The organism is Amycolatopsis sulphurea (assembly GCF_002564045.1).
Classification (GTDB): Bacteria; Actinomycetota; Actinomycetes; order Mycobacteriales; family Pseudonocardiaceae; genus Amycolatopsis; species Amycolatopsis sulphurea.
Genome location: NZ_PDJK01000001.1, coordinates 1,087,876 through 1,144,617, shown reverse-complemented (window position 1 = coordinate 1,144,617; position 56,742 = coordinate 1,087,876). Strand labels below are relative to the sequence as shown.

54 protein-coding genes and 2 pseudogenes (1 of these 56 only partly in view) are annotated in these 56,742 nt (G+C 70.5%); 23 read left to right on the top strand and 33 right to left on the bottom strand.

Annotated elements, in window-relative coordinates:
• On the bottom strand, positions 1-40 hold the 5' portion of the coding sequence (locus ATK36_RS05180) for a YciI family protein (RefSeq protein ID WP_098510052.1). It extends 368 nt beyond the left edge of the window; the window shows 40 of its 408 coding nt (coding positions 1-40); it begins with the start codon at positions 38-40; the stop codon falls past the left edge of the window.
• 419 nt (positions 41-459) lie between these two features.
• Here ATK36_RS05180 and ATK36_RS05175 point away from each other — a divergent pair, with 419 nt between their 5' ends.
• The 3 genes from ATK36_RS05175 to ATK36_RS05165 all read left to right on the top strand — a co-directional run bounded on the left by ATK36_RS05175 (position 460) and on the right by ATK36_RS05165 (position 2,707).
• Positions 460-816 carry a beta/gamma crystallin domain-containing protein gene (locus ATK36_RS05175; RefSeq protein ID WP_098510051.1) on the top strand — a complete coding sequence of 119 codons (357 nt, stop codon included), beginning with the start codon at positions 460-462 and terminating at the stop codon, positions 814-816.
• 430 nt (positions 817-1,246) lie between these two features.
• Positions 1,247-2,230 (top strand): tyrosine-type recombinase/integrase, encoded by a 984-nt coding sequence (locus tag ATK36_RS05170; protein WP_098510050.1) that lies wholly within the window; start codon positions 1,247-1,249, stop codon positions 2,228-2,230.
• 21 nt (positions 2,231-2,251) lie between these two features.
• Positions 2,252-2,707, top strand: coding sequence for an SRPBCC family protein (locus ATK36_RS05165; RefSeq protein WP_098510049.1), 456 nt, complete (start codon positions 2,252-2,254; stop codon positions 2,705-2,707).
• A 353-nt stretch (positions 2,708-3,060) separates the two neighbouring features.
• On the opposite strand, the gene ATK36_RS05160 is transcribed toward ATK36_RS05165, so the two are convergent.
• Entirely contained in the window at positions 3,061-3,441 is a 381-nt protein-coding gene (locus tag ATK36_RS05160; protein ID WP_098510048.1) for a hypothetical protein, read from the bottom strand.
• Between the two features lie 67 nt (positions 3,442-3,508).
• On the opposite strand from ATK36_RS05160, the gene ATK36_RS05155 reads away from it, so the two are divergent.
• Complete coding sequence (locus ATK36_RS05155; RefSeq protein WP_098510047.1) at positions 3,509-4,294, top strand: glycerophosphodiester phosphodiesterase family protein; 786 nt, start codon at positions 3,509-3,511, stop codon at positions 4,292-4,294.
• Positions 4,295-4,330: 36 nt separating this feature from the next.
• Here ATK36_RS05155 and ATK36_RS05150 read toward each other — a convergent pair whose 3' ends face one another.
• Both ATK36_RS05150 and ATK36_RS05145 read right to left on the bottom strand, forming a co-directional pair.
• The gene (locus ATK36_RS05150; RefSeq protein WP_098510353.1) at positions 4,331-4,900 is read right to left on the bottom strand and encodes a DinB family protein; all 570 of its coding nucleotides are present in this window, start codon (positions 4,898-4,900) and stop codon (positions 4,331-4,333) included.
• A gap of 75 nt (positions 4,901-4,975) precedes the next feature.
• The gene (locus tag ATK36_RS05145; RefSeq protein WP_098510046.1) at positions 4,976-5,677 is read right to left on the bottom strand and encodes a transglycosylase family protein; all 702 of its coding nucleotides are present in this window, start codon (positions 5,675-5,677) and stop codon (positions 4,976-4,978) included.
• Positions 5,678-5,922: 245 nt separating this feature from the next.
• Between ATK36_RS05145 and ATK36_RS05140 the strand changes: the two genes are divergently transcribed.
• The 3 genes from ATK36_RS05140 (at position 5,923) to ATK36_RS05130 (ending at position 8,721) form a co-directional block, all read left to right on the top strand.
• Positions 5,923-7,323, top strand: coding sequence for an MFS transporter (locus ATK36_RS05140; protein WP_098510045.1), 1,401 nt, complete (start codon positions 5,923-5,925; stop codon positions 7,321-7,323).
• A 22-nt stretch (positions 7,324-7,345) separates the two neighbouring features.
• Entirely contained in the window at positions 7,346-8,149 is an 804-nt protein-coding gene (locus ATK36_RS05135) for a thymidine kinase (protein WP_098510044.1), read from the top strand.
• 224 nt (positions 8,150-8,373) lie between these two features.
• Positions 8,374-8,721 carry an RNA polymerase-binding protein RbpA gene (locus ATK36_RS05130; RefSeq protein WP_091613651.1) on the top strand — a complete coding sequence of 116 codons (348 nt, stop codon included), beginning with the start codon at positions 8,374-8,376 and terminating at the stop codon, positions 8,719-8,721.
• Positions 8,722-8,823: 102 nt separating this feature from the next.
• Here ATK36_RS05130 and ATK36_RS05125 read toward each other — a convergent pair whose 3' ends face one another.
• Genes ATK36_RS05125 through ATK36_RS05115 form a run of 3 tightly spaced genes read right to left on the bottom strand, consistent with a single transcriptional unit; the run spans position 8,824 to position 12,849 of the window.
• Positions 8,824-9,588 carry a polyprenol monophosphomannose synthase gene (locus tag ATK36_RS05125; RefSeq protein ID WP_098510043.1) on the bottom strand — a complete coding sequence of 255 codons (765 nt, stop codon included), beginning with the start codon at positions 9,586-9,588 and terminating at the stop codon, positions 8,824-8,826.
• Between the two features lie 23 nt (positions 9,589-9,611).
• Entirely contained in the window at positions 9,612-11,231 is a 1,620-nt protein-coding gene (gene lnt / locus ATK36_RS05120; RefSeq protein ID WP_098510042.1) for an apolipoprotein N-acyltransferase, read from the bottom strand.
• 10 nt (positions 11,232-11,241) lie between these two features.
• Complete coding sequence (locus tag ATK36_RS05115; protein ID WP_098510041.1) at positions 11,242-12,849, bottom strand: amidohydrolase; 1,608 nt, start codon at positions 12,847-12,849, stop codon at positions 11,242-11,244.
• 120 nt (positions 12,850-12,969) lie between these two features.
• Between ATK36_RS05115 and ATK36_RS05110 the strand changes: the two genes are divergently transcribed.
• Positions 12,970-14,361, top strand: a complete 1,392-nt coding sequence (locus ATK36_RS05110; RefSeq protein WP_211291786.1) for a KamA family radical SAM protein — start codon at positions 12,970-12,972, stop codon at positions 14,359-14,361.
• A gap of 574 nt (positions 14,362-14,935) precedes the next feature.
• Here ATK36_RS05110 and ATK36_RS05105 read toward each other — a convergent pair.
• The gene (locus ATK36_RS05105; RefSeq protein ID WP_098510040.1) at positions 14,936-15,763 is read right to left on the bottom strand and encodes a lysozyme; all 828 of its coding nucleotides are present in this window, start codon (positions 15,761-15,763) and stop codon (positions 14,936-14,938) included.
• A 219-nt stretch (positions 15,764-15,982) separates the two neighbouring features.
• On the opposite strand from ATK36_RS05105, the gene ATK36_RS05100 reads away from it, so the two are divergent.
• Positions 15,983-17,788, top strand: coding sequence for a hypothetical protein (locus ATK36_RS05100; RefSeq protein ID WP_098510039.1), 1,806 nt, complete (start codon positions 15,983-15,985; stop codon positions 17,786-17,788).
• Positions 17,789-18,445: 657 nt separating this feature from the next.
• On the opposite strand, the gene ATK36_RS05095 is transcribed toward ATK36_RS05100, so the two are convergent.
• Positions 18,446-19,357: a glycoside hydrolase family 16 protein gene (locus tag ATK36_RS05095; RefSeq protein WP_098510038.1), complete on the bottom strand. Its 912-nt coding sequence runs from the start codon at positions 19,355-19,357 to the stop codon at positions 18,446-18,448.
• Between the two features lie 246 nt (positions 19,358-19,603).
• On the opposite strand from ATK36_RS05095, the pseudogene ATK36_RS05090 reads away from it, so the two are divergent.
• Both ATK36_RS05090 and ATK36_RS05085 read left to right on the top strand, forming a co-directional pair.
• A pseudogene (locus ATK36_RS05090) lies at positions 19,604-19,953 on the top strand (SDR family oxidoreductase); the annotation flags it as partial.
• Positions 19,954-20,153: 200 nt separating this feature from the next.
• Complete coding sequence (locus tag ATK36_RS05085; RefSeq protein ID WP_098510351.1) at positions 20,154-21,224, top strand: GDSL-type esterase/lipase family protein; 1,071 nt, start codon at positions 20,154-20,156, stop codon at positions 21,222-21,224.
• A 24-nt stretch (positions 21,225-21,248) separates the two neighbouring features.
• On the opposite strand, the gene ATK36_RS05080 is transcribed toward ATK36_RS05085, so the two are convergent.
• Both ATK36_RS05080 and ATK36_RS05075 read right to left on the bottom strand, forming a co-directional pair.
• The gene (locus tag ATK36_RS05080; RefSeq protein WP_098510037.1) at positions 21,249-21,548 is read right to left on the bottom strand and encodes a hypothetical protein; all 300 of its coding nucleotides are present in this window, start codon (positions 21,546-21,548) and stop codon (positions 21,249-21,251) included.
• The gene (locus tag ATK36_RS05075) at positions 21,535-21,762 is read right to left on the bottom strand and encodes a hypothetical protein (RefSeq protein ID WP_098510036.1); all 228 of its coding nucleotides are present in this window, start codon (positions 21,760-21,762) and stop codon (positions 21,535-21,537) included. The genes ATK36_RS05080 and ATK36_RS05075 overlap by 14 nt, the downstream gene beginning before the upstream one ends.
• A gap of 247 nt (positions 21,763-22,009) precedes the next feature.
• On the opposite strand from ATK36_RS05075, the gene ATK36_RS05070 reads away from it, so the two are divergent.
• Positions 22,010-23,242: a ferredoxin reductase domain-containing protein gene (locus ATK36_RS05070; protein WP_141544372.1), complete on the top strand. Its 1,233-nt coding sequence runs from the start codon at positions 22,010-22,012 to the stop codon at positions 23,240-23,242.
• A gap of 49 nt (positions 23,243-23,291) precedes the next feature.
• Here ATK36_RS05070 and ATK36_RS05065 read toward each other — a convergent pair whose 3' ends face one another.
• The gene (locus ATK36_RS05065; RefSeq protein WP_098510034.1) at positions 23,292-23,744 is read right to left on the bottom strand and encodes an Lrp/AsnC family transcriptional regulator; all 453 of its coding nucleotides are present in this window, start codon (positions 23,742-23,744) and stop codon (positions 23,292-23,294) included.
• Complete coding sequence (locus tag ATK36_RS05060) at positions 23,741-24,883, bottom strand: M24 family metallopeptidase (protein ID WP_098510033.1); 1,143 nt, start codon at positions 24,881-24,883, stop codon at positions 23,741-23,743. Before ATK36_RS05060 ends, ATK36_RS05065 begins: the two co-directional genes overlap by 4 nt.
• A 181-nt stretch (positions 24,884-25,064) precedes the next feature.
• Here ATK36_RS05060 and ATK36_RS05055 point away from each other — a divergent pair, with 181 nt between their 5' ends.
• Positions 25,065-26,009, top strand: coding sequence for a 5'-3' exonuclease (locus tag ATK36_RS05055; RefSeq protein WP_098510350.1), 945 nt, complete (start codon positions 25,065-25,067; stop codon positions 26,007-26,009).
• A gap of 6 nt (positions 26,010-26,015) precedes the next feature.
• Here ATK36_RS05055 and ATK36_RS05050 read toward each other — a convergent pair whose 3' ends face one another.
• The 10 genes from ATK36_RS05050 to pafA all read right to left on the bottom strand — a co-directional run bounded on the left by ATK36_RS05050 (position 26,016) and on the right by pafA (position 36,581).
• On the bottom strand, positions 26,016-27,212 hold the full coding sequence (locus tag ATK36_RS05050) for a GNAT family N-acetyltransferase (RefSeq protein WP_098510032.1): 1,197 nt from the start codon (positions 27,210-27,212) through the stop codon (positions 26,016-26,018).
• Positions 27,213-27,274: 62 nt separating this feature from the next.
• A complete protein-coding gene (locus ATK36_RS05045; protein ID WP_098510031.1) occupies positions 27,275-27,979 on the bottom strand; it encodes a DUF4333 domain-containing protein in 705 nt (234 codons plus the stop codon).
• A gap of 115 nt (positions 27,980-28,094) precedes the next feature.
• Positions 28,095-30,860, bottom strand: coding sequence for a DEAD/DEAH box helicase (locus tag ATK36_RS05040; protein ID WP_098510349.1), 2,766 nt, complete (start codon positions 30,858-30,860; stop codon positions 28,095-28,097).
• A gap of 41 nt (positions 30,861-30,901) precedes the next feature.
• Positions 30,902-31,216, bottom strand: a complete 315-nt coding sequence (locus ATK36_RS05035) for a hypothetical protein (protein ID WP_098510030.1) — start codon at positions 31,214-31,216, stop codon at positions 30,902-30,904.
• A 320-nt stretch (positions 31,217-31,536) separates the two neighbouring features.
• The gene (gene tatC, locus ATK36_RS05030) at positions 31,537-32,508 is read right to left on the bottom strand and encodes a twin-arginine translocase subunit TatC (RefSeq protein WP_098510029.1); all 972 of its coding nucleotides are present in this window, start codon (positions 32,506-32,508) and stop codon (positions 31,537-31,539) included.
• 85 nt (positions 32,509-32,593) lie between these two features.
• Positions 32,594-32,902, bottom strand: a complete 309-nt coding sequence (gene tatA / locus ATK36_RS05025) for a Sec-independent protein translocase subunit TatA (protein WP_098510028.1) — start codon at positions 32,900-32,902, stop codon at positions 32,594-32,596.
• 25 nt (positions 32,903-32,927) lie between these two features.
• On the bottom strand, positions 32,928-33,152 hold the full coding sequence (locus tag ATK36_RS05020; protein ID WP_098510027.1) for a bacteriophage holin: 225 nt from the start codon (positions 33,150-33,152) through the stop codon (positions 32,928-32,930).
• Between the two features lie 9 nt (positions 33,153-33,161).
• Positions 33,162-34,142: a helix-turn-helix transcriptional regulator gene (locus ATK36_RS05015; protein WP_098510026.1), complete on the bottom strand. Its 981-nt coding sequence runs from the start codon at positions 34,140-34,142 to the stop codon at positions 33,162-33,164.
• A complete protein-coding gene (locus ATK36_RS05010) occupies positions 34,139-35,128 on the bottom strand; it encodes a helix-turn-helix transcriptional regulator (RefSeq protein ID WP_098510025.1) in 990 nt (329 codons plus the stop codon). The genes ATK36_RS05015 and ATK36_RS05010 overlap by 4 nt, the downstream gene beginning before the upstream one ends.
• Positions 35,129-35,222: 94 nt before the next feature.
• Entirely contained in the window at positions 35,223-36,581 is a 1,359-nt protein-coding gene (gene pafA / locus ATK36_RS05005; RefSeq protein WP_098510024.1) for a Pup--protein ligase, read from the bottom strand.
• Between the two features lie 104 nt (positions 36,582-36,685).
• On the opposite strand from pafA, the gene ATK36_RS05000 reads away from it, so the two are divergent.
• The 4 genes from ATK36_RS05000 (at position 36,686) to ATK36_RS04990 (ending at position 41,331) form a co-directional block, all read left to right on the top strand.
• On the top strand, positions 36,686-38,224 hold the full coding sequence (locus ATK36_RS05000) for a bifunctional phosphatase PAP2/diacylglycerol kinase family protein (RefSeq protein ID WP_098510023.1): 1,539 nt from the start codon (positions 36,686-36,688) through the stop codon (positions 38,222-38,224).
• Positions 38,225-38,402: 178 nt separating this feature from the next.
• Positions 38,403-39,578, top strand: coding sequence for an alpha/beta hydrolase (locus ATK36_RS04995; protein ID WP_098510022.1), 1,176 nt, complete (start codon positions 38,403-38,405; stop codon positions 39,576-39,578).
• Positions 39,579-40,140: 562 nt separating this feature from the next.
• Positions 40,141-40,218, top strand: a complete 78-nt coding sequence (locus tag ATK36_RS34600) for a tryptorubin family RiPP precursor (RefSeq protein ID WP_386999476.1) — start codon at positions 40,141-40,143, stop codon at positions 40,216-40,218.
• 66 nt (positions 40,219-40,284) lie between these two features.
• Entirely contained in the window at positions 40,285-41,331 is a 1,047-nt protein-coding gene (locus ATK36_RS04990) for a cytochrome P450 (protein ID WP_098510021.1), read from the top strand.
• Positions 41,332-41,391: 60 nt separating this feature from the next.
• Here the strand turns inward: ATK36_RS04990 and prcA are convergent, their stop codons facing one another.
• The 4 genes from prcA to dop form a co-directional block, all read right to left on the bottom strand.
• Positions 41,392-42,156 carry a proteasome subunit alpha gene (gene prcA, locus ATK36_RS04985; protein WP_098510020.1) on the bottom strand — a complete coding sequence of 255 codons (765 nt, stop codon included), beginning with the start codon at positions 42,154-42,156 and terminating at the stop codon, positions 41,392-41,394.
• A gap of 67 nt (positions 42,157-42,223) precedes the next feature.
• On the bottom strand, positions 42,224-43,084 hold the full coding sequence (gene prcB / locus ATK36_RS04980; RefSeq protein ID WP_098510019.1) for a proteasome subunit beta: 861 nt from the start codon (positions 43,082-43,084) through the stop codon (positions 42,224-42,226).
• 127 nt (positions 43,085-43,211) lie between these two features.
• A complete protein-coding gene (locus tag ATK36_RS04975; protein ID WP_098510018.1) occupies positions 43,212-43,424 on the bottom strand; it encodes a ubiquitin-like protein Pup in 213 nt (70 codons plus the stop codon).
• An 89-nt stretch (positions 43,425-43,513) separates the two neighbouring features.
• Positions 43,514-45,016, bottom strand: a complete 1,503-nt coding sequence (gene dop, locus ATK36_RS04970; protein WP_098510017.1) for a depupylase/deamidase Dop — start codon at positions 45,014-45,016, stop codon at positions 43,514-43,516.
• 41 nt (positions 45,017-45,057) lie between these two features.
• On the opposite strand from dop, the pseudogene ATK36_RS04965 reads away from it, so the two are divergent.
• A pseudogene (locus ATK36_RS04965) lies at positions 45,058-45,571 on the top strand (NUDIX hydrolase).
• Here ATK36_RS04965 and ATK36_RS04960 read toward each other — a convergent pair.
• The 4 genes from ATK36_RS04960 to arc form a co-directional block, all read right to left on the bottom strand.
• Entirely contained in the window at positions 45,562-46,179 is a 618-nt protein-coding gene (locus ATK36_RS04960; RefSeq protein ID WP_098510016.1) for a hypothetical protein, read from the bottom strand. The pseudogene ATK36_RS04965 and the gene ATK36_RS04960 overlap by 10 nt on opposite strands.
• Positions 46,180-46,251: 72 nt before the next feature.
• The gene (locus ATK36_RS04955) at positions 46,252-47,169 is read right to left on the bottom strand and encodes an aldo/keto reductase (protein WP_098510015.1); all 918 of its coding nucleotides are present in this window, start codon (positions 47,167-47,169) and stop codon (positions 46,252-46,254) included.
• A gap of 77 nt (positions 47,170-47,246) precedes the next feature.
• Complete coding sequence (locus tag ATK36_RS04950) at positions 47,247-47,585, bottom strand: hypothetical protein (protein ID WP_098510014.1); 339 nt, start codon at positions 47,583-47,585, stop codon at positions 47,247-47,249.
• A 140-nt stretch (positions 47,586-47,725) separates the two neighbouring features.
• Positions 47,726-49,528, bottom strand: coding sequence for a proteasome ATPase (arc, locus tag ATK36_RS04945; RefSeq protein ID WP_098510013.1), 1,803 nt, complete (start codon positions 49,526-49,528; stop codon positions 47,726-47,728).
• Positions 49,529-49,856: 328 nt separating this feature from the next.
• On the opposite strand from arc, the gene ATK36_RS04940 reads away from it, so the two are divergent.
• Positions 49,857-50,807 (top strand): hypothetical protein, encoded by a 951-nt coding sequence (locus tag ATK36_RS04940; RefSeq protein WP_098510012.1) that lies wholly within the window; start codon positions 49,857-49,859, stop codon positions 50,805-50,807.
• Complete coding sequence (locus ATK36_RS04935; protein ID WP_098510011.1) at positions 50,804-51,247, top strand: hypothetical protein; 444 nt, start codon at positions 50,804-50,806, stop codon at positions 51,245-51,247. Before ATK36_RS04940 ends, ATK36_RS04935 begins: the two co-directional genes overlap by 4 nt.
• A 21-nt stretch (positions 51,248-51,268) precedes the next feature.
• On the opposite strand, the gene ATK36_RS04930 is transcribed toward ATK36_RS04935, so the two are convergent.
• Together ATK36_RS04930 and ATK36_RS04925 are read right to left on the bottom strand one after the other, a co-directional pair.
• On the bottom strand, positions 51,269-52,099 hold the full coding sequence (locus ATK36_RS04930; RefSeq protein ID WP_098510010.1) for a tRNA (adenine-N1)-methyltransferase: 831 nt from the start codon (positions 52,097-52,099) through the stop codon (positions 51,269-51,271).
• Between the two features lie 104 nt (positions 52,100-52,203).
• A complete protein-coding gene (locus ATK36_RS04925) occupies positions 52,204-53,361 on the bottom strand; it encodes a M50 family metallopeptidase (RefSeq protein ID WP_098510009.1) in 1,158 nt (385 codons plus the stop codon).
• A 540-nt stretch (positions 53,362-53,901) separates the two neighbouring features.
• On the opposite strand from ATK36_RS04925, the gene ATK36_RS04920 reads away from it, so the two are divergent.
• The 3 genes from ATK36_RS04920 (at position 53,902) to ATK36_RS04910 (ending at position 56,595) form a co-directional block, all read left to right on the top strand.
• Positions 53,902-54,816: a RecB family exonuclease gene (locus ATK36_RS04920; protein ID WP_098510008.1), complete on the top strand. Its 915-nt coding sequence runs from the start codon at positions 53,902-53,904 to the stop codon at positions 54,814-54,816.
• Positions 54,816-55,607 carry a thioesterase family protein gene (locus ATK36_RS04915; RefSeq protein WP_098510007.1) on the top strand — a complete coding sequence of 264 codons (792 nt, stop codon included), beginning with the start codon at positions 54,816-54,818 and terminating at the stop codon, positions 55,605-55,607. Before ATK36_RS04920 ends, ATK36_RS04915 begins: the two co-directional genes overlap by 1 nt.
• A 61-nt stretch (positions 55,608-55,668) precedes the next feature.
• Positions 55,669-56,595, top strand: coding sequence for a ParA family protein (locus tag ATK36_RS04910; protein ID WP_098510006.1), 927 nt, complete (start codon positions 55,669-55,671; stop codon positions 56,593-56,595).
• Positions 56,596-56,742: the final 147 nt, after the last annotated feature.

The window sequence follows — 56,742 nt, the reverse complement described above, 5'->3', positions numbered from 1 at the left end:
GCGCGCCGCGGTAGTGCTTGAGCAACAGGTACTTCGCCATCGTGGTCCTCCTTGACGTGGTGGTGTCGAACTGGTGGTTCGCAGCAGGGACGGAGCCGGTCGCGGGTTCTCGACATCCGGCCCGAAGAAAGTTATCCCGACATCGCGGCGCCTGCCGGGGAGACGGCCACCGGCGAGTTACTTGACATAATGTACATTATCGGCGTTCGGTCGGCCTGCTGATCGGCAGGCCAAGAGGGGCCACTGATCAGCTGTACAACCAGTGGTGCGAGCAGGCGAAGTCCTCGATCGGAACGACATCGCGGCTCCTAAGTCAAAGGTCCAGACGGGCAACACCGCCGCAACATTCGCGCAAGTGCAGTTCCCGGCGCTGTCACCCGAACTTTTCCCGAGTTAGCCTCCCTGCACAGCAAAGGAAGGGTTTACTTTCCGTAGTTTTTCTATTGCTTTGAGGTGATCATGCGTTCAAGAACAAAGGTTGTCGGGGCTGCGGCCGCCGCAGCTGCGATGGTCTTCACGTTGACGGTGCCTACCGGAGTTTCATCCGCCATAACAGGGATGGGGGATTGCGGTCCCGGAACCGGCTACCTGGAGGTTTGGTACCGAAACGGAGATCCTTGGGTTAAGCATCTGTGCTGGGCGAACGCCGGGAGAATTCCTTTTACCACACATGAATGGATCGACCGGATCAAGACGGGCAACAACAACGTCATCTATCAAGATCGAAATGGTGCGCCACCCATAAGAATCGGCCGCTGGCAGGATCGCTCATTCCCGAACCACCCGCCGCACGTCGAGTACATCGCCATTGAATGATCTTCAGGTCGGGACACGGAAGTGTCATCGATGACGACGTATTGTGGTCCCCCACCGAACTGCGCCGCTTGGGTCCCTGAGGTCCTGGGCCCCGTCAGTCTCGGTCAATTCGTCACCGTGACGTAACAACCGAGACCGTCGGGATGTCGAAGACGGGTGCTTGCCGGACTTTTCCGCCCGTCGGCGGCCCGTCGCGGATCGGGATATCCCGCGGCAATCACCCGAAGAGACGAACGGCTCCCGGTGAAGTTCTGCCTTCCGGAGTCGTGCATTCAGACACTCCGGCGACAGTGGAGCCGGATCGAGAACTGATCTCAGGAGTTCTTGTCCCCCAAGGGATCCCGCTCTTCCCCGGGCCTTGTTTCATGCATAATTGCTATTATGCATGAAACAAGGCCCGAACCGGGTGGGTGGCGGAACCGTCGGTGCTGTGCGGTACAAGATCCTCATGCTGGTTTCCGAAGCGCAGCAAGCATTCTTCGCGGCCCGACGCCCGCGTAAGGACTCGCCGCACACCACTGCCGCCTATCGACGGGATCTTGCCGGGATCACCACTCTCCTGGTGGCCGAGCTGGGCCGTGCCGAGTTCCGTGTCGACGATCTGACGGCACCGGTGCTGCGCGCGGCGTTCGGCGCGTTCGCGGACACACACGCCAAGAGTTCGGTGCTGCGTGCGTGGTCGACGTGGAACCAGTTTCTCACCTTCTGTGTGTCGGACGGGCTGCTCGCGGGCAATCCGATGGGTGCGGTCGCGCGGCCCCGCACTCCCCCGCTGACGCCGAAACCGTTGCGTGGCGAGGAAACTCCGGAGCGGCTGCTCACCGCGGCCGCCGATGGTGCCCGGCGGGCGCGGGACCCGTGGCCGGAGCGGGACGTGCTGGTGCTGGCCCTCGGGCTGGTCGCGGGGTTGCGCGCGGCGGAGATGCGGGCGCTTACCAGGCGTTCGGTAGTCGGCCGCTCCGGCGAGCTGCGGCTGCATGTCAACGGGAAAGGCAGCCGCGACCGTTCGATCCCGGTGCAGCCCGCGCTCGAACGGCTCATCGAGGAGTACCTCGCGTCGTGCCGGCGCCGGTTCCCCCAGCAGCGATTCCCGGCCGGCGAGCCCCTGCTGCGTGACCGTGGCGGGAATCCGATCGGGCGGGGTGCGCTGGAGTACCTGGTGAAGTCCTGTTACCGATGGGCGGGGCTGCACGACCGGGTGCCGTCCGGGGCGAATCTGCACGCGCTGCGCCATACGTTCGCCACACGGCTGGCCGAAGACGGCGCGACAGCTTCGGAGATCATGGCGCTGCTGGGACATGCCAGCCTCGCGACGAGTCAGAATTACATCGAGGCCACCGGCCGGGAGCAGCGGGCGGCAGTGGCGAGCAACCGTACGTACCGGGCGCTCGATGGACTAGTGCGGGAGGGGTGAGCTCTGTGCTTGCATGAGGGGATGGACGAGGAGATCCGGATAGTGCGGGCTGACCGGGTGATCGAGGCGGACGCGGCGTCGATCTTCGAGCTGATCGCGGATCCCGCGCGGCAGCCGCGCTGGGACGGCAACGCGAATCTGGCCGAGGCGGAGCCTGGGCAGCGGGTGCATGGGACCGGCGAGGTGTTCCGCATGGTGCTGACGACCGGTGCCACGCGGGAGAACCACGTGGTGGAATTCGCGGAGGGGCGCTGTATCGCGTGGCGGCCTTCGGAGCCGGGGCGCCGCCCGCCGGGCCATCTGTGGCGGTGGGAGCTGGAGCCGGTGGCCGGCGGTGGCACGCGGGTCACGCACACCTACGACTGGACCGGCCTGCCCGCGTCCGAAAGCACCCGGATCGAACGGGCCCGCGCCACGACGGCGGACCGTTTGCAGGCTTCGCTGGACAACCTGGCGGTGGTGGCGGAGGGCGGGTGACCGACCGTCCAGTGTGGACGGGTGGCGGACTTGAGGGTGTGGTTCGCGGGTTGGGCAGGTGTGGGCGGTCGGTGACGATCGGGGAGGTCCGGTCCGGCTACGTCGGGTCCGGCCGGAGTCTGGCTGGAGAGGCGGCGGGAGGACCCGGGTAGCTGCTTCAGTCAGCTACCCGTTGGCGCGTGATGGGCTGCTCTGCCTGCCGAAATCCGGGCCTGTTCTGGCCTGGACCTGGCATCTTCCCGGGCACGGCTGTGAAGGGTCCCTTCACGGACTCTGAGTCCGTGAAGGGACCCTTCACAGCTTTGGCAGGGCTTCGGGACAACAGTGGGCGTCGGCCCCGGACCGGGCTCAAGTCACCGGAGTTGTTCGAGGTCCTTGGCCGCGTGGGCGATCTCCCCCGCCAGCTGGCGGAGTTCGGTGGCGTCGGCGCCGTCCGCGGCGGCGGTGACGATGTCCTCGGCGGCGCAGCGGAGCTGGAAGAGGCGGTCCTGGAGGGCGGCGATCTCGGTGTCGGAGAGCACGACCGCGTCTTCGGGCAGGCCGCTGCGTTGCAGGGCAGTGCGGCGTTCGTAGGCGCGTTGCCGGCAGGACTGGCCGCAGTAGCGCCGCCGTCGGCCGACGTTGCCGGCTTCGGGCAGGGGGCGGCCGCACCAGCCGCAGTGTTTCGGGGCGTTGGTGCGGCGCGGGACGACGCGTTCGTCGCCGGTCAGCGCGTGTTCGGCCAGTTCCCTCACCCTCCGGACTTTAGCCGTCCACCGTGATCTCACACCGGGGCCATGCCGAGCGGGCAGACTGGAAAGTATGCGTCCACCGTTTCCGTATCTCGCCGATCCGCTCCCCCGTGCCTTCGCCCACCGCGGGTGGCATCTCGGTGATCTGGCCGGGCTGGAGAATTCGCTGCCGGCGTTCCGGCAGGCGGTGGCGGAGGGGTACCGCTACGTGGAGACGGACGTGCACGCGACGGCGGACGGGGTTGTCGTGGTGCACCATGACGACACGCTCGATCGTACGACCGACGGTCGCGGGTCGATTTCGGCGCAGACCTGGGCGCAGATCAAGCACGTGCGGATCGGTGGCCGGGCGCCGGTTTCGCGGTTGGAGGACGTGCTGGAGGAGTTGCCGGAGGCGTGCTTCAACGTGGATGTGAAGGCCGGTTCGGCGGTGACGCCGTTCGTGCGGGTGCTGGAGCGGATGGGGGCGTTCGATCGGGTGGCCGCGGCGTCGTTTTCGGATGCGCGGCTGGCTCGGTTGCGGCGGCTGGCCGGGCCGAAGCTGTTGACGTCGATGGGGCCGGGTTCGGCGTTTCTGTTGTGGCTCAACGGCTGGGTGCCGCCGGTGCCGGTGGGCCGGCTGGCGCGGGGGTGGCTGGCGCAGGTGCCGGTGCGGCAGGGGCCGTTGACGGTGGTGGACCGGGCGTTCGTGAAGTCCGCGGTGCGTCGCGGGTTCGAGGTGCACACGTGGACGATCGATGATCCGGCGCAGATGCGGGCGTTGCTGGACCTGGGTGTGCACGGGATCGTGACGGATCGTCCGGATCTGCTGCGGACGGTGTTACGGGAGCGGGGCAGCTGGCCGCAGGACGGCTGAGCGGATCCGGCGCGCTGTACGCCGGACCGGCGGTGGTCAGCTGGCTTTCCGGCCGTCGAGGGTTTCGCGGATGATGTCCGCGTGGCCGGCGTGCTGGGCGGTTTCGGCGATGACGTGCAGCAGTACGCGGCGGACGCTGTGGGCGGCGCCGGGTTCGTGCCAGGGTGCGTCCGGCAGTGGGTGGGTCGCGGACAGGTCGGTGTGGGCGTTGATGATCTCTTCGCTGTGGGCGGCGATCTGTGCGTAGTGTTCGAGGACGCCGGAGAGGGTCTCCCCCGGCTGCATGCGGAACCGTTCGCCGTGTTCGATCATCCATCGCGGGAGTTCGCGGGCGGTGCCGGCGGCGATGTCGCCCCAGGTGACGCCCTCGGGTAGTGCGTAGGTCAGGGCGGTGGGTCCTTCGACGGTGAAGCGAAGCCAGTTCTCCTCGACCTGTGCGACGTGTTTGATCAGTCCGCCGAGGCAGAGTTCGCTGACGGTCGGGGTTTCGCCCGCCTGCGCGTCGGTGAGGCCCTGGGCGGCGCCGGTGAGGGCGGTCCGGGCGGCGGCGAGTTCGGCGAGCAGGTCGGCTCGTTCGCCGGGGTGCGTGGCGGGTGCGGTGGTCACGGTGGTCGGTTCCTTCCGTTCCGGTGTCCGGTACGGGACCACTGTGGCAGGGGTTGCGGTCAGGTTCTGTCCGCGTCAGCGGGGTGCCTTGCCCTCCCAGGCGGCTTTCCAGGTTTTCGGGCCGAGCCGGCCGGAGTCGTTGATGCTGTTGGCCTTCTGCAGGTCGAGCACGGCGGTGCGGGTTTTGTCGTAGTAGCAGCCGGTGCCGCTGAATCCGTAGCCGAAGGCGTTCATGCGGAGCTGGAAGGTGCGCAGTGCGGGGGCGCAGTCGCCGTAGGCGTAGACCAGGCCGGGCCAGTCCGGTATGCCGCCGGAGGGTGGCGCGGGGGCCGGGCCGGGTTTCGGCGCGGGTGGGGCGGGCAGGCCGGTACCGCCGATGTAGGCGGACTCGTCGTAGGAGGGGACGCGTTTGCTGCGAGCGTCGTGGTCGCCGGAGAGGCCGAGTTTGCCGCCGCATTCCCAGGGCTGCCAGCCGCGCATCCGGTACAGGTAGAGCGCGCGGTAGTCCTGTTCGCGGGGGCTGGCCTGGTCGGGCCGTCCCCCGCCGCCGACGCTGCGCCAGGTCGGCAGGTCGAACTGGTAGGCGCCGTAGTAGCCGTTGCCGGTGTTGATGGAGTACCGGCCGCTGGACTCGCACATGCGGAGCTTGATCCAGGAGGTGGAGCTCGGGTCCGCGGAAGCGGCGCCGGTGACGACGAGCTCCAGTCCCAGTACGGCGACCACGAGCAGCAGGGCTCGGGTGGCCGCGCGCCGGGCGGTGCGAACGCGGTTGGTCATGGGGGCACAGTAAGCACGCGACTCATTGACCACAACCGTCACAACACGCACTTCAGTCTCACATGAAACGCTTGACCGGCCGGGCAGCGACACGCCCGGGTGCGTATTGCGCGCGGTTCGGGAAAGCACGCCGGAGCAGAAAGAAGCGACGAATCGGACACTGCCGATGGACTGCCGGGCGGGTCGCGGGCCGACCCCGTAATGTGCGCGCCGACCTGGAGTTTCGGCACCGACGAGGAGCCTGGATGACGGTGGCGCGCCCGCGGGACGGTAAACGGGAACGGCGGGGCTGGTACTTCTACGACTGGGCGAATTCGCCGTTTTATTCTTCGACCACAACGGTGTTCGGGGCGCTCTCCATGAGCACGGTCGCGGCGGCCGATGCGAAGCAGAACATCACCCTTAACGGGGACAACCCTTGTGTGGACGCCGCGGGGCTCGACGACAAGCTGAACCGGTGTGACGTCTCTTTGCTTGGTCTGCACTTCCCCGCCGGTTCGCTGTGGGGCTATCTGCTCGCGGTCGCGACCGTGGTGCAGGTGCTGGTGCTGCCGATCGCGGGGGCGGTGGCCGACCGCAGCCGCACCAAGCGCCGGATCCTCGGCTGGTTCGCCGCGCTGGGTGCGCTGGCCTCGGCGCTGATGTTCTTCATGGCCGGTTCGAACTGGCAGCTGGGTGCGGCGTTGTTCGTGGTGGCCAACATCGGGTACGGCGGTTCGCTGGTCGTCTACTACTCGTTCCTGGTGGACATCGCCGGGCCGGACGAGCGGGACGAGGTGTCCGCGAAGGGCTGGGCGTTCGGTTACCTCGGCGGCGGGCTGGCGCTCGGGTTGCAGCTGGCCTTCTACCTCAGCCGCGACGCGCTCGGCGTGGACACGGCCACCGCGGTGCGGATCTGTTTCCTGACCTCCGGTCTGTGGTGGGCACTGTTCACCATCCCGACGGTGCGGGCGCTCCCCCGCCGGCACGAGCCGGTGGCGACGGTCCCGGGCCGGGGTGTGCTGGGGGCCGGGTTCCGCGAGCTGGGGCAGACGCTGGCCGCGGCCCGGCAATTTCCGCTGACGCTGGCCTTCCTCGGCAGCTACCTGCTCTTCGCGGACGGGATCAACACCGTGGTGACGGTGTCCGCGCAGTACGGGAAGGACGAGCTGCGGTTCTCCGACGAGGTGCTGATCGTCACGGTGCTGGTGATCCAGTTCCTCGCGTATGCGGGCGGGGTGCTGCACGGGCTGGTCGCGCGACGGCTCGGGGCGAAGCGGACCATTCTCGGCAGCCTGGTGCTGTGGGTGGTGGTGCTGGCCGGGGCGTATTTCGTGCAGCCTGCGCAGCCGGTGCAGTTCTACGCGGTCGCCGTCGGTATCGGGTTGGTGCTGGGCGGGACGAACGCGTTGTCGCGGTCGCTGTTCAGCCAGATGATCCCGGCGGGCAAGGACGCGCAGTACTACTCGCTCTACGTCGTGGGTGAGAAGGGCACGTCGTGGCTGGGGCCGCTGGTGTTCGCCGGGGTCGGGCAGGCGACCGGGTCGTTCCGGCTGGCGATCGTGGCGCTGGTGGTGTTCTTCGTGCTGGGGTTCGTGTTCGTCGCGCTGGTGCCGGTGCGGCGGGCGATCGTGGCGGCCGGGAACCGTCCGCCGGAGGTGCTGTGAGGTCCCGCTAGGGTCGGGCGTCGTGACCGCACCCGACGAAACCGTGCCCGACGACCCGACCGACGCGCTCTCCGCGGCGCCGCCGGCGGGTGTCCGCCGCAACGGAGCGCCGAGGGGACGGCTGAAGTTCTGCTACGGCCCGATGGACTGCGGGAAGTCGACGCTCGCGTTGCAGATCGATCACAACCATGCGCGGCAGGGGCGGCGCGGGCTGGTGCTGGTGCGGCACGACCGGTCCGGTGCGCCGCAGATCACCAGCCGGATCGGCATCACCCGCCGGGCCACCGAGGTGGGCACCGGCACCGATGTGCGGGAGCTGGTGCGCGCCCGGTGGGCACAGGGCGGGCACGTGGACTACGTGATCGTGGACGAGGCGCAGTTCCTCTCCCCCGCGCAGGTGGACCAGCTCGCCGAGCTGGCCGACGAGGTCGGGGTGGACGTGTACTGCTTCGGTATCGCGACCGATTTCCGCAGCCGGCTCTTCCCCGGTGCCGGGCGGCTGTTCGAGCTGGCCGACGAGCTGCAGCCGGTGCAGGTGGAGGTGCTGTGCTGGTGCGGGCTGCCCGGCCGGTTCAATGCCCGGGTCCGCGATGGCGAGATCCTCCGGGAGGGCGACACGGTGGTGGTCGCCGACATCATGCCGGACACGATCGTGGACGACGCTGCGCCGACAACTGCCGAACAATCCGTAGTTGAATCTTCAGCTTCATCACGGTTCGGAGGGGATCCGGCTACCTTCCGTTATCAGGTACTGTGCCGACGACATTTCCGGATGGGGGACCTGGGGCCGGCTGCCGCACAGCACGGTCAGTTACGGTTGTCCTAGTCGTGACCCGGATAGCCCAACTGGGGGATATCCGCACTAGGAAGGCGGTAACGGCGTCACGACAAACGGCACAACGTCTCCCACTGGAGGAAGCTGAAGACCTCGGGTGACGCACCTCATCGTGAGCAGCGACATGGTGAACCGGGAATCCCCCGGACGCCACGTTCGTTGCATAGGGTGAGCATCACCCTGGCTCCACCCGGAGCTGACTGAAAGGACCCATCATGGCCGACCGTGTTCTCCGTGGAAGCCGGCTGGGGGCGGTCAGCTACGAGACCGACCGCAATCACGATCTCGCCCCGCGCCGGACCGTGCGCTACGCCTGTCCCAAGAACCACGAGTTCGAGGTGCCGTTCTCCGACGACGCCGAGATCCCGACGGTGTGGGAATGCCGGCTGCACGGCAGCGAGTCCGAGATCGTCGATGGCGGGCAGCCCGAGCAGAAGAAGACCAAGCCGCCCCGGACGCACTGGGACATGCTGCTGGAGCGCCGCTCCATCCCCGAGCTCGAGGACCTGCTGAACGAACGTCTCGCCGAGCTCAAGGGACGCCGGACCAGCCGGTCCGCCTGAATCTCGGCCCGTAGCTGGCTTCCTGACCGACTACCGATCCGTCGCTGCCCCCGCGCACTCGTGCACGGGGGCAGCGGCCTGTCCGGACTCCGCAGGCGCCGGTCAGCGGCCCAGGAGCCGCCGCAGCTGGGCCACCCGCCGCCGCGCGCCCCACTCCGCGACGCGGAAGAACGCCTCGCGCATGATCGAGCCGCTCATTTTCGACTGGCCGATCTCGCGGTCGGTGAAGGTGATGGGGACCTCGACGATCTCGAAGCCGGCGTCCGCGGTGCGGCGGGTCAGGTCGATCTGGAAGCAGTAGCCGTGGGAGGCGACCTCGTCCAGTTCCAGCTTTTCCAGGACCGGGCGGCGGTAGACGCGGTAGCCGGCGGTCATGTCCGCGACCTTCAGCCCGAGCGCGAACCGGGAGTACAGGTTCGCGCCGCGGGAGAGCAGCTGACGGCGCAGCGGCCAGTTCACCGTGCTGCCGCCGGGCACGTAGCGCGAGCCGATCGACAGGTCCGCGTCCTCTGCCGCGGCCAGGAGCCGGGGCAGGTCTTCGGGGGCGTGCGAGCCGTCCGCGTCCATCTCCACGAACGCGGCGTAGCCGCGGGAGAGGCCCCAGCGGAACCCGGCGATGTAGGCCTTGCCGAGACCGGCCTTCGCGGTGCGGTGCAGCACGTGCACCCGCTCGTCCGCGGCGGCGCGCTCGTCGGCCAGCTCACCGGTGCCGTCCGGGCTGCCGTCGTCGACGACGAGCACGTGCGCCTCCGGGAGGGCCTGGTGGAGCCGGTCCAGCACCGGGCCGAGGTTGTCCCGCTCGTTGTAGGTCGGGACCACCACCAGCACCGGTTCGATCGTTTCGGCCCCCCGTGGCGCCTGCGCCATCCGTTTCCTCCGAATCCGGCGGTTCAGTCCGCCGTGTCCCCTGCTGTCCTGCCGGCGCGGCCGCGCCGGGTGCGAAAACGGAGCACGACCCCGCCGGCGACACCCGCGATCGCCAGTGCCAGCAGGGCGTACTCCGTCCACGCACCGAGTCGATCCGACAGCGTAGTCGCCGTGCGCAGCGGCACGCGCCCGACCAGGGTGTCCGCCGTGAAAAGTCCGGTTGAGCTGGTGATCGTTCCATCCGGGGCGACCAGCGCGCTGACCCCGGTGGTGGCCGACACCACAGCCGCGCGGCCGTGCTCGACCGCGCGCAGCCGGGTCATCGCCAGTTGCTGGTAGCTCATCTCCCCCGGCCCGTACCAGGCGTTGTTCGTGGGCACCACCAGCAGTTCGCCGCCTTCGCGCACCGCGTCGCGGGCGGGGCCGTCGAACGCGGTCTCGTAGCAGATGAACATGCCGACCTTGGTGCCCGCGACCGAGAGCGCCGCGTTCGTGCCGTCGCCGGCCCGCATTTCCGGGGTGTTGTCCACGAACGGCGTGACCAGCCGGGCGACTGCGCGGGCGGGCACGTACTCGCCGAACGGGACCAGGTCCTGTTTGGTGTAGCGCTGTCCCGGCCCGGTGCGCGGGTCCCACACCACCGCGTCGTTCTCGTCCTGGCCGTCCGGGCGGCGGACGAGGGCACCGATCACCGCGGGCACGCCGAACGCGGAGACCATCTGGTCCAGGGCCGGGTCGTCGCCGTAGATCGCGGTGGAGGTCTCCGGCCAGATCAGCAGGTCCGGCTTGGCGACCCGGCCGCTGCGGATGTCGGTGAGCAGGCGGGCGCTTTCGGCGAGGCTGTTGTCCCGCAGGACGCCGCGCTGGCCCTGGAGCGCGATGCCGAGGTCCGGGGCGTTGCCCTGCACCGTGGCGACGGTGAGCGAGCCGTCTTGCGCGCCGGTGCCGATCGTGGGCCACGCCGCGAGTCCGGCGAGGACCGGGACGAGGGTGAACGCCACCGGCCATATCAGCGCGCGGTCGCGTACGTGCCGCGTCTGCCACAGCCGGGCCAGGAGTGCGGCCAGCCCGAAGCCGGTGAGTACGACGGCGAAGCCGACCAGTGGCGCGCCGCCGATCGAGGCGAGGGACAGGAACGCGCCTTCGGGCTGGCTGAATCCGACCCGGCCCCACGGGAAGCCGCCGAAGGGGAACCAGGTACGCGGGGTTTCGAGCGCGATGAACACCAGAGCGCCCCACAGCGGCGCCAGCGGCAGCCGGGACACCACCGTGATCAGAAACCCGCCGAGTCCGAAGTAGAGCGCCAGCGTGACGCTCAGGCCCAGCCAGGGCCACGGGCCGAACTCCCGGCCGAGGAAGTCCTGCAGCCACAGCAGGTGCGTGAGGAAGAACGCGACGCCGAAGACGAACCCGTAGCCGAACCCGCCGCGGAACTTCCGTCCACGAAGGACCAATGCGAACGCGGTGAACGCGATCGGCGCGAGCCACCACAGTGGACGCGGCGCGAAGCTGAGGTAGTACAGCAATCCGGCGGACGCGGCGACGGCGAGCCGGATCAGCCAGGCCCGCCATGCCCGTTTCGGCCGGCGGGGTTCTGCTTCGCGCGGAGCGCCGGGTTCGGAATCCGCCACTGTCACTGCCACGACAGAAACTTTAGGTGGCGGGGGTGAACTCGTCGTAGAGGACCGTCCCGCCGCGTACGGTGCGCAGGCAGCGCGGCAGCGGGCTGTCCGGATCCAGCCGCGGCAGCGGGGGTACGCCGGAGCGCGGATCGGTGGACCAGCGCTGCACGCGGCTGTCCGCGGTGGCGACGACGAGGTCGGTCGCGTCCCAGATCGCGTAGTGCGCCGGGGCGCCGGGCACGAGGGTGCCGGTGAGCCCGTCGTTGATGCCTGCCGCGCGGTGCCCGGCGCGGGTGTGCGCGGTGAACGCCGCGCGGGCGGACAGCCGGGCTTCGGGGGTCCGGTGGTGGATCGCGGCGCGTACGGTGGCCCACGGATCGAGGGCGGTCACGGGGGTGTCGCTACCGAAGGCGAGCACGACCCCTTCCGCAGCAAGGGTGGCGAACGGGTTCAGCGCTGGCGCGCGATCCGTGCCGAGCCGCTCGGCGTACATGCCCGCGGTGCCGCCCCAGGCTTGGTCGAACAGCGGCTGCACGGACGCGATGACGCCCCATCCGGCCAGTGCGCGGGCCTGGTCGGCGGTGACCATCTCCAGGTGTTCCAGCCGGTGGTGGCGGGCGGCCAAAGCCCGCTGCCCGACCTGTTTCTCGGCCAGCCGGAACCCTTCCAGCACCTCCGCGGCGGCGGCGTCGCCGATCACGTGGAAACCTGCTTGAAGCCCTGCTTCGGTGCACGCGGCGATGTGGTCGCCGATCGTGGCCGCGTCCGCGTGCAGCGTGCCGGAGGTCGTCGGGTCGTCGGTGTAGGGGCTGGTCAGCGCGGCGGTGCGGGACCCGAGTGCGCCGTCGACGAACAGGTCGCCCGCGGCGCCGCGGGCACCGAGCGCGCGGGCCTTCTCGACGTCGGGTTCGCCCCAGTAGCCGACCACTTCGGGCAGGCCCGGCTCGTTCGCGAGGGCGAGCAGGCCGGTGAAGTCCTCGGCGCCGCCGATGTCCGGGCCGCCGCATTCGTGGACCGAGACGATGCCGCGGGCGGCGGCGGTGGCGAGGAAGGTGCGGTGGGCGGCGCGGCGCTGGTCGCGGGTCACCGCGGTCCTGGTGGCCGCGCGGACACGGTGGTGCGCGTTATGGGTGAGCGGCCCGTCGGCGGACCAGCCGGGGACCGCATCGATGCCCGGTACGAGCGCGGTCAGCGGGGTGGACACCAGCGCGGAGTGCACGTCCACCCGGCTCAGGTAGACCGGCGTGCCGCCCGCGACGTCGTCCAGTTCGGCGCGGCTGGGCAGGCGGGGGTCGGTCCAGGTGGATTCGTCCCAGCCGTGCGCGAGCAGGATCCGGCCGGGCACGAGGGCGTCGCGTACGGCGGCGAGGAGCCCGGCGGCGCTGCGCACGGTGGTCAGGTCGAGCCCGTCGAAGTGCAGGCCGGTGGCGCCGGCGTGCACGTGGGTGTCGACGAAGGCGGGGGCGACGAACGCGCCGCCGAGGTCGAGGATCTCCGCGCCGGGGTGCAGGGCACGGGCCGGCTCGTCCTGGCCGACCCACACGACCGTGCCGCCGGAGACCGCCATCGCCGTCGCGTCGGGTGAGGACGGGGTGTAGATGCGACCGCCGAGCAGGAGCGTGGTGCTGTCGTTCGTCACCGTCCGAGTCTCCCCCGCGCGTTCCTGTGATCACACACCCACCCGTTGTGCGAGAAGATTTACGCCATGAGAACGTTGTGACAGGATATTTTTATGTGAAACCGACGACTAGGAGTACAGATGACTGTGATCCAGGAACCTGTGCCGCCTGCCGCCGCACTGGACCAGCCGTATGAATACGCCCGCACCGAGCTTGCGGAGCCCGACTGGCGCCGGTTCCCCGGCTGGCGGGACGTCACCGCCGCCCAGTGGCGGGACCCGCAGTGGCAGCGGGTGCACTGTGTGCGCAACGTCAAGCAGCTGCGCGCGCTCCTGGGCGACCTGCTCGACGAGCGCTTCTACGAGGATCTGGTCGCCGACCAGCACGAGATGGCCACGATGTCGATGCTCGTGCCGCCGCAGATGCTGAACACGATGGCGCCCTCCGCGGGCACCGACCCGGCGAAGGTGACCGAGGCGTTCTACGCCGACCCGATCCGCCGGTACATGATCCCGGTGCGCAGCGACCGCGACCCGGTGTGGCCGAGTCACCCGCACTCCGAGCGGGACTCGCTGCACGAGGCGGAGATGTGGGTGGTCGAGGGGCTCACCCACCGCTACCCCACCAAGGTGCTGGCCGAGCTGATCTCGACCTGCCCCCAGTACTGCGGGCACTGCACCCGGATGGACCTGGTCGGCAACTCCACCGAGCAGGTGCAGAAGCACAAGCTCGAACTCAAGCCGGTCGACCGGCAGGACGCGATGATCGGCTACCTCCAGCGCACCCCCGGCGTACGGGATGTGGTCGTCTCCGGTGGCGACGTGGCGAACGTGCCGTGGCCGCAGCTGGAGTCGTTCCTGATGCGGCTGATGGACATCGAGACCGTGCGCGACATCCGCCTCGCCACCAAGGCGCTCGCCGCGCTGCCGCAGCACTGGCTGCAGCCGAAGGTGACCGAAGGCCTGCAGCGGGTCGCGCTCACCGCGCAGGCCCGTGGCGTCAACCTGGCAATCCACACACACGTGAACCACGCCCAGTCCGTCACGCCGCTGGTCGCCGAAGCCGCGCGTACGGCGCTGCAGGTCGGCGTACGCGACGTACGCAACCAGGGCGTGCTGATGCGCGGCGTGAACGCGACGCCGGCCCAGCTGCTCGATCTGTGCTTCGCGCTGCAAGGCGAGGCGAACATCCTGCCGTACTACTTCTACATGTGCGACATGATCCCGAACGCCGAGCATTGGCGGGTCTCGGTGCGGGAGGCACAGGAGCTGCAGCACGCGATCATGGGCTACCTGCCGGGGTACGCGACGCCGCGGATCGTGTGCGACGTGCCGTATGTCGGGAAGCGGTGGGTGCACCAGCTGGCCGACTACGACCGGGAGCGCGGCATTTCGTACTGGACGAAGAACTACCGGACCGGGATCGAGCACGAGGACCCGGAGGCGTTGCAGCGGAAGTACCCGTACTACGACCCGATCCAGACGCTGCCTGAAGCCGGGCAGCAGTGGTGGCGGGAGCAGCCGCGGGGCTGATCCGGGTGCTGCCGGAGTCCGTACAGCCGGGTGGGGAATCGGTGGGTGTCAGGCCTGCTGGTTCCCGCCCGGCTTCGTTCTGCCCTCTCGCGAGCCCGGCAAATAGGGGTTACCTTAGGTAACAGTGAACCTCGGTAACGCTTAGTCGCCGTCCAGGGAAGACCGTATGGCCAGCGCTGATGTGCACCCGTCCGAACGCGGGGACACCGCGCGGCGAGGGATCGCGCCGGATCGCGGTGCGGTTCCACTCCGCGCCGTCCGCCGTCACCGGTGACGAGCAGGTGCGGGGACTGCGGGCGACCGGCGCGGCTGCTCGGAAGAAGCCATATCCGGGACCGTAGCCAGGGCAACGCCCAATGGTGGAGGTCTGTGAAGGGGCCCTTCACGGACTCTGAGTCCGTGAAGGGCCCCTTCACGGACCCGAAGCCGGTCCGGCGCATGCCACGAGGTGGTCGCACACACCTCCGCAACGCCCGCCGCCGGGTCCCCGACCAACTTTGCCGGAACCCCTGTCTCCCAGTGCGTCAGCGGAGCCGGATCACCCGGCTGCGGGAGCTGCTGACCCGTACGTGAGTCAGGCGCCCCGGGCCAGCGCCTGTACCCGGCTGATCGGGCCGTTGTAGTAGTTCTGGTCGCCGGGCAGCCCGCCGTCGCGGGCGAACTGCCAGATGCTCTGCTTGTCCCAGCCCGCGGGCAACTCCCCGATCGCCGGGGCGTACCGGGCCAGCCACAGTGGATTCGTGTCGCCGAACCGCGCGGTGTTGCCGGTGCAGCGTTTCCACCAGGACGTCGAGGTGTAGATGATCGCGCTGCGGTGCTGCTTCGCGAGGTAGGTGCTCGCGAAGTCGGCGATCCACGCGGTCATGTCCGCGGGGCTCTTGCCGTAGCAGGCGTCGCCGTACGGGTTGTACTCGACGTCCAGCGCACCTGGCAGCGTCGTGCCGCCCTTGCGCCAGGCGCCGCCGTGCGCGATGAAGTACTCGGCCTGCGCGGCGCCGCTGGAAAGATCCGGCCGCGCGAAGTGATAGGCGCCGCGGATCAGGCCCGCCTTCTGCGCGCCGTTGTACTGCTGTGCAAAGTGTGGGCTGACGTACCCGGTGCCCTCGGTGGCTTTGACGTACGCGAACTGGGCACCCGACGCTGCCGCCTTCGCCCAATCCACCGGGCCTTGGTGACCGCTCACGTCGTGTCCGAGAGCCTGCCCGCCGGCGAGATCCGCACGCGCCGGGCCGCCCTGTACGCCTTCGTGCACCGCGATCTGTGATCCCGCGGTGTCGTCCGCCGCTTTCGAGTAATCCGCGGCCGTGGCCGGTCCCGCGTTCACGACCGTCCACGGCAGTGCCATCGCGGCGACGGCGAGCGCCGTCCGCAAGGGTCGGCGTCCTCGTTCGATACGGCTCATCTCGCTCCCGTCGGCATCGGCGCGCTGATCCGCCCGTCATGGTGCCCGCCCGTGCCTGGCCCCGCGAGGCCGCAGGTCACTCGTTCGTGGTCGAACGGGCACACCCTGAGTGGTCCAGACAACCTGTTACGCCCTCGTGACCCGTGGTCCGTGCTCGCGCGGATACTTTCCGCTACTGCCAACCGATCCGGTGAATTCCGACCGCGGAGGTACCACATCGTGGAACCCGCTTTTCGCTCACCACGACGACGGCGCGGCCCGCTCGCCGCGCTCGCACTGACCGCGTTGGCCGGGCTGGGACTCGGACTGCCCACCGCGCACGCGGCGAGCGTCGCGCACGCCGGCTGCGGACAGCCCGATCAACCCGACTTCGGGCCGAACGTGCGGATCTTCGACCCGGGCATGTCCGGCGACCGCATCCAGTCACAGCTCGACAAGGATTTCGAAGCGCAGAAGAGCACGCAGACCGCGCAGTTCGCGTCCGGGCGCGTGGCGCACCTGTTCAAACCCGGCAGCTACTCGGTGCACGACAACGTCGGCTTCTACACCTCCGTCGCCGGGCTGGGCCAGAACCCGGGCGACGTGCAGATCACCGGCGACCTCACGGTGGACGCGTTCAACGAGTCCGATCAGGGTTCGGCGCTGCAGAACTTCTGGCGCTCGGCGGAGAACATGGCAGTCACCCCGGCGAGCGGCGACGACCGCTGGGCGGTTTCGCAGGCCGCGCCGTTCCGGCGCATGGACATCAGGGGCGGGCTCCAGCTGTTCCCCGCCGGCTACGGGTACTCCAGCGGCGGGTACATCGCCGACACCAAGGTGGCCGGCAAGACCGCCTCGGTCTCCCAGCAACAGTGGTACACCCGCGACTCGGCGCTGGGCAGCTGGGACGGCGGCGTGTGGAACATGGTGTTCTCCGGCACCCTCGGCGCCCCGCCGAACACCTTCCCCACCCCGCCGGAGACCACGCTGAGCACCACCCCGGTCTCACGCGACGTGCCGTACCTGTACGTCGACGGCGCCGGGAAATACCGCGTGTTCCGTCCCGCGCTGCGCACGAACGCCTCCGGACCGAGCTGGGCGAACGGCGCCACGCCCGGCGATTCGGTGCCGATCAGCCGGTTCCGCGTGGCCAAACCCGGCGACAAGGCCGCCGATCTCAACCGCTCGCTCGCGGCGGGCTGCAGCCTGTTCTTCACCCCAGGCATCTACCACCTCGACCAGACCCTCAACGTCACCAACCCGGACACCACCGTGCTCGGCATCGGCTACCCCACGCTCGTTCCGGACAACGGTGTCGACGCGATGCACATCGCCGACACCGACGGCGTGCGGGTGAAGGGCGTGCTGTTCGACGCAGGCGCGCGGAGCTCGAACGCGCTGCTGACCGTCGGCAAGAAGGGCCAGCACACCGACCACGCGAAGAACCCGATCTCCTTGCAGGATGTGTTCTTCCGCATCGGCGGCGACCTCGCGGGCAAGGCCACCAACAGCCTCGTGGTCAACAGCGACGACACCCTCGTCGACCACGTCTGGGCCTGGCGCGCCGACCACGGCAAGGCCGGCACCGTCGGCTGGACCACCAACACCGCCGACACCGGCGTCCTGGTCAACGGGGACGACGTGACCGCCACCGGCCTTTTCGTCGAGCACTACCAGAAGTTCCAGGTGCTCTGGAACGGCCAGCGCGGCAAGACGATCTTCTTCCAGAACGAGATGCCCTACGACGTGCCGAACCAGGGCTCGTGGAACTCCGCGCCGGGCACCGCCGGTTACGCCGCCTACAAGGTCGGCGACGAGGTCAGCTCGCACGAGGCGTGGGGCCTGGGCAGTTACTGCTTCTTCGACACCAACCCGGCCGTCGCCGGCGAGCGCGCGTTCGAGGTGCCCAGAAACAGCGGGGTGAGGCTGCACAGCCTGCTCACCGTGTCACTGAACCACCGGGGCACGATCAAGCACGTGATCAACGACGCCGGGGACGTGACCCCGGACGGGACCAAGCCGGTGAACGTGCCGCACTACCCGTGACCGCAGGGTGTCGGCAAACTCGGTGTGGAGGGCCCTGCGCAGCTGCGGAGGACCCTGCGCAGGTGCGGAGGGCTGTGAAGGGGCCCTTCACGGATTCTGAGTCCGTGAAGGGGCCCTTCACGGACCCGAAACCGGTCGGGCAGCCACGGCTCTCTCTGCTGATCACGGGCCCTCGACCAACTTTGCCGGGGCCCTGACCCGTGACCGGGTGAGAGCCGGATGGTGGTGGGCCGCCTTCTCCGCGTGGGGAAGGCGGCCACTCTGTGTTTGGAACCGGGCGATGCTGTCACGCGGGGAGCCGCGTGAAGCCGAATTCCCGCAGCACGCGCGCGTTCTGCGCGGCGGTCCCCATCCCCATAGCCGGACCCGGACCGCCGCGTCAGCAGGATTTTCCCTTGCCGGACAAGGAAAACATGCACAGCGAGGGGTACCGGTCGTCCTTGGCGCGGTCATGCCATCCGCCGGGTGCCCACGCTGATCTGCGTCGCCGTCGCCTGCGGCGTCCGGTTGACTCTCTTCCCCGGCGAAACCAAGCACGACGGCGTAGCGCGTACCTCGGTAGCAAGATCACCGAATCGGAGGTCACAGCGTGCAGCTGCCCGGACAGGTTGGGGGTCGGCGACGAACCGCGACCTCGCCGACCCCCAACCCCCGTCCTCAGCTCTTGCTGACCTTGACCGCGAACGAGTCGATGCTCATCCCGGCGCCCGAGGTGGTGTCCGCGGCCGGTGAGGTGCAGCCGCACACCTTGTTCGGGTAGGAACCGCCGATCGCGACGTCGAAGACCGCGAAGAAGCCGTGGTCCACGGCGGCCTTCCAGGTGTCGGCCGAGACCTGGTTCTGCTTGACCGCGAAGGTCTGCCGCCCGTCGAGGGAGAACTGCAGCTCCTCGGCGGTGGGATTGCGGCGATCGACCACCACCGAGTAGGTGTGGTAGCCGGTCTTGCAGCCCGCGCAGTCCTGCAGGTCGCTGGTGATGCCGTCGGGGGCGTGGCATTCGCCCTGCCACTGGCCGCAGTGGAACGTGCTGGAGTGCTTGTCCAGCGCGTTCACGTTCTCCATGATGTCCAGTTCGCCGATGCTGGGCCAGTTCGTCGCCCCGACCGGGCGGGCGTCGGCGCCCATCGCCCAGAACGCGGGCCAGTAGCCGAGCCCGCGCTCGGGATCGGGCAGCTGCAGCGTCGCGCTCATCTCCATCCGGCCGCCCGCCGGAGCACCGAAGTCGGTCCGGGCGCTTTCGATCCGCCCGGAGGTCCACGCGCCGCCCGCGTCCCGGATCGGCTTGATCACCAGGTGCCCGGATCCGTCGTGGTAGACGTTGGCGGTCGAATCGGTCGAGGTCTCCACCTCGCCGGTGCCCCAGTTCGCCGCCCCGCCGGGATAGCCGGTTCCCTTGTCGTAGAGCCAGTTCTGGGGGTTCAGGCCGGTACCGGCGGCACCGTCGAAATCGTCGGAGAAGACCGTGGTCCAGTCGTCGGCGGCGTGCGCGGGCACCGCGGCGAGCGGGAGGACCGCCGCGGCGGCCAGCACGAGGGCTGCCCGGCGCAACCGGGCTCGGCTCAATCGCATGATTCGCCTTTCGTGGGAGGGGCCGGAGGCTCGCGTACCAGGCTCGGACAGCGCGGCGAGCTGGTCAAAGCACCGTGCCTCACCGGGACGGACCGCAGGTGCGGGCGGGCAGAACCACAGCAGAGAGGTTTAAACCACTGCTGGCCCGGGTACGGCCGCGACAGGTCCGGCCACCACGTCCGGGAGCGCGGCGAAGGGTGGGTGCAGCCCACCCCTTTTGTGCCTGCTGTACGGGATCAACGCCGCTTCACCCGGCAGAAGGGCGGGCACTTCGTCACCGTCGCCTCCATCGCCGCGCACGGGGTCGTCCCGACCGCCGCGGTGTACTGCGGCAGCAAGTACGCGGCCTGGGCGATCACCGAGGGCCTGCGCCAGAGTCCGACCCGTCGATCCGGGTCACCACCATCTCGCCCGGTGTGGTCACCTCCGAGCCGGCGGACATCATCTCCGACCCGGATGCCCAGGAGGCGATGCGGATCTACCGCAAGGACGCGATCGAGCCGATGGCCATCGCGGACGCCATCGCCCGCGCGCTGAGCCAGCCCGAGGGCGTCGACGCGAACGAGATGATCGTGCGCCCGGCGCGGCAGCGCTGAGCAGAATCCGGAACACGCGCCGTCGGTCGCGCAGCTCGGCCGACGGCACGCCGACCGCCGGGTCCCCGGTCCACCATCCCTGGCCGGGACCCGACGGTGCGGCTCCGGTCCCGGTTGGTGCCCTCCACAGTGGACTGCGCAGTCCCGGAGCCGGACGAGGGGGACCGGGCAGCTCGCGGGCTGGCTAGACTCGGGTGGCGATGCGAAGATTCCGGTGGTGGTGGGGGGCGCTGGTCCTCGCCTGTGTGGCCTTGCTGATCGGCTCGTTCGTGCTCTTCGGGGCGGAGAGCATGCGGGGGCGGCCACAGCCCCGGCAGGGGCCGCCCGGCACCGGGCCGCTGACCGTGGTCGCGCTCGGCGACAGCACCGTCTCCGGGGAAGGCGCCGGGGACTACACCCCGGACACCGACGGCCGCAACGGCGACTGGTGCCACCGCTCCCCCAACGCGTTCGTGCAGAAGGTCCGCATCCCGGGAGTCACCGCGCGGGTCAACCTCGCCTGTTCCGGAGCGCCCTCGGCCCAGGTCGCCCTCGGCGGCGCCGACCAGTGGGGTGAGCGTTCGCAGGCCGCGCAGCTGGCGGAGGTGGTCAAGAACCACCGGGTGAGCGTGGTCGTGATCGGGGTCGGCGCGAACGACGATCCGAAGTTCTCCGCGCAGGTCACCACCTGTTTTCAGGCCTGGTTCAGCGCCGGGGAGGCCGGCTGCAACGTGGCCCTGCGGGAAACCTGGAAGTCCAAAGTGGACGCCATGGTGCCGAAGGTGACCGCCGCGGTCGGCGACGTGAAGAAGGTGCTCGCGCGGGCCGGTTACGTGCCCGCGGACTATCAGCTGGTGCTGCAGTCCTACGCCACCCCGGTGGGGCCCGGCATCCCGGCCGATCTGCAGAGCCTCAACGGCTGCCCGTTCCGCACCGACGATCTCGACTGGATCGCCGGGCCCGGGATCAGCACCCTGTCGGCCGGGCTGCGGCAGGCGGCCACGCAGACCGGGGCCCGGTTCCTGGACCTGGCGCAGGCCGGAAAGCAGCACGAGGCGTGCAGCGGCGGCGCCGATCAGGCCACGGAGTGGTTCACCCGGCTCACCCTGCATCTCGACGATCTGACCCACCTCGACCGGGCCACGCACGCACTGCAGGAATCCTTCCACCCCAACGCCGCCGGGCACGCCGCGATCGCCGGCTGTCTCTCGGAGTTCCTCGCCACCCGCGACGCCACCGCGGCCTGCGTCGACGGGCCCGGCAACGCCTTGAACGCGAAGCCCGGCGGCTGAGCGGCACCGGCTCCCGCCGCCGCGTCAGAGGTCGAGCGCGGCACGCAGGGCGACGTCGATCTGCTCCTGCACGTCCGGGCCGATCTCCGCGATCCGCTCGTCGAACCACGGCCGGTACAGCCGGGTCAGGTTGAGCGTGGACACCCAGTAGCGGGCGTCGATGGCGACGCCGAGGATGTCCAGCGGATCGCGGTCGAGCAGTTCGGCACCGAGCAGCCAGGGCCGCTCGGATTCGTTCACCCCGTCCGAGGAGAGCACGACCACGGTGCGTTTGCGGGCCGGATCGGTCGGCGGATGATAGGTCCAGACCTCACCCCTGCGCACGCAGGTCCTTCTCCGCCGCGGCCCGTTCCGCCTCGTCCGCTTCCGCGGCCGCCCGGGCCGGCGCCCGCTGCGGGGTGTACCCGGTGCGCACCGCCTCGCGGCGGGCTGCTTTCGACAGCCAGGACGAGACCGAGATGCCGTGTGCCTTCGCGGCCCGCTCGGCGAACTCGAGCGCCGCACTGTCCAGCGAAAGAGTCACTTTACGTGTTGCCATACCTTTTATCGTACCACTCGCCGCACCTCGCCGGGCCGGGCTGACTCGCCAGGTCGAACTCCCCTTCTGTCGGGTGTACGCGCATGGACGGCGTGTACGGAAAGTGTCAAACTGGGCGTATTCTATGCCCGTTTATGCCTCACTGATCTTCGCTTTAGTGCGTCACTATCTCATCCTGATGCAGACACGACCACTGCGCGTAGCGGGATGGATCCAGTTGACCGAGACCAGTGCAAACGTGGCGTCCGTGCCAGGACGGTCGTCCCCGCAACGAGGCGTACGGGCGCTGCTCAAGCACCCCGTGGTGAGTCCCTACGTGCGGCTCAGCGCGGCCGTGCTGGTGCTGAACGCGGTCATCGCCGTCGCCGTATGGCCGGATCTGACTCAGCCGGGCGCGGCCGATCTCGCGCTCGCCAACCTCGCGGCGGCGATCTTCCTCCGGCAGCGGCACGTGGTGAACATCGCCTTCCGGCTGGCCACACGCATGCCCCGGAGCTGGCCGTACGCCTTGCGGTGGGCGGCCGGGAAGGTGTCGCACTACGGCGGATTGCACGTTGGTACCGCCACGGCAGGTGTCGCCTGGTACCTCGTATCCGTAGGGTTCCTGGTGCGGAGCGGCGAGCCGATGGTCCTGCCGATCGTCATCGCGGCCGGGCTGGTCGTGCTGACGGCGCTGGCCGTCCGGCCGGTGCGGGAGCGGTGGCACGACCTGTTCGAACGCGCGCACCGCTGGGGCGGCTGGGCCCTGCTGGTCCTGGTGGTGGCCGACACGGTGCGTACATCGGACGGCGCGACCTGGCAGCCGTGGGTCGTGGGGCTCGTCGTGCTGAGCGCGGCCTGGCCGTGGCTGCGGCTACGGCGGGTCCCGGTGGAGGTGACCCGGCATTCGCGGCACGCGGCTTCGGTGCGGTTCCCGCATCCGCCGACGTTCCCGCCCGGCTCGGCTGTGACGTTGAGCCTCGCGCCGCTGCGGGAGTGGCATTCGTTCGCCGCGATCGGCACCGGCGAGGGTGGTTACGGGCGGGTGCTGATCTCCCGGGCCGGTGACTGGACCGGCCGGTTCATCGACGATCCGCCGTCGCACGTGTGGCTCAAGAGCGGCCCGATCGCCGGGATGGGCGGGGCGGCGGCGTTGTTCCCGCGGGTGCTGTTCGTGGCCACCGGCAGCGGGATCGGCCCGTTGATGAGCGTGATGACCCGTCGTGACCTGCCGTTCCGGCTGCTGTGGATCACCCGGGACCCGGTCGCCACCTACGGCGAGGAGCTGCTCGCGGAGGTGCGGCAGCTGGCCCCGGACTTCGTCGTCTGGAACACCGGCGAGCAGGGCAAGCCCGACGTCCTGGCGCTCACCGAGCAGCATTGCGCGGAGTCCGGCGCGGAAGCGGTGATCTGTGTGTCGAACAAACGGCTGACCTGGCAGGTCGTCACCGGGATGGAACAACGCGGAGTCGCCTCGTACGGCGCGATCTGGGACTCGTAGGCGGTGTGTGCCCCGCCGCTCCAGGTCGGCGGGGCACACACCACACGGTTCACAGGGTCGGTGAACGGCCTTCGAACGGTGTCGAGAGCACCACCGTGGTGCGGGTGGACACCTTCGCCGCCTCGCGGATCCGCCGCAGCAGGTCCTCCAGCCCGAGCGGGGAGGCGACCCGGACCAGCAGGATGTAGGACTCGTCCCCGGCCACCGAGTAGCAGGACTCGATCTCGGTGATGTGCTGGATCCGTTGCGGGTAGTCGTCGGGTGCGGCGGGGTCGTTCGGGGTCAGCGAGATCAGCGCGGTGAGCGGCAGGCCGATCTGTTCGCCGTCCAGCTTCGCGGTGTAGCCGAGGATGACGCCGCGCTGTTCGAGGCGCCGCACCCGCTGGTGCACCGCCGAGACCGACAGCCCGACGCGTTCGGCGAGGTCGGTGAAGCTGCGCCGGCCGTCGGCCGCGAGCTCCTGCACGATCGCCTGGTCCAGGGGCTCCAACGGGCTGCTCATGCGTCCAGCACGACGAGCTCGTGCGGCCGCGTGTTCACCGCCTCTGCCCCGGTTCCGGTGACCACCACGATGTCCTCGATCCGCGCGCCCCAGCGGCCGGGCTGGTAGATACCGGGCTCGATGCTGAAGGCCATGCCCGCCTCGAGCGGCAGGCTGTTGCCCGCGACGATGTAGGGCTCCTCGTGCACGTCGAGGCCGATGCCGTGGCCGGTGCGGTGGATGAAGTACTCGCCGAATCCGGCGGCCTCGATCACCTCTCGGGCGGCGGCGTCGATCGATTCCGCGGTGGCGCCCGGCCGGACCGCGCCGACCGCGGCCTGCTGCGCGCGCTGCAGCACCGCGTAAGTCCCGGCGACGTCGGCGTCCCGGGGTTCGCCGATCGCGTAGGTGCGGGTGGAGTCGGAGTTGTAGCCCTCGGCGATCGGGCCGCCGATGTCGATCACCACCACGTCGCCGCGTTCGATGACGCGATCGGACACGTCATGGTGCGGGCTCGCGCCGTTCGGGCCGGAGCCGACGATCACGAAGTCCGCGCGGGTGTGCCCCTCGGCCACGATCGCCGCGGCGATGTCGGCGCCCACCTCGGCCTCGGTGCGGCCGGCGCGCAGCCACTCCCCCATCCCCGCGTGCACGCGGTCGATCGCCGCGCCGGCCGCGCGCAGGGCATCGATCTCGGTGGTGTCCTTGCGCATCCGCAGCTCCCGCAGGATCGGGCCGGCCAGCGTCTGCTCGGCGTCGCCGAGGGCGGCGCGCAGCGCGAGGACATGCAGCGCCGCGGTGAAGTCGCTGACCGCGACCCGGCCCGGTTTGCCGAGCCGGTCGGCGACCAGCCGGTACGGGTCCTCCCCGTCCACCCAGGTCAGGATCTCGACGCCGAGTTCGGCGGTAGGCACGTCGTGGTAGCCGGGGGCCTCCAGCTTCGGCACGACCAGCGCGGGCGGGCCGTCGGCGGGCACCACGAGGGTGGTCAGCCGCTCGAACGAGCCACCTGCCTGGCCGAGCAGGTAGCGCAGGTCGGAGCCGGGTGCGACGAGCAGGGCGTCGGTGTCCGCGGCGGACGCCGCTCGCGCGGCGCGGTCCAGCCGGGCACGAAGCGCGGCGGCGTCGGGGGCAGGCGTATGGAGGGATCGGCTCGACATGCCGCCGAGCCTAGTCCGCGGCACCCGGGCCGGAATACTCGCCAGGCGGGTGCGTCGCGGCCGCCGAGTGGAGTCTGTGAAGGGGCCCTTCACAGACTCTGAGTCCGTGAAGGGCCCCTTCACGGCTTCGGGTTTCGGCGTGGCGGGTGAGCGATCGGGCGGGGCGTGGGAGGGTGTGCGGGTGACCGGACCACTCGCCCTGCTCGATTCCGCGAGCCTGTACTTCCGTTCGTTCTACGCGCTGCCGGATTCGATGACCGCTCCAGACGGGACGCCGGTCAACGCGGTGCGCGGGTTCACCGACACGCTCGCCCGGATCCTCACCGATCGCCGCCCGTCGCGGCTGGTGGCCTGTCTGGACGCGGACTGGCGGCCGAAGTTCCGCACCGATCTGCTGCCGAGTTACAAGGCGCACCGGGTCGCCGAAATCGGCGACGGCGGGACCGATGTGGAGGAGGTGCCCGACACGCTCACCCCGCAGGTGCCGATCATCCTCGACGTGCTGGCCGCGTTCGGGTTCGCCACCGCGGAGGCGGCCGGGTACGAGGCGGACGACGTGATCGGCGTGCTGGCCACCCGCGAGCAGGTGGACGCGGTGGAGGTGATCACCGGGGATCGTGATCTGTTCCAGCTGGTGCGGACGGAGCCGACGCCGGCTTCGGTGGTGTACGTCGGCAAGGGCTGGGCGAAGGCGGAGGAACTCGGCCCAGCCGAGATCGCGGAGCGTTACGGCGTGCCCGTCGACCATGCCGGTCCGGCGTACGCGGATATGGCGGCGTTGCGCGGGGATCCGTCGGACGGATTGCCCGGCGTCGCCGGGATCGGCGAGAAGACCGCGGCGAAGCTGATCACGCAGTTCGGTTCGCTGGCCGAACTGGTGGCCGCCGCGTCGTCCGGGGATTCCCGGGTGCCGCTGAAGACCCGGTTGCGGCTCGCCGATGCCGCGGACTACCTGGCGGTCGCACCCACCGTGGTGCGGGTCGCGGTGGACGCGCCGGTGACCCAGTCCGGTCCGGATGCGGTGCCCGCCGCGCCCGCCGATCCGGACCGGATCGCGCAGCTGGCCGAGCGCTGGAATCTGGGCCGGTCGGTGGAGCGGCTGCTGGCCGCGTTGCCGGGGGCGTGAGCGCGGTCAGAAGTCCGTGCCGCACCAGGGATTCCGCTCGGTTCCGAACAGGGTTTCGGTGCGGGCGAGGGTTTTCTCGTCCGCACCGGTGATCCGGCCGGCGAGGGCGAGCGGGGCCGGACGCCACTCGCCGAGGTAGAGCATGGCGAGGGTGTCCACATCGAGTTCGAGGTCCGCGGTGACGCCGGTCCGTTCCACACCGCCGGGTCCGATGCGGTAGCGGCCGTCGTTGGCGGGCAGCATCCGGTCGTGGACTTCGAGCACGACCGGTTCGGCTACACCGTAGGTGCGGGCGGCTAGTGCGGCGGGCACGTCGACCAGCCGGAGCCAGGTTTCGTCGTGCGTGGTTTCGATCTTCGCGGTGTGCGGGTTGGTGAACAGCAACGACGTCGGCTCGCCGAGCGGCCGGTACATCAACGCGATCTCGTCGACGAGGTCCACCGAGAGCAGGAAGCGCCACAACCCGGCGAACGCTTCGGGGCTGGTGTAGTGGAACCCGGGGACGTGCAGTTTCACGGGCGTGGATTCACGGTCGACGTAGTAGACGAGGTAGCCGTCAACGCCTGCGGGACTGTGGTGTACGGCGGTGCGGGGGAACGGCGAGAGCCGGCGGACCTGGCTTTCGTGACCGCCCCAGAACACCGGTGGCCGGGTCATCGCGCCGGGGCGGGTGAAGCCGGTCGCGGCGTACAGCTCGGGCCACTGCGGCACGGCGTCGCCGAGATCCAGTACGTGTACCTGGCCGCCGGGCGGGACTTCCGGGCGCAGCCTGGCTCGGTGCCGGTCGACCAGCACGTTCTGGGCGTGGGTGGCAATGCCGTAGCCGTAGCGGCCGTAGATGGCGCCTTCGGTGGCCCGCAGGGTCGCGGCGACGATCCCGCGTTCGGTGAAGTCGGCCAGCTGCGCCTCGATCATGGAGGTGAGCACGCCTCGGCGGGTCCAGCCGGCGCGGACGCCGATGCCGGTGACCGCGGCGAGCGGGACTTTCGCTCCGCCGGGCACCAGCAGCTCGGCGTCGAAGGAACGCGCCGTGCCGATGAGACCGGGACCGAACGCGCCGACGCTGCGCCGCTGCTGGTGCGACAGCGCGGCTCGGTCCCATTCCTCGTCGCTGCCGGGCGAGACGTGCAGCGAGGCCCGGAACAGGTCCCAGGCCTCGCGGTGCTCGCCAGTCTCCAGCGGCCGGATGCGGTACTCGCTCATGCCCCGATGATCGCCGGAGACCCGCGTCCGCGGCCACCGGTTTTACCGGCCGCGGACAAGGTTCACTGCCCGGATTTGGGCGGCGACACCTCGTAGTTGCCGTCGGTGCCCTTGACCACGATCGGCACCTGCTGCGGGGTGCCGTTGATCGTCGCGGTGCACTCGAACTTCTCGCCGTCGGAGACCTTCTGGTCGGCCGGGCAGGTGACCCCGCTGACACCCTGGATCTTGTAGGTGTCGGTGAGCAGCTTCGCGACGTCGGTCTGCATCTGGCTGTTGTTGAAGACCTCGGACTTGAAGAAGCCGGGTGCGACGAACCCGAGGATCGCCACCACCACAACCACCACGACGAGTACGCCGATCCCGACGAACAGGCCTTTCTTCGACCCGCCCCCGGATTCCGGTTCCCCACCGGGCTGCCCGTAGTCGTAAGGACCGGGCTGCGGTGGCTGCTGGGCGCCGCCGGGCTGGTTGTAGCCCTGCTGCTGGTTGGGGTCGTAACCCGCCTGCTGGCCCTGGTCATAGGGCTGGCCGTACGGGGCCTGCGGCGGTGGCTGCTGGCCCCACTGCGGGGTCTGCGGCGCCTGGGGTTGCTGCTGCGGGTAGCCGCCGTACTGCGGCTGTTGCTGCCCGTACTGCTGGGGATCGTACGGTTGCTGCTGCGGGCCGCTCGGCGGGTAGGCGCCACCCGGCTGCTGGCCGTACTGTGGCTGCTGCCCGTAAGGGGGCTGCTGCCGCGGGTCGTTGCCGCCATACGGCGTGCTCATCGTTCGCCTCCGCCTTTGTTCGCCTTCGTCCGTGCGCGATCCAACCACAGGTAGGGGCCGAGCACACGCGCCCACGCGCGGGATGTCCGGCCGGTCCCGGTACGGTGCCCTGCTCTCATGCGCCACCGGCCGCGACGACGCCGCGGCGCAGGGCGCGGACCGCTTCGGCGGCGGTGCCACCGACCGGGTCGGCCTTGCCGAGCACGTCGCGGATCTGGTCGAGCAGGTCGATCACCTGGCGGCACCAGCGGACGAAGTCGCCCGCGGACAGTTCCTGGCCGTTGGTCTCCGCGGCGGTGAGGACCTTCTCCAGTGATTCGCCGCGGGCCCACCGGTAGACCGGCCAGGCGAAACCGGCGTCGGGTTCGCGGGTGCGGTCGAGTCGGTGGCGTCGTTCGTCCTCGGTCAGGTCGACCCACAGCTTGCCGGTCTCCTGCCAGGCGGCGGGGACCGCGCCGCCGGGCAGCCGGGGTTCGCCCGCGGTGTCGCGGCGGGCTTCGAACACGAGAGTGGACACGACCGCGGCGAGTTCGGCGGGGCCGAGCCCGGCCCAGACGCCGTGGCGGATGCATTCGGCGGCCAGCAGGTCGGATTCGCTGTAGAGCCGGGCGAGGCGGCGGCCGGGTTCGGTGACCCGGTCCTCGCCGGTGCCGGGGCCGAGGTAGCCGCGTTCGCCGAGCAGCCGCAGGATCCGGTCGAAGGCGCGGGCCAGGGAGTGGGTGGTCGCGGCGACCTTGCGTTCGAGTTGTTCGGTTTCGCCGGTCAGCCGCTGGTAACGCTCGACCCAGCGGAGGTTGGCCTCGCGTTCGGCGAGGCCGTGGCACGGGTGGGCACGCAGGGCGCGCTGCAGTGCGGCCAGCTCCGAGTCGTCGCCGGTGCCGGTGCGGCGGCGGGCGCGGCCGGGCACTGCGATTCCGGCGTTGCGCAGCGAGGACGCGATGTCGCGGCGGGTCTTCGGGGAGCGCAGTTCGAGGTGCTTGGGCAGCCGGATCCGGCCGAGTGGTTCGACCGGGGCGGGGAAGTCGGCCACCGACAGCGGCCCGGACCAGCGGTCCTCGGTGACCACCACGGGGCGGGGTTCGCGGATCGGGTCGAGGCCGGGATCGACGACCACGGCCAGCCCGGCGCGACGGCCGGCGGGGACCGCGATGACGTCGCCCTTGCGGAGCTTTTCCAGCGATTCGGCGGTGTCCGCGCGCCGGGCGGCGGTGTTCTGCCGGGCCAGGGTCTTCTCGCGGGCGGAGATCTTCGCCCGCAGCTCGACGTAGTCGAGCATCTGGTCGAAGTCGCCGGTGACCGCGTCGGCGTAGCCCTTGAGGGCTTCCTTGTTGCGGTCGATACGGCGGGCGGTGCCGACCACCGAACGGTCGGCCTGGAACTGGGCGAAGGACTGTTCCAGCAGGTCACGGGCGGCGTCCGCGCCGACCTGGGCGACCAGGTTCACGGCCATGTTGTAGCCGGGCCGGAACGAGGAACGCAGCGGGTAGGTGCGGGTGGAGGCGAGCCCGGCGACGGCTTTCGGGTCGACGCCGGGTTGCCAGGCGACCACGGCGTGGCCTTCGACGTCGATCCCGCGGCGCCCGGCACGGCCGGTGAGCTGGGTGTATTCGCCGGGGGTGAGGTCGACGTGGGCTTCGCCGTTGTACTTGACCAGCCGTTCCAGTACGACGGTGCGGGCGGGCATGTTGATGCCGAGCGCGAGGGTTTCGGTGGCGAAGACGACCTTCACCAGCCCCTGCACGAACAGCTCTTCGACGGTCTCCTTGAACGCGGGCAGCAGCCCGGCGTGGTGCCCGGCGATGCCGCGTTCGAGGGCTTCGCGCCATTCCCAGTAGCCGAGCACGCCGAGGTCGCCTTCGGGCAGGTCGGCGGTGCGCTCGTCGACGATGCGGCGGACCTGCTCGATCTGTTCGGGGCCGTTGAGCCGCAGGCCGGAGCGCACGCACTGAGCCACCGCGGCGTCGCAGCCGGCGCGGGAGAAGATGAACACGATCGCGGGCAGCAGCCCGGCGTTGTCGAGCCGTTCGACCACGTCGACACGGGACGGCGGGCGGAACCGGGGGCCGCGCTGCGGGGTGCCGCGTTTGCCGCCGCGTGGTCCGCGGAAGGCCGGGGCATAGCGGCCGAGGTCCTCGGTGCGGCGCAGCAGGGTCGGGTTGATCCGCAGCTGCTCGCCCGGGTCGGCTTCGTTCTGGCCGGCGAACAGGTCGAGCAGGTGGTTCCCGACGAGCATGTGCTGCCACAGCGGGACCGGGCGGTGCTCGTCGACCACGACGGTGGTGTCACCGCGGACCTCGACCAGCCATTCGCCGAACTCCTCGGCGTTGCTGACCGTGGCCGAAAGGCCGACCACGCGCACGTGTTCGGGCAGGTGCAGGATGACCTCCTCCCAGACGGCGCCGCGGAACCGGTCGGCGAGGTAGTGCACCTCGTCCATCACCACGTAGCCGAGTTCGGGGATGGCGGAGCTGCCCGCGTAGAGCATGTTCCGCAGTACCTCGGTGGTCATGACGACGATCTGGGCGTCGCCGTTGATGGAGGTGTCGCCGGTGAGCAGGCCGACCGCGTCCGCGCCGTGGCGGGCGGCGAGGTCGGCGTACTTCTGGTTGGACAGTGCCTTGATCGGGGTGGTGTAGAAGCATTTGCGGCCCTCGGCGAGCGCGAGGTGCACGGCAAATTCGCCGACCACCGTCTTGCCTGCGCCGGTGGGTGCGCATACGAGCACGCCGTGGCCGTCTTCGAGGGCTTCGCAGCCGCGGACCTGGAAGTCGTCGAAGGTGAAGGAGACCTCGCCGGCGAACCGGGTCAGCTGGGGGTATTTGCCGCGGCGCCGCGAGACCGCGTAGGCCTCGGCCGGTGATGGTGAAGGGCTAGTGGCCACCTCGTCAGGGTTCCACACCACCCGCCGGGTGCGCACCCGGCTTATCCGGGCGCTGCCGCGAGCGGGGTGCCGACGGTGAGCGCAGCCGGGATACAGGTCGCCTCGATCGGGGTGTGGCCCTGGTCCTCGCCGTCGGCGAAGACCGGCCAGCCGGGTGCGTCCAGGCGGAGGGTACGGGTGCGCAGGGTGTGCACGGCGGGGTGGCCGAGGTGGGCGCCGGTGCGGAGGCCGGGCAGCAGGCGCAGCAGTTCGGCGCGGCCGGCGGAGCCGACGACGGTGAGATCGAGGAGCCGGTCGACGGCGGGCCGCAGCCCCGCGGCGACCGCCTCGGCGCCGCGGCCGGAGGCGGGGTGCACGACAGGGTCCCGGCAAAGTTGGTCGAGGACCCGTGATCAGCAGAATGAGCCGTGGCTGCCGTGTCATCATCGATGGCGCCTGCCATCGTCGTCGACTGCGCCCGGCAGCGGGCGATGCGGTTGTGTTCGAGATGCGCGACCACCTGGTGGTGTGTGCCGGACCTGTCTCGGGGTCTGTGAAGGGGCCCTTCACAGACCCCGAGTCCGTGAAGGGCCCCTTCACAGACCTCTGCGGACCTTCACGGACCTCCGCGGGCTGTGCAGGGCCCCTCACACCGACGTTGCCGACACCCTGGCGAGCACGGCGTGCAGCCCATGGATCAGGTGATGTCGTCGGTCGAGCGGTCGGGGCGGGCGGGCGGTGCGGGCCGGTCCGGTTCGACGGTGCTCGGGGTGTAGGCGAACGGGGCGGCCTCGTTGTCGGCGAGCTGGTCCCAGCCCTCGTCGGTGCGGGCCGCGTCGAGCTTGCGGTCGTGGAAGCGGGCGATCTGGATGGACAGCTCGAACAGCAGGGTGAGCGCGCCGGCCAGGCCGAGCATGGAGAACGGGTCGGAGCCGGGCGTGGCGAAGGCGGCGAACACGAACAGCCCGAACAGGATGCCGCGGCGCCATCGCTTCAGCTGGCGGTATTTGACCACGCCGACCCGGTTGAGCATCACCACCAGCAGCGGCAGTTCGAAGCTGACCCCGAAGATCACCAGCAGGCTGAGGATGAACGAGATGTACTTGTCCGCGGTGAGCGCGGTGACGAACTGGTCCTGGCCGAACCCGGCGAGCAGGGCCAGCGCGTGCGGGACGAGCAGGTAGGCCAGCACCGCGCCGGCGGCGAAGAGCACCGAGGCGAAGCTGACGAAGATCATCGCGTAGCGGCGTTCCTTGGCGTATAGGCCGGGTGCGATGAACGCCCACAGCTGGTACAGCCAGGCCGGGGACAGCAGCACGGTGCCGGCCGCGATACCGACCTTCAGGCGCACCATGAACGCTTCGAAGGGGACGGTCTGCAGCAGCTTGCAGCCCGCGTTGCCGTCGAAGCGCTGCTGGGCGGGGATCGCGCAGTACGGGCCGGTCATGATGTTGCCCAGGGACGGGATCGGGCCGAGGTGCTGTTCGAACCAGATGAACCCGAAGATGCCGCCGATGACGACGAACAGCAGCGCCCAGCCGAGCCTGCGGCGGAACTCGTAGATGTGCTCGATGAGCGTCATCGTCCCGTCGGGGTTGCTCCGGCGGCTGCGCCGGCGCCGACGGGCGGACCGGCCGCCGTTGCTCGTGCCGTGGGCGGATTCCGCCACAGGTCGTTCCGTTCTCGTCGTAGCCCGGCGGAGCGCGCCGGGAGGTGGCACGCTCCGCGGACCGGGAACCGGGGGTGGGGTTCGCTCAGCTCGCGTTCTTCTGCGGCTGGTCGTTCGCCTGCTGCTTCTTCAGCTCGTCGAGCTGGCGCTGCAGGTCGGCGACCTGCTGGTCGTGCGCCGAGGGCGCGGGAGCCGGCGGGATCTGGCGGGTCTCGGCCGGTTCGGCGGGGGTCTCGCCCGCCTTGCCCTCGCCGCTGAGGTCCTTGGTCTCGGCCTTGAAGATCTTCATGGACTTGCCGATGGACCGGGCGGCGTCCGGCAGCCGCTTCGCTCCGAACAGCAGAACCACCACGAGCACCAGGATGATGATGTGCCACGGCTGCAGCGCGTTCATGGTCGTCTGCCCTCCTTCTCTGGGGTCACTGCCGATGGTACTGGGTGTGCGGGCGCCCGCGGCGCTCTGCCACGGCCACGCGCAGGGCCGCGGAACGGGCGCGGAGCAGCCCGGTCTGGTCCTGGGTGTCCGTGGTGACCATGCTCACCGTGTGACGGAGCCGGCGCAAGAGTCTGAACGTCCGTACCAGCAGCAGGACCAGCAGGAGCAGGCCCGCGGCGAGCAGCACGAAAGTCGGCAGGTACGGCACGGCGTCACCTTAACGGTCCGAGGTGGACGCCGGGTGACGGGCTCGTGCCACCGCGTCGGCAGCGCGGCGGCGGACCGCTTCGGCCAGTTCCGGCGGGTGCTCGACCAGTGCTCCCCCGCCGAGGCTGAGCACCAGCCGCACCATCCAGGGCTCATCGCTGTAGCGCATGCCGATGCGCAGCCGGCCGCCGTCGAGCTCGGCCAGTTCCTCGCACGGGTAGTACTCGGCGACCCAGCGTGCGTCGGGGTCGAGCACCAGGTGCGCGGTCCGCTGGCCGGGGCGGGCGGAGAACACGCCGTCGGACAGGTCGGTGGGGTGCGCGTGCGCGGGTGGTGCGGCCGGTTCGTCCAGCAGGGTGAGGTCGTCGATCCGGTCGAGCCGGAACAGCCGGACGTCCTCCACCCTGCGGCACCAGGCTTCGAGGTAGCCGACGGCCTGCACGATGACCAGCCGCATCGGGTCGACGGTGCGTTCGGTGATCTGGTCCTTGGACGCGGTGTAGTAGCGGATCCGCAGGGCGCGGCGTTGGTGCAGGGCACCGGCGACGGCTTCACGGGTGCGAGCGGCGCGGGCGCCTTCGCGGACGCCGCCGCCGACGACCACCCCGGCCGGGCGGGACTGGCCGGCCGCGTCCTCGATCTTGGCGATGGCCCGGCGTACCGCGTCGCCGTCGGCCACGCCCGGGGTCTCGGCGAGCGCGCGCAGGGCGACCAGCATCGCGGTGGCCTCTGCGCCGGTCAGCCGCAGGGGGCGGCTCATCCCGGCGTCGTGGGTGACCACGATGGTGTCGCCTTCGAAGGACAGGTCGATCAGGTCGCCCGGGCCGTAGCCGGGCAGCCCGCACATCCACAGCAGTTCGAGGTCCTTGCGCAACTGGCGCGGGGTGACGTCGAAGTCGTGTGCCGCCTCGTCGATCCGGATGCCGGGGCGGGCCAGCAGATAGGGCACCAGCGCGAGCAGACGGGGCATCCGCTCCCCCGAGCCGCTCACCGGGCACTCCCCTGCTCGGCGCGGGCGAGCACCGCCTCCTGCCGGTCCAGCACCGCTTTGGCCAGCACGTCCGGCTCCAGCACGAGCACGTCGGGCCCTTGCGCGGCGATCCAGTCCGCGGCCGATTCCGGGAAGTACAGGCCGATCTCGACCACGTCGCCCGGTTCGCCGCCGACGGTCTCGCGGCCGACGATCTCGCCGCGGCGGCGTACGCCGGCGGCGCGGCCGTCGGCGACCCACAGCCGGGCGGTGGTGACCGGGGACGGTTCGTCGCCGCCGGTGACCGACACCAGTTTCAGCAGGTTGACCCCGTCGGGGCGGGTGACCGCGCCGGCCGGGCCGAACGGGGTGACGCGCCCGGTGACGCGGGAGAGCCGGAAGCAGCGGGGCGCGTCGCGGTCGCGGTCGTGCCCGACCGCATACCAGCGGGCGCGCCAGGACACCACGCCCCACGGTTCGAGGGTGCGGATGCGGCGTTCCGGGGAGCCGCTGCGGCGGTATTCGAAGCGCACCGCCCGCCCGGCCTGGACCGCGGCGAGCATCGGCGCGAACGACGGCTCGGCGCGGACCCGCGGTTCGATCACCGTCGGTGCCTGGTCGTCGACCTCGACCCCGGCGGCGCGCAGCTTGACCAGCGCGCCCTGGGCCTGCCCGGTCAGCTCGGGCGAGTCCCACAGCCGCACGGCGAGCCCGACCGCGGCCGCCTCGTCCGGGGCCAGGTCGATCTCGCCGAGCTCGTAGTCGCGGCGGGCGATGCGGTAGCCCTCGACCGGGTCGAAGGCGGAGTTGCGGCCGGTCTCCAGCGGGATGCCCAGCTCCCGCAGCTCGGTCTTGTCGCGTTCGAACGTGCGGAAGAAGGCGTCGTCACTGGCCGCGTCGGCGTATCCGGGCACGATCCCGCGGATCCGCTCGGCGGTGAGGTATTGCCGGGTGGACAGCAGAGCCAGCACGAGGTTGACCAGCCGTTCGGCGCGTGCGGTGGACACCTGACGACTCTAGCTCGCATGTTCGGGCACGATCGTGAGGTCCGGGGGTTGCGCGTCGTTCCGGCGCCCGGGTGACTGTGAGCGAGCCGCGGGGTCACAGCGAGCTGATCAGCCGCTCCACCCGTTCGTCGACGGACCGGAACGGATCCTTGCACAGCACGGTGCGCTGGGCCTGGTCGTTCAGCTTGAGGTGCACCCAGTCCACGGTGAAGTCGCGCCCGGCGGCCTGTGCGGCGGCGATGAAGTCGCCGCGCAGCTTCGCGCGGGTGGTCTGCGGCGGCGTGTCCTTGGCGACCTCGATCTCGCCGTCGTCGGTGACCCGCTGGACCAGCCCCTTGCGCTGCAGCAGGTCGAACACGCCCCGGCCGCGGCGGATGTCGTGGTAGGCCAGGTCGATCTGCGCCACCCGCGGGCTGGACAGGTCGAGGTCGTGCTTGGCGCGGTAGCGCTCGACCAGCCGGTGCTTGATCGCCCAGTCGATCTCGGTGTCGATCTTGCTGAAGTCCTGTAGCTCGACCGCCTCCAGCGCGCGGCCCCACAGCTCCACGACCCGTTCGTTGGCCGGGGTGGAGCCGTGCTCCTTGAGGTGGGCCACGGCGCGGGCGTGGTACTCGCGCTGGATGTCCAGCGCCGAGGCCTCCCGCCCGCCGGCGAGGCGGACCTGGCGGCGGCCGGTGAGGTCGTGGCTGATCTCGCGGATCGCGCGGATCGGGTTGTCCAGCGTGAAGTCCCGGAACTGCACGCCGGCCTCGATCATCTCCAGCACCAGGTTCGCCGAGCCGATCTTGAGCATGGTGGTCGGCTCGGCCATGTTGGAGTCGCCGACGATCACGTGCAGCCGCCGGTAGCGCTCGGCGTCCGCGTGCGGTTCGTCGCGGGTGTTGATGATCGGCCGGGAGCGGGTGGTGGCGCTGGAGACGCCCTCCCAGATGTGCTCGGCGCGCTGGGACAGGCAGTACACCGCCCCGCGCGGGGTCTGCAGCACCTTGCCGGCGCCGCAGATCAGCTGGCGGGTGACCAGGAACGGCAGCAGCACATCGGCGATCCGGGAGAATTCCCCGGCCCGGGTGACCAGGTAGTTCTCGTGGCAGCCGTAGGAGTTGCCGGCCGAGTCGGTGTTGTTCTTGAACAGGAAGATGTCCCCGCCGATGCCCTCGTCCGCCAGCCGCCGCTCGGCGTCGGTGAGCAGGTCCTCCAGGATCCGCTCGCCGGCCTTGTCGTGGGTGACCAGCTGGGTCAGGTCGTCGCATTCCGCGGTCGCGTACTCCGGGTGCGATCCCACGTCGAGGTAGAGCCGGGAGCCGTTGGAGAGGAACACGTTCGACGAGCGTCCCCAGGAGACGACCCGCCGGAACAGGTAGCGCGCGACCTCGTCCGGGGAGAGCCTGCGCTGGCCGTGGAAGGTGCACGTGACCCCGAACTCGGTCTCGATGCCAAAGATCCGCCGCTGCATTCCCCCAGAGTAGGCGCTGAACCCCGGTGGAAGGTGCGCCGTTCGGGCGTCGACACGCGGTCGGTACGTTGCGTGGGGTGAGAAAGTGCCCGAAACCGGTCCCCATGGACGATCCGGACCCGCTGCCGCGCCCCCGCCCCGCCTCCCCGCTGCACCGCTTCGGTGAGGCGTTTCGCCAGGTGGGAGCCCATGATCGGGAGCTGGTGCGGCGAAGTGCGGCCCTGCCGCGGACCGGTGCCGACGACCTGCTGACGCTGCTGTCGCGGAGTGCGGACAAATCGCGGCTCTGGTGGGGCGTGGCGGCCGTGCTCGCGGTCCGCAAGGGCCCTGCCCGGCGGGGTGCGCTGCGCGGGATCGCGGCGGTCGCCGGGGCGAGTGCGGCGGCGAACCTGGTGGGCAAACCGCTGTTCCCCCGTCGCCGTCCGGCCGCGCACGAGGTGCCCGCGCATCGCCGGCTGCGCCGCCCGCCCACTTCGTCGTCGTTCCCGTCCGGGCATGCCGCTTCGGCGGCCGCGTTCGCCACTGCCGTGGCGATGGAATCCCCGCGCGCCGGGCTCGCGCTGTTCCCTTTGGCCGGGCTGGTGGCGTACTCCCGCGTGCACACCGGGGTGCACTGGCCCAGCGACGTCGGTGCCGGGCTGGTCATCGGCGCGGCGGCGGCCACACTGACCCGGCACTGGTGGCCGTTGCGCCCGGAGATGCGTGCCCGCACCGCGCATCAGGCGGAGGCGCCGCTGATGGTCGACGGCGAGGACATGCTCGCGCTGGTCAACCCGCGTTCCGGGATCGACGGCCAGGACCCGGCCGAGGACGTTCGCTACGCCTGGCCCAAGGCCGTCCTCCGGTATCCGGATCCCGGGCGTGACCTGCGTGATCAGCTGGCCGAGGAGATCGACGCGCACGGCGGTGTCCGTGCGCTCGGCGTGGCCGGCGGCGACGGCACCGTCGCGTCGGTCGCGTCGCTCGCCGCTGAACGGGGGCTCCCGCTCGCGCTCATTCCCACCGGCACCCTCAACCACTTCGCCCGCGACGTCGGGGTCCGCTCGATGCCGGACGCGGACGAGGCCACCGAAGGCGGCCACGCGGTCGGGATCGATCTCGGCGAGGTCGAGATCAGCGGCGCCGGCGGGCCGGGGCACCGCTGGTTCGTGAACACCGCGAGTCTCGGCGGCTACCCGGAAATGGTGCGGATACGGGAGAAACTCCAGGAGAAGCATCCGAAATGGCCGTCCGCCGCGATCGCGCTCGCCCGGGTGCTGCGCCGGGCCAAGCCGCTGCACGCGGAGCTGAACGGTGAACCGGTCGCGTTCTGGCTGCTCTTCGTCGGCAACGGCACGTACGCGCCCAAGGGCTTCGCGCCGTCCCGGAGGCCCGCCCTGGACACCGGTCTGCTCGACGTGCGCTACCTGCGTGCGGATCTGCCGTATTCGCGGGCGCGGTTCCTGCTCGCGATGCTCACCGGCAGCCTGCACGCCAGCCATGTCTACCGGCAGCACGATCTGCCGGACCTGCACGTCCGGCTGCGCGACGGGCACCGGCGCGTCGCCACCGACGGCGAGGTCGGCCCGCTCGGGCGTGAATTCCGGTTCCGGTCCCGGCCCAGCGCGCTGACCATCTACCGCAACCCGGATCCGGCCGAGTGACTCCTCCGGCACGGTTGACCGGCCCTTTACCCGCTCTCAACGAATCCACAGCGCCGCGTTCCTAACCTGATCTTCGAGGCGCGGGCGATCCTGCCCGCCCCCGATTTCGTGGCAGGGGCTCGAGCGTGCGTTTCCTTTCCCGCGGCGGTCGCGGCTGCCCGGCGCCGGCGGTCCGGCGATGATCCAGCGGGGCGTGGACCCGATCCTGCCGCCCTCGGTCACCTCGCAGGCCCGTGACCTCGGCCCGCTCGAATCACCGTTGATCTGGCTGACCGCGGCCGGCGCGGCGGTGGCCGTGCTGGCGGTGACCATCGCGCTCGCGCACCATCGCCGGTTCCGCCGCTGGGGGATCACCGGTACCGCGGTGCTGGTCCTGATCGCCGCGGTGACCGCGGTCAACACCTACGTCGGCTACGTGCGCACCCCGTCCGACCTCGGGCGGCTGCTGGAACGAGGCGGAGACGCCGCCTCGGCCGCGGGCAGCCTGCTCACCGGGGACAGCGACGACTCCGGCCCCACCCAGGCCGTCGCCGGCAAGGCGCCGACCGGCCAGAGCGGCGAACGGACCGAGGTGCTGAGCCTGCCCGACCCGGCGCACGCGGTGCCCTCTGGCGACAACTACGTGATCCTCCCGCCCGGCTACTCCGATCCGGCGCAGGCCCACCGCCGCTACCCCGTCGTCTACCTCATCCACGGCTACCCCTTCGGCGGCCCCGCCGACTGGCTGACCTCCGGCGACGCCCCGGACACCCTCCGCAGCCTGGAGGACGCCCACGTCATCCAGCCGATGATCGTGGTCAGCGTCGACCTGACCGCCGGCCAGCCCAGCGTCGACTGGGAATGCCTGAACGTGCCCGGCGGGCCACAGCTGGAGACCTACCTGGCGCAGACCATCGTCAAAGGCGTCGACCAGCGCTACCGCACCCTGCCCGACCGCGGCCACCGCGCCCTCGGCGGCATGTCGGGCGGCGGCTTCGGGGCGCTGAACATCGGCCTGCATCACCTCGGCGAGTTCGGCACCCTGCTGATCGCCCTGCCCTACGACGACCTCAACGACTCCGTGGGCATCCTGAACGGCAACCAGGCTGCGATCGCGGCGAGCACGCCCCGCAAGTACCTGCAGACCATGCCGTTCCCGCAGCCGGTCTCGGTGATGCTCGCCGTCGGCACGGGCGCCCCCACCGACGTGGCCACCGCACACCGGATCGCCGGGGACTTCCACCGCCGCGGGCAGGACGCCGTCGTCCACGCCGAGCACGGGTTCAACCACACCTGGCACACCGCCCGTGCCACGCTGCCGTACCTGCTGGACTTCGCCGACCAGAATTTCCGCTCAGCTCCCATGTCCTCCTGAACGCCGCGGAAAGAATTCCCGCCGGAGGTGTCCTTCCCGGCGCCCGCTGTTCGTGGTGAGGTCGTACGGCCACCCGGGCCGCACGCGACCGGCAAGGGAGCCCGACATGAAGTACCTGCTGCTGGTGCACGCCTCCAGGGCCCCGGCAAAGTTGGTCGAGGCCCCGTGATCAGCAGAGTGAGCCGTGGCTGCCGCGTCATCATCGATGGCGCCTGCCCTCTTCGTCGACTGCGCCCGACCGCGGGCGATGCGGAGGTGCTCGAGGTGCGCGACCACCTGGTGGGTGCGTGCCGGACCTCTCTCGGGTCTGTGAAGGGCCCCTTCACAGACCCAGAGTCCGTGAAGGGACCCTTCACGGACCTCCGCCGTCTGCGCAGGGCCGCGCTGAGTACCAGCCGATGTTTCCGAAAACAACACCTTGCACAAAAGGAGCAATTCGTAAGCGCCGACTACTGCATTCCGGGATATTTACCGGCGATTCCTTGAGCCGCCGACGAATCCGGATCTACCGTCTTCCAGAGCGCGCATCCGCGCGGCACACCAGCACGTTCAGGAGGTCTCGGTGAAATTCGTCCGCCTGGTGAAGAATATTCTGCCCACCAAGAGTCTCAAAGCCTACGCCTGGTACAACTGGATCTGACTTCGGCGGATTCGTGTGGGGTGGCGGCGTCCGCGTCGCCACCCCACACGGCGAGAAGGAGCTTCGGTGACCGTTCCCGCCCGCGACGAAAACGCACGAACCGTCATTTTCACCCCCCGAATACACGAACTTCTCGACCGTTTCCGTGGGCAAACCCTCTTCCGCCTGGAACCGGACACCGTCGGCATCGCCGGCGCCGCGCTGATGGATTCGGTGCTGCGCAGCCGGCCCGCCGGAGCCGAAGAACGCCCCACCTTCAAACCGGTCCTCGGCCGCCCGATCACCCGGCCCGAATCCGCCACCCTGATGCGTGCCCTCGGCGCGGACGTCCGCACCGCACTCGACCAGCCCCTCGGCACCCCCGACCTCACCGGCACCTGGCCCCGAACACCGCACAAGTACCTGCGCGAACTCGTCTTCGGCCCGGAACGACCCGCCCTGCGCGCTCTCGCCGATCGCCGCCTCGAACTCACCCCGAAATTCACCTGGGCAGCCGTCGTCGCAGCAGCCGCACTCCGCCCCGGACCCCGCCACCGCACCGCACTGTCCACTTTGGCCACCACCGTGCAGAAAGCCGACACCTACGCCGAACGCCGCTTCGCCCTCTACCTCTACCGCCGCATGACCGCACCGATCTGCTTCACCGTCGCCGCCCTCGTCACCAACGCCCTCTGGCTCGCCGCCCCCCTCGACGACGACACCCCCACCGAACACATCCTGCACGAAACCCTCCGGCTGCTCCCACCCTCCTGGAACATCCTCCGCCGGCACTCCCCCGAATTCCCGCCCCTGTCCCCCCACCTCCGCCCGGACGACGACCTCCTCCTACTCCCCCTGCTCAGCCACCGCGACCCGGCCCACTGGACCAACCCCGACACCTACCGACCGGCCCGCTGGCGCCACCTCGACCCCGACGACCACCCCGGATACCTGCCCTTCGGCCACGCCGGCGAACGCTGCTGGGGCAGGCACCTCGTCCTGCCACTGGCCACCCGTCTGCTCCACCTTGCCCGCCGCGACCGGCTCACCATCGACCCCCGCCAGACCCGCGCCCGTGTCCACCTCCACGGACTCCTCGAAGTATCCGACGTCCACGTCATCCGCCAACCCTGACCACCCCATACAGAGGGGGCCGCCCGCACCCGCGGACGACCCCCTCTCAGCACACCACGATCACTCCGGCGCGGCGCCACCCTCCGGCGCATCCTCGCCGGCAGCCTCATCCTTCTGCGGCGCGGGCAACAACGCCTCCAGCGCCGCACCGGACAACCGCCGGAACGCCCGCCGCGGACGAGCCCGGTCCAGGACCGCCACCTCCAGCTTGATCTGATCCGCCTCCGCCGCCGCACCATTCCCGTTCGACGAGGTCGCACTCGCCCGCAACCCCTCGATCGCGGTCGCCAGCGCCACCGGCAGATCATGCCCGGGATCCACCGAATCCTTCAGCTTCGCGCTGATCGGCTCCGTCTGACCACCCATCACCACGAACGGCGACTCATCGAAAATCGACCCGTCGAACGTCAACCGGTACAGCTGATCCTCCGCCGCGGTCGCCCCCACCTCCGCCACGCACACCTCCACCTCGAACGGCTTCAGCTGCTCGGTGAAGATACTGCCCAGCGACGCCGCGTACGCATTCGCCAGCGCCCGCGCACTCACATCCCGCCGGTCGTACTGATACCCCTTCAAATCCGCATGCCGGATCCCGGCCACCCGCAGATTCTCGAACTCCGAATACCGGCCCACCGCGGCGAACCCGATCCGGTCATAGATCTCCGACACCTTGTGCAAGGTCGCCGACGGATTCTCCGCCACGAACAGCACCCCGCCGGAATACTTCAGCACCACCACACTGCGGCCGCGCGAAATCCCCTTCCGCGCCAGCTCGGAGCGCTCCCGCATCAACTGCTCGGGAGAGGCATACAACGGCATCGTCACGGTGTCGGCTCCACGTTCTCCGGCGTACCGGCGCTCGAATGATCAGCGTGCAGGAACATCAACGGCCTCACACCGGCCGATGGTGATTGCGCTCGGCCCGGCCGGCCACCACCGCCTCCGCCACCACCGCGGTCCGCTCCGCGGGCACCTGCACCGCACCCTGCTCCGCGGTGATCGTGATGACACTCGGAAAAATCCGCCGCACCAGATCCGGCCCACCACTCGCGGTGTCGTCATCCGCCGCGTCGTACAACGCCTCCACCGCGGTCCGCACCGCCGCTTCCTCGTCCGCATCCGGGTCGTACAGCTTCTTCAACGCCGACTTCGCGAACAGCGAACCCGACCCGACCCCCGCGAACCCGGCGTTCTCCTCATACCGGCCACCCGCCGGATCATAGGACACGATCCGGCCCGCATGCTTCGCGTCCTCGGCCTCCAGGTCGTACCCCACGAACAACGGCACCACGGCCAGCCCCGCCAGCGCCATGTCCAGATTGGCCTTCACCATCCCGGCCAGCTTGTTCGTCTTGCCGTCCAGCGACAGCGACACACCCTCGATCTTCTCGTAGTGCGCCAGCTCCACCGCGTACAACCGGACCAGCTCCACCGCCAGCCCCGCCGTACCGGCGATGCCCACCGCTGAATACTCGTCGGTGACGTGCACCTTCTCGATGTCCCGGCTCGCGATCAGATTCCCCGACGTCGCCCGCCGGTCACCCGCGATCAGCACCCCGCCCGCGAACGTCAGCGCCACGATCGTCGTCCCGTGCGGCACATCCAGCCCCGCACCCGCCGGCACCCGCCGCGCCGGCAGCAACTCCGGCGCGGCCACCCGCAGGAAATCCGCGAACGACGACGAAACCGGCGAGAAGTACGCCGACGGCAGGCCAGGCCCGGAAAAACCCGCCCCAGCGGAGGTGTTGTCCATACGTGCTCTGGTTCCCATCTCTCCCGTGATCCCGCACCGCCGGCACCCTCAGGGCACCGGCGGCACCGGGCTTGCCTCCTGCCCCGCGGCACCGGCCCCACTCCGGACCCGGCACCACGGGCCGCGGCTACTCGCCGCCCTTCTGCACGTACGCGCGAACGAAGTCCTCGGCGTTCTCCTCCAGCACGCCGTCGATCTCGTCCAGGATCGTGTCCACGTCCTCGCCGAGCTTCTCGCGCCGCTCCTGACCGGCAGCGGCCGCGTCGTCCTCAGGGCCGCTCTCGTAGCCGCTGTCATAGCCTTCGTCGTCGCTGTGCTTGTCGACTCGCTCTTGCGCCATGTCGCCTCCCTGGTGTGGCCACTGGCCCTAAGCCTACCCAGCGGGACCGACAATCGGCGCCCCCCGCGCCCGGCCCGCCCGGTTTCGGCCTAGTCCGAACCGGTGATCGCCTCGACCAGCTCCTCCGCCGTAGCCGACGCGTCCAGCAACCTCCCCACATGCGCCTTCGTCCCCCGCAACGGCTCCAGCGTCGGAATCCGCACCAGCGACTCCCGGCCCACATCGAAAATCACCGAATCCCACGAGGCCGCCGCGATCGAAGCCGCATACTTCTCCAGCGCCCGCCCCCGGAAATACGCCCGGGTATCCGATGGCGGCGTGGTCACCGCCGCCCGCACCTGCTCCTCGGTCACCAGCCGCTTCATCGAACCCCGCGCGACCAGCCGGTTGTACAGCCCCTTCGCCAGCCGCACGTCCGAATACTGCAGATCCACCAGCCGCAACCGCGGCGCACCCCAGCCCAGCCCGTCCCGCTCCCGGAACCCCTCCAGCAACCGCAGCTTCGCCGGCCAGTCCAGCCGATCCGCGCACTCCGCCGGATCCCGCGACAACGCGTCCAGCACCTCACCCCAGACCCGCAGGACCTCCTTGCCCGCCTCGTCCGCCCCGATCCGCTCCAGATTCGCCGTCGCCACCTCGTGATAGGCGTACTGCAGGTCCAACCCGGTGAACTTCTTCCCGTTCGCCAGCTCCACCTTCGCCTTCAACGCCGGATCGTGACTGATCCGGTGCACCGCCCGCACCGGCTCGTCCAGCTTCAGATCGTCGAACCGGATCCCCGCCTCGATCAGATCCAGCACCAGCGCCGTCGTCCCGACCTTCAGATAGGTCGAATACTCCGCCAGATTCGCATCCCCCACGATCACATGCAGCCGCCGGTACTTGTCCGCATCCGCATGCGGCTCGTCCCGGGTATTGATGATCCCGCGCTTGAGCGTGGTCTCCAGCCCGACCTCGACCTCGATGTAATCCGCCCGCTGCGAGAGCTGGAACCCCGCCTCCTCGCTCTGCTGCCCGATCCCCACCCGGCCGGACCCGCATATCACCTGCCGCGACGCGAAGAACGGCGTCAACCCCGCGATCACCGCGGTGAACGGCGTCGACCGCGCCATCAGATAGTTCTCATGCGTCCCGTAGCTGGCGCCCTTGCCGTCCACGTTGTTCTTGTACAACTGCAACGGCGGCTGCCCGGGCACGGTGGCCGCCTTCAACGCGGCCTCCTCCATCACCCGCTCGCCCGCCTTGTCCCAGATCACCGCATCCCGCGCGTTCGTGACCTCCGGCGCCGAATACTCCGGATGCGCATGGTCCACATACAACCGCGCACCATTGGTCAGGATGACGTTCGCCGCCCCCAGATCCTCCACGTCCGGATCGTGCCCCGGACCGCCCGGACCGCTGAGATCGAACCCGCGCGCATCCCGCAGCGGCGACTCCACCTCGTAATCCCAGCGCGCCCGGCGCGCCCGCGGAATCTCCGCCGCGGCCGCGTAGGCCAGCACCACCTGGGTCGAGGTGAGCACCGGGTTCGCCGTGGCATCCCCGGGCACGGCGATGCCGTATTCGACTTCGGTTCCCATGATCCGACGCATGTCCTCCACCCTACGGGGTGGCCGCGTGCGACGATGCCCCCATGCCAGGCAGTGACGAACTCGTTGCCCTCTATGACCAGCACGGCCACGTGACCGGTCAGGCCCTCCGCTCCCGCGTCCGCGCCGAAGGCCTCTGGCACGCGGCCTGCGTCGTACTCGTCCGATCAGGCGACGGCCGGTCGGTGTACGTGCACCTGCGCACCGCCGGCAAGGACACCTTCCCCGCCACCTGGGACTGCTGGGCAGGCGGAGTCGTCGCCGCGGGCGAAACCCCGGCCGCCTGCGCCCGCCGCGAACTCGCCGAAGAACTCGGCATCCACGGAGTGGAACCCGTGGCCCTGTTCACCCACGTCTACGACGAAGGCACCATCCACTGCCACAACTTCGCCTACGAAGTCCGCTGGGACGGCCCGATCCGCCACCAGCCCGAGGAAATCGCCGAAGGCCACTGGCTACCCCTGGACCAGCTGCTCGCCTGGATCGACGACCCCCGCCCGCCCTTTCGTCCCCGACGGCCGCGCAGGTATCCAGGAATGGTTCCGCCGCTACGGCTGAACCGACGCAACCCCAGCCAGCTTCGCCGCGAGCTTCGGCACCAGCCGCTTCGCCGCATCCTGCGCCCGCGCCGGCGTACTCGCCGCGACGCTCAACGCCGACACCACATTTCCCTTGGCCAGCAACACCGAACACGTCGCACCCTCGCACCACGCCCGCTGCGCCGCCAGCCCCTCCGCGACCGGCAACGACACAACCACACCACCACACCTCGCACCCGACACCACCACCGCACCCGCCCGATCCGGGTAAACCGTCACCTCGTTCGTCAGCACCGAACCACTCGGATACACCCAGCTCGCCGACTGCCGCACACCGGCGGCAAGCCCGCCCAGACACCCGGAAACCCGGCCACCACCGGGCCGCACGCCTTCCTCCGCAACGTCCTCATCGGACAGCACCACCACGCGCGGATCGACCGCCACCCGCGACGGCGTCGGCGTCACGACCGAGGCAGACGGACGCACCGGGGCACTGCTCGTCTCCGGAACAGGCGAGGGATCGTCGTAATAGGTCTCGAGATTGTTCGGCCGGTTCCCGCAGCCGGCCAGAGTCAGCGCCCCCAGCCCGACCAGGACGGCCACCGCCGGAACCTGCCGATGACGCACCCGGACCCCTCCGCACGCTCCGCGGCCGGGCCACCCCCGGGCGCGCGATGCGCCCGAGAGTAGTGCAGCAGCTCAATTCCACCGAAGGTGGGACCGCTGCGCCCAATACTCCCGCGGATCCTCCGCCAACCCCGACAACGCGGCCAGCCCCGCACGCGGCACCCGCACCGCCGCCAGGTTCGCCCTCAGCTGCGCCGGACTCGACGGCCCGAGCACCGCCACCGACACCCACTCCTGCGCGAGCACCGCGGCCACCGCCACCGCATCCGGCCCCACCCCATGCTCGGCCGCCAGCCGGCGCACCGGCTCCGGCGCTGCCACCGCGAGCCGCCCATTCGCCAGGGTTTCCTTCACCAGCACGCGGTTCCCCGCCGCCCGGGCCTCCGCCAGCGCGGCTCCGGCGGACGGTTCGAGCACGTTCCAAGTGGACTGCACCGCCGAAAACACCGGCTGCCCACCCACTTCCAGCTCGAACGCCCGGCGCATCGCATCCGCCTGCGCCGACCCGGAGGTGGAGAAGCCGACCTCGACGCCCGACGCGGAAAGCCCGGCGAGCGCGTCGAGCAACGGCCGATCTGTGAACAGTGGACTGTCCACAGTGAGCGAATGAACCTGGTAAAGACCGACCTGTGCGCCGAGCAGTTCCCGGGTCCGCGCCCACTGCTCGGTAAACCGCGCCAGGCTGTGCTCTTTGACCTCGTGCACCTCGGCGTCCAGCCGCCAGTCCCCGACGTAGCGGTAACCCCATTTGCTGGACACGAAGACGTCCTGATGCCCGCGCGCCGCGAGCCAGTCGCCGAGGAACTCTTCGGAGCGCCCGTAGGACCTCGCGACGTCGACCCAGCGCACCCCGGCCCGATACGCCTCGTCGAGCACGGCGTGGGTCGCCGCGCGCATCGCGGCTACATCCCGCTCCGGCGGCAGGTCGCGGCCCAGGTTGAGATAGGCCGGACGGCCGAGCGCGGCCAGTCCCACCGCGATGCGCTCCATCAGAGCCCCCCTGTCGTTGCGGTCTTTTGTTTGTGTGAGCGGTGAGATCGTTTACCTGTCGTCGGCCGTATAGGCCGTTATACACTTTGCTGGTGACGGAGGATGGCCAGCCATTGGCTGGAGTTCTGGGCTTGGCGGTGGAGTTTTTCGAGGCGGGCGGCGGGTGCCCGGACGTAGCCTTTGCCGAAGACCGGGGCGATCTGGCGGAGGCTGGCGCCTTCTTCGCGGGCGGCGAGGAGTGCCCAGTCGGAGGCGTCCGCGCAGGCTGCGGAGGCGCGGCGGAGTTCGCCGAGCAACTCGATGAGGTCGGTGGCACTCAACTCCCCCGCCTGGACGGCTGCGGCCGTGGTTTCCAGCCAGGCAAGGATGTCGGCTTCGGTGACCGGTGGACGTGGCCGTGCGTCATGAGTGCTCACAGCATCGGAGTATAGGTCGTTATACGCCGTCCTCCGATCAGGCTTCCCTGGCAGGGCCCGAAATTCGCCGGGTGATTTACCTCACAACGCGCTTCGAGGGCCTGGCGGGCGACGCCGGCAGGCCCTCGAACGCGGGTATCCTACAGGTACTGACCGGTGTTCGTGGCGGTGTCGATCGCCCGCCCCGATTCCTGGTTCTTACCGGTGACGAGCGTGCGGATGTAGACGATCCGCTCCCCCTTCTTGCCGGAGATCCGGGCCCAGTCGTCCGGGTTGGTGGTGTTGGGCAGGTCCTCGTTCTCCGCGAACTCGTCCACGATCGCGTCCAGCAGGTGCTGCACGCGCAGGCCGGGCTGCTGGGTCTCCAGCACCGACTTGATCGCCGACTTCTTCGCCCGGTCCACGATGTTCTGGATCATCGCGCCCGAGTTGAAGTCGCGGAAGTAGAGCACTTCCTTGTCCCCGTTGGCGTAGGTGACCTCGAGGAACCGGTTCTCGTCGCTCTCCTCGTACATCCGCTCCACGGTGTGCTGGATCATCGCGTCGAAGGTGGCCTTCTGGTCCCCGCCGAACTCGGCGAGGTCGTCGGCGTGGATCGGCAGGCCTTCGGCGAGGTACTTGGAGAAGATGTCCTTGGCACCCTCCGCATCCGGCCGTTCGATCTTGATCTTCACGTCCAGCCTGCCGGGCCGCAGGATCGCCGGGTCGATCATGTCCTCGCGGTTGGAGGCGCCGATGACGATGACGTTCTCCAGCCCCTCGACCCCGTCGATCTCCGACAGCAGCTGCGGCACGATGGTGGTCTCCACATCGGAGGACACGCCCGAACCGCGGGTGCGGAAAATCGAGTCCATCTCGTCGAAGAACACGATCACCGGGGTGCCCTCGGAGGCCTTTTCCCTGGCCCGCTGGAAGATCAGCCGGATCGAGCGCTCGGTCTCGCCGACGAACTTGTTCAGCAGCTCCGGGCCCTTGATGTTGAGGAAGTAGGACTTGCCGTCCTCCGCCTCACCGCGGGCCTGCGCGACCTTCTTGGCCAGGGAGTTCGCCACCGCCTTGGCGATCAGCGTCTTCCCGCAGCCCGGCGGGCCGTAGAGCAGCACGCCCTTGGGCGGGCGCAACTGGTACTGCTGGTAGAGATCGGCGTGCAGGAACGGCAGTTCCACCGCGTCGCGGATCTGCTCGATCTGCCGGGACAGGCCGCCGATGTCCTCGTAGCGGACGTCCGGCACCTCCTCCAGCACGAGGTCCTCGACCTCGGCCTTCGGCACCCGCTCGTAGGCGTAGCCCGCCTTCGAGTCCACCAGCAGCGAGTCACCGGGTTTGAGCGTCTGCCCGGCCAGCGGATCGGCCAGCAGCACCACCCGTTCCTCGTCCGCGTGCCCGACCACGAGCGCCCGCGGGCTGGCGCCCTCGACGTCCGGGGCGAGCACCTCGCGCAGCGCGCACACCTCGCCGGTGCGCTCGAAATCCCCGCCCTCGACGACGGTGAGCGCCTCGTTGAGCCGCAGCGCCTGGCCGCGGCTCAGCTCGGAGATCTCCACCGCGGGCGAGACCGAGACCCGCATCTTGCGGCCCGCGGTGTACACATCGACCGTGTTGTCCTCGTACGCGGTGACGAACACCCCGTAGCCGCTCGGTGGCTGCGCCAGCCGGTCGACCTCCTCGCGCAGGGCCAGCAGCTGACCGCGGGCCTCACGGAGGGTCTCCACCAGTTTCGTGTTGCGTTCGGTGAGCTGATTCACCCGTTCCGTCGCCTCGGCGAGACGTTGTTCCAGAACGCGGTTCTGGCGGGGTGAATCGGTGAGCCTGCGGCGCAGCAGCGCCACTTCCTCCTCGAGAAAGCGGATCTGCCGGGCCTCCTCGTCGCTCGTCTGCCCTGCTCCGCTCGTTGCTGAAGGGTCGGCCTCCTCGCGCCGACCTCCGGGAAGGTCATGGTGCATCGGGCACCTCCTCGGAGTGCTTTTCATTCCACGGTACCGGCGATCACCGACAATAAAAGGCCTTTCCGCATCACAAGATCGGCGCGTCGCGGTTTGCCGGCCCGCCCAGCACGGCCGCGGGCACCGCGCAAGCGTCCGTTTCGGTACCGCGAACCGGCGCGGTCGGCACCCCGCGTGTCCCGGTGGCGGGCCGAGCCCGGATCCGGGCCAAACGGACAGGTTCCGGACTGGCCTCGGCGGAGGGGTCCGAGCTTGGTTAGCATCCCCCCTGACCACCGCCACGGTGGACTTGGGGAACCAGGACGACGAGTAAGCAGGGGGCACCGAGATGACCTACCCGCCGCAGCAGCCCGGCGGCTGGCACCAGGGCGGCCAGCAGCCGAATCCCTACGGCCGGCAACCCGGCGGGCAGCCGCAGTCCGGTGGCTGGCCGCACGCACCGGGCGGGCAGCCGGGCCAGTTGCAACCCGGGCCGCAGCCTGGCGGGTGGAACCAGGGCGGGCCCCAGCAACCGGGTTGGGACCCGAACGCACCACAGCAGCCCGCGTGGGACCCCAACGCACCACAGCAGCAACAGCCCGGCTGGGACCCGAACGCGCCGCAGCAAACGCCGGGATGGGACCAGGGCGGCCAGCAGCCGCCGCCCGGCTGGCAGCAGCCCGGCCAGTTCCCGCAGCAAGGCTGGCAGCAGCCCGGACCGGGACAGCCCGGCTTCGGTGAGTTCGGCCCGCAGCCGCCGAAGAAGAAAAAGACCGGGCTGATCGTCGGTCTCGCGGTCGGTGCCGTGGCGGTCGCCGGCGGGGTGGTCGCGCTCGTGATCAGCCTGTCCGGGGACGACTCCGGCAAGAACGACAGCGCGAGTGCGCCGTCCTCGTCCGCCGCGCCGGTCCAGCCCGGCGGGCCGCGCAGCAGCGCGCCCGGCGGCAGCCGGTCCAGCGCGCCGTCCGCCGGCGGGACCGGCAACTCCCCCGGGGCCGCGGGCGGGAAGGCGTCCTCGGGCGAGCTGTTCGACGCGGTCGCCCAGGCCTACAACAGTTCCGATGGCAACGCCGTGTTCTCCATGCTGTGCACCAGCCTCACCAAAGGCCAGCAGCAGCCCAAGGACACCCTGCCCCCGGACGTGCAGTTCCAGCTCACCGGCAGCCCGCAGGACAGCGGCGACCAATCCACGATCCGGTACCGGGTAACGCACTCCGGCAAGACCAACGACGGCACCCTCACCGGCTACCGGCAGAGTGGCTCGTGGTGCATCGGGAAGGTCGCCGCGGACCACCCGTGAGAACCCGGCCGGCCGCGGCGCTGGCCGTGCTCGCGGCACTCGTACTCGGCGGAGTCCTCGGCCTGTTCCTCGTGAGCGGGCCGGGGGCCGCCGAGCCGGAGACCCCACCACCACCGGCGACGCTCCATGCGGGCTCCCCCGCCCCGGAGGCGGATCGCGTGGCCACCACGGTGGTCGCGAACGCGCTCGTGCAGGCGATGTCCGCCTCGGATACCGCGGAATTCGCCACGCTCACCTGCCGCCCGCAGGGCAAGGAGGCGCTCGTCGGGCTGCAAGCCCGGTGGGACGCGGCCGGGCCGATGCGCGCGAGTATCGCCGCGTCGCCGGTGGTCTCCGGCGACGAAGCGTCGGTGACGGTCCGCGTCGAAGCCACGGGCGGGCACAAGGACACGGCCTTCCCGCTCCGACGGGTGCACGGCCGGTGGTGCCTCGCCGACTAGCATTCCCGGCGAGCTGCGGCGCTAACCCTTGCCCTTGCTGGGACGGCGCGAGACGCGCGGGGAGACCGTGCCGTCGGCAAGCCTCCGCGCGGTCAGCAAAAAGGCCGTGTGCGCGACCATCCGGTGGTCGGGCCGTACCGCGAGCCCGACCACGTGCCACGGCCGCACCAGCGACTCCCACGACTCCGGCTCGGTCCAGCACTGCTGTTCCCGCAACGACTCCGTCACCCGGGACAGCTGAGTCACCGTCGCCACGTACACCGTGAGCACTCCCCCGGGCACCAAGTGCCGGGCAACGTTCGGCAGCTGATCCCACGGGGCGAGCATGTCCAGCACGACCCGGTCGACCTCGCCCTCGTGCGAAGCCAGATCGGCGACGGTCAGCGTCCAGGTGTCCGGCTTCTCGCCGAAAAACTTCTCCACGTTGCGCTCCGCGTGCTCCGCGTGGTCGTCGCGGATCTCGTAGGAGTACACGTGCCCGGCGGGGCCGACCGCCCGCAGCAGCGAGCAGGTCAGCGCACCCGAACCGGCGCCGGCCTCCAGCACGCGGGCGCCCGGGAAGATGTCGCCCCACATCACGATCTGCGCGGCATCCTTCGGATAGATCACCTGGGCGCCGCGCGGCATCGACAGCACGTAGTCCGGCAGCAGCGGGCGCAGCGCGAGATAGTTGCTGCCCCCCGCGGAGGTGACCACGGATCCTTCCGGGAGCCCGATGAGTTCGTCGTGCGCGAGTGCGCCGCGGTGCGTGTGGTACTCCCCGCCCTCGGCCAGCGTGAGGGTGTAGTGCCGGCCTTTCGAGTCCGTCAGCTGAACCCGGTCACCTGCACGAAACGGTCCGCTGACCGACAACTTCTTCCTCCACTGCGCACATTTCTTCGACAGCCCGGGCGTCCCGGACGCCCGGAGGGGAATCCTTGCAGGCCGTCCGGCCGGGCCGGTGCCCGGGTACGCGCTCAGGCCCGGCGGCGGGCGTGCATCAGCGCGGCGCGCAGATCCTCGCGGCGCAGCACCCCGGACGGGCGGCCTTCGTCGTCGACGACGAGGAACTGCCAGGCGGGCGTCTCCCGGACGTGCTCGGCGATCTCCTCGCCCGGTTCCGAGGACAGCAGCACGGTCTCCGCGCGGATCGGTTCCGCGGCGAGTTCGGCCGGAGCGTGCGGAGTGGTACCGGCCAGCTGCTGGGCTGCCTGCTCGTCCAGCAGGCCCGCCGCGACGCCGTCCGCACGCACCAGCACCACGCCCCGCCCGGCCGAGGCGGCCAGCGCGTCGGACACCGGGCTCTCCGCGGGCAGTTGCAGCACCGGGCGGACCAGATCGGCCAGCCGCAACCCTTCCGGCCACCCCCGGCGTGCCTCGGCGGCCAGCTCCGAGCGTGCGCCGAGGATCACGAACCACGCGGTCACCACGCAGACCCCCAGCCGCAGCCAGCGGTCCGGGCTCTGCGTGGCCAGCCCCCACAACGCCCACACGATCAGCGCGGTCGCCACGAGCGCGCCGCCGGCGACCGCCGCGCGAGTGCCCTTGGCACGCTTGCCGGTCGCCGCCCACACCCCGGCGCGCACGAGCCGTCCGCCGTCCAGCGGCAGACCGGGCAGCAGGTTGAACACGCCGACCGCGAGGTTCGCCACCGCGCATTCGGCGACCAGCAGCCAGACCGGCCCGTCCGGTGGCACGGCGAACAACAGCAGCGCGCAGAATCCGCCCAGCAGCAGAGAAACGACCGGCCCGGCGGCGGCGACCAGCCCTTCCTGACCCGGACGGCGTGGAGTCCGGGCCACTTCGGACAGCCCGCCGAGCAGAAACAGCCGCAGCCGCCGTACCGGGATCCCGAGCCGCAGCGCGACCACGCAGTGGCCCAGCTCGTGCGCCAGCACGGACAACCCGAGCAGCACCGCGAACGCCGCGGCCAGCAGCCACGAGGTGAGTGTGGACACGTCCGGCAGCAGCCGCCCGACAAGCGGCGCGTAGAGCACCACGATGACCAGCGAGCCGACCCACCAGGACGGGGCGAGCAGGACCGGCACCCCGCCGATCCGGAACAGCAGGAGCCCGCCCTCCCCACCGGCGGCCTGCCGCGCGGGCCCGGCACCGTGCTGACTGGTCGCGGCCATGCCGATCAGCGTAGAGGCCCCGATGTGGGAAGCAGGTGACCCGGTCCGCCCGGACGAGTGGTGTCCGCCGCGTTCGCTGAGAGGGAAAGCCGTGAAGGTGGCCTTCACAGCCCTTGGCCACAGGGTGTCGGCAAAGTCGGTGTGGAGGGCCCTGCGCAGCTGCGGAGGTCCGTGAAGGGCTGTGAAGGGTCCCTTCACGGACTCTGAGTCCGTGAAGGGACCCTTCACGGACCCGAAACCGGTCGGGCAGCCACGGCTCTCTGCTGATCACGGGCCCTCGACCAACATTGCCGGGACCCTGGCCTCAGAGTCCGTGAAGGACCCCTTCACGGCTATGGCTCGAAGCCGGTCCGGCGCGCGCCACGAGGTGGTCGCACACGCCGATGATCACGCGGCAGCCACGGCCCTCTCTGCACGGGTCCCCGACCAACTTTGCCGGAACCCTGCCGGAGCTTGGCCCGGAGGGCGGGCGGGGATCGGCACGCGCCGGGTGCGTGGCGGTGGCGCGGAACTGTCGGTACCCGGCGCTACGCTCTGGCCATGTCCGATACCGCCACGGTCACCAGTCCCCCGGACACCGGGACGGACGCCGCCCCGGCCCGGCGGCGGCCCGCGTTGTCGCCGTCCCGGGCGAGCGACTTCAAGCAATGCCCGCTGCTCTACCGGTTCCGCGCGGTCGACCGGCTGCCGGAGGTACCCACGCGAGCGCAGGTGCGCGGCACGCTCGTGCACGCCGTGCTGGAGCGCCTCTTCGCGCTGCCCGCCGCCGAGCGGCTCGCGCCGCGGGCCAAGGAGCTGCTGGAACCCACCTGGGCCGAGCTGTCCGAGGCGAGTCCGGAGTGGACGGAGCTGTTCGCGGAGGAAGGGCAGGGCACGGCCAAGGAGCCCGACGTCGCCGGATGGCTCACCTCCGCCGAGAAGCTGCTCGACGCCTACTTCGATCTGGAAGACCCGCGCCGGCTGGAGCCGGAGGCCTGCGAGCTGCACGTGGAGATCGAGCTGGGCTCAGGGGTGCGGCTGCGCGGCTACATCGACCGGGTGGATGTCGCGCCCACCGGCGAGATCCGGGTCGTGGACTACAAGACCGGCGCCGCGCCGCGCGAGATCGGCGAGGCCAAGGCGCTGTTCCAGATGAAGTTCTACGCGGTGGTGCTGTGGCGGCTGCGCGGAGTGGTCCCGCGTCAGCTCAAGCTGATGTACCTGACCGACGGGCAGTCGCTGGCCTACACCCCGGACGAGGCCGAGCTGGTGCGGTTCGAGCGCACCCTGGAAGCGATCTGGCAGGCGATCCTGCGGGCGGGCAAGAGCGGCGATTTCCGGCCCAGCAAGAGCAAACTCTGCGCCTGGTGTGATCACCAGGCGCACTGCCCGGAGTTCGGCGGCACCCCGCCGGACTACCCGGGCTGGCCCGAGCCCGATCCGGGCGAGGAGACCGCACTGGACCGGGCCGACTGATGGCCGGCGCGTTCTACCTCCCCCTCGGCGACGAGCGCTACGCGGCCACCGAGCACACCAGCGGTCCCTGGGATCCGCGTGCGCAGCACTTCGGCCCGCCCTCCGCGCTGCTGGTGCGCGGGCTGGAGCGGATCGAGGCACCCCATCCGGCTCAGCTGGCCAGGGTGACCGTGGAGATCCTCGGCCCGGCACCGGTGGCCGAGCTGACCCAGCGGTCCTGGATCGAGCGGCCGGGCCGCTCGGTCGAGCTGCTGGTCTCCGAGCTGTCCGCGCAGGGCAAGCCGGTCGCCCGCGCCACCGCCTGGCGGATCGGCACCACCGACACCACCGCGATCGCCACCGACGCGGGCCCGCTGCTGCCCGCCCCCGACGCCGGGCAGACCACCGAGTTCCCGCTCGGCTGGGAAGGCGGTTACCTGCAAGCGATCGAATGGCGGGGAGTCCGCGGCGCGGTCAACAGCCCCGGCCCGGCCGCCGTGTGGGCGCGGCAGCGGATCCCCTTGGTGGACGGTGAGGAGCCGAGCGGCCTGCAGCGGCTGTTCACCATCGCCGACTCGGGCAACGGCGTCTCGCATTTCCTGGACACCGCCCGGTGGTGGTTCATCAACTCCGAACTCACCGTGCACCTGCGCCGGGTGCCCCAGGGCGAGTGGATCGGGCTGGACGCGGTGACCCTGCTCGGACCGCACGGCGTCGGCACCGCGACGAGCACCCTGCACGACGGTTCCGGCCCGGTCGGCACCGGCGCGCAGGCGTTGATGGTCCGGCAGCGACAGGCCGGGGGCGGATGAGCGCGCCCCGGCACGCGGGTCCGATACCCTTCGCGGAACGATCGACAAGGAGCGCTCCGGCATGCAGATCACCTCGGTGGTCAACCAGAAGGGCGGGGTGGGCAAGACCTCGCTGAGCGTGGGCGCGGCCGCGGCTCTGGCCGAACGGGGCCGGCGCGTGCTGCTGGTCGACCTCGACCCGCAGGGGCACGCGACCACCGAGATGCTCGGCATGGCCGAGGTCCCGGCCGAAGGTCCCACCCTCGCCAAGGCGCTCACCAAGCGGTGGAAGGGCCCGGTCGAGGAACTGGCCGTGCCGCATCCGCGCAGCAACATCGGCCGGGGCGGGCGGCTGGACGTGATCCCGACCTCGACCGGGATGTTCGATCTGATCCGCAGGCTCGACCAGTTCCGGGTGCCCGGCTGGCAGCTGGCCAGGGTGATCCAGTTCGCGCACTACGACCACGTGGTGATCGACTGCCCGCCGGCGCAGGACGTCCTGACCAACAACGCCCTCGCCGCCTCGCACGGCATCCTGGTGCCGGTCCAGCCGGACAAGACGAGCATCCGCGCGCTACGGCTGCTGGCCGACCAGGTCCGGTACGTGGAGCAGACCACTGGCCGCGGCCCGATCTCCTGGTACGGCATCGTGCCCGGCCTCTACCGCCGGCCGATCTCCCACTACGCGGCGGCAGCGTTGCAGGAGATGGCCTCCTTCGGCGTGCCGATGCTCTCGCACGTCCCGCTCGGCGTGGTGATGAACGAGGCCGCGGCACACGGCGTGCCCGTGACCACCTACGCCCCGGAGACCGTACAGGCCCTCTCGTTCCGCGAGATCGCCGCGACGCTCGACGGGTACCTTGCCCAGCACCCCGGCCCGACCGAGGTCCCGGCGGACGAGGAGTTCGTGTTCGAGGACTTCATCTCCGAGGTCGCGGTCGCCCGCAACGTCAACGACAACGGTGCCCGGAAGAAGCTCTACGACCTGATGCCCAAGCGGCGGCGGTGAGGACTCCTGCGGTGGGGTCCGGACGTCAGCCGGGACGAGTTGGTCGGGTTCGTCTGACGCCGGCGGATGTCGCGTTCGTCGATCCCGGCCCGGCGGTGAGACGCCTGGCTGGTCCGCGCGACGAATCCGCTTCCCCTTGCGCACCGC

Bases quoted from the DNA above. Each gene is read 5' to 3' on its own strand.
- ATK36_RS04925 (WP_098510009.1), bottom strand. From the start codon at position 53,361: ATGGCCGCGACCAGTCAGCACGGTGCCGGGCCCGCGCGGCAGGCCGCC.
- ATK36_RS05165 (WP_098510049.1), top strand. From the start codon at position 2,252: ATGGACGAGGAGATCCGGATAGTGCGGGCTGACCGGGTGATCGAGGCG.
- ATK36_RS05130 (WP_091613651.1), top strand. From the start codon at position 8,374: ATGGCCGACCGTGTTCTCCGTGGAAGCCGGCTGGGGGCGGTCAGCTAC.
- ATK36_RS04910 (WP_098510006.1), top strand. From the start codon at position 55,669: ATGCAGATCACCTCGGTGGTCAACCAGAAGGGCGGGGTGGGCAAGACC.
- tatA (WP_098510028.1), bottom strand. From the start codon at position 32,902: ATGAACGCGCTGCAGCCGTGGCACATCATCATCCTGGTGCTCGTGGTG.
- pafA (WP_098510024.1), bottom strand. From the start codon at position 36,581: ATGCAGCGGCGGATCTTTGGCATCGAGACCGAGTTCGGGGTCACGTGC.
- ATK36_RS05085 (WP_098510351.1), top strand. From the start codon at position 20,154: ATGCGAAGATTCCGGTGGTGGTGGGGGGCGCTGGTCCTCGCCTGTGTG.
- ATK36_RS05075 (WP_098510036.1), bottom strand. From the start codon at position 21,762: ATGGCAACACGTAAAGTGACTCTTTCGCTGGACAGTGCGGCGCTCGAG.
- ATK36_RS05000 (WP_098510023.1), top strand. From the start codon at position 36,686: ATGGACGATCCGGACCCGCTGCCGCGCCCCCGCCCCGCCTCCCCGCTG.
- dop (WP_098510017.1), bottom strand. From the start codon at position 45,016: ATGCGTCGGATCATGGGAACCGAAGTCGAATACGGCATCGCCGTGCCC.
- ATK36_RS04995 (WP_098510022.1), top strand. From the start codon at position 38,403: ATGATCCAGCGGGGCGTGGACCCGATCCTGCCGCCCTCGGTCACCTCG.
- ATK36_RS05110 (WP_211291786.1), top strand. From the start codon at position 12,970: ATGACTGTGATCCAGGAACCTGTGCCGCCTGCCGCCGCACTGGACCAG.
- ATK36_RS05155 (WP_098510047.1), top strand. From the start codon at position 3,509: ATGCGTCCACCGTTTCCGTATCTCGCCGATCCGCTCCCCCGTGCCTTC.
- ATK36_RS05095 (WP_098510038.1), bottom strand. From the start codon at position 19,357: ATGCGATTGAGCCGAGCCCGGTTGCGCCGGGCAGCCCTCGTGCTGGCC.
- ATK36_RS05060 (WP_098510033.1), bottom strand. From the start codon at position 24,883: ATGTCGAGCCGATCCCTCCATACGCCTGCCCCCGACGCCGCCGCGCTT.
- ATK36_RS04915 (WP_098510007.1), top strand. From the start codon at position 54,816: ATGGCCGGCGCGTTCTACCTCCCCCTCGGCGACGAGCGCTACGCGGCC.
- prcB (WP_098510019.1), bottom strand. From the start codon at position 43,084: ATGGACAACACCTCCGCTGGGGCGGGTTTTTCCGGGCCTGGCCTGCCG.
- ATK36_RS05140 (WP_098510045.1), top strand. From the start codon at position 5,923: ATGACGGTGGCGCGCCCGCGGGACGGTAAACGGGAACGGCGGGGCTGG.
- ATK36_RS05065 (WP_098510034.1), bottom strand. From the start codon at position 23,744: ATGAGCAGCCCGTTGGAGCCCCTGGACCAGGCGATCGTGCAGGAGCTC.
- ATK36_RS04940 (WP_098510012.1), top strand. From the start codon at position 49,857: ATGACCTACCCGCCGCAGCAGCCCGGCGGCTGGCACCAGGGCGGCCAG.
- ATK36_RS04955 (WP_098510015.1), bottom strand. From the start codon at position 47,169: ATGGAGCGCATCGCGGTGGGACTGGCCGCGCTCGGCCGTCCGGCCTAT.
- ATK36_RS05175 (WP_098510051.1), top strand. From the start codon at position 460: ATGCGTTCAAGAACAAAGGTTGTCGGGGCTGCGGCCGCCGCAGCTGCG.
- arc (WP_098510013.1), bottom strand. From the start codon at position 49,528: ATGCACCATGACCTTCCCGGAGGTCGGCGCGAGGAGGCCGACCCTTCA.
- ATK36_RS05125 (WP_098510043.1), bottom strand. From the start codon at position 9,588: ATGGCGCAGGCGCCACGGGGGGCCGAAACGATCGAACCGGTGCTGGTG.
- ATK36_RS05105 (WP_098510040.1), bottom strand. From the start codon at position 15,763: ATGAGCCGTATCGAACGAGGACGCCGACCCTTGCGGACGGCGCTCGCC.
- ATK36_RS05145 (WP_098510046.1), bottom strand. From the start codon at position 5,677: ATGACCAACCGCGTTCGCACCGCCCGGCGCGCGGCCACCCGAGCCCTG.
- ATK36_RS05050 (WP_098510032.1), bottom strand. From the start codon at position 27,212: ATGAGCGAGTACCGCATCCGGCCGCTGGAGACTGGCGAGCACCGCGAG.
- ATK36_RS04975 (WP_098510018.1), bottom strand. From the start codon at position 43,424: ATGGCGCAAGAGCGAGTCGACAAGCACAGCGACGACGAAGGCTATGAC.
- ATK36_RS05045 (WP_098510031.1), bottom strand. From the start codon at position 27,979: ATGAGCACGCCGTATGGCGGCAACGACCCGCGGCAGCAGCCCCCTTAC.
- ATK36_RS04920 (WP_098510008.1), top strand. From the start codon at position 53,902: ATGTCCGATACCGCCACGGTCACCAGTCCCCCGGACACCGGGACGGAC.